Below are 57,671 nucleotides of genomic sequence, written 5' to 3' on the forward strand. Positions count from 1 at the left end.
TTCACAATAATTCATCAATCTTAATTAGATCACATTTTTACTTTAATTGGTATTACTTGAAGTTGGTGAGATAGAACATTGAGTGTCCGACTACCATTTCAAGGATTCGAACTGAGTCGTTGCCTAAACTGTCCAACATTCGCCGTTCGAGCTGAGGTTAAATTGCTCAGGGTTCTTTATTTGCGAAGCATGGAAAAACATCAATTTAATCACGTATCGAAACTGCTCATTATCTAGAGCGGCTTGCCAAGATTGGATAAAAAGCGCTTCCGATGAAAAGTCTAGACCGTCTATAACGATCGATAGCATGTGTTCGTGAAGTACTGAACGAATAGCGCGGGTCGACGGATAATAGCCCTGAAGCGTCGTTAAACTAATGCCAATCTCTTGAGCAATCCTTGCATAAGTTAGTGCTTCATGTCCTTCAGCCAGAAAAAGGTTTAGTACGATCTCATCGTAGTTTTTTTGATTTTCTAGTTTTTGTACTTGAGTAATTCGAGCCATTACAAATCTCTACTGATTGTAACATTCTGTAAACGAGTATATTAAGAGCTTATGAATTAAATCTCAAACTCCAAGGGTAAATAACTGGTCAATTTATCGTTAAATATAGTCAGTATTGTGTCATTGGTTCAATTATCAATCAGATTTTGGCATAAACAAAAACACCGCCCTATTGAGCGGTGTGTTATTTAAAGTCTTTGTTTATCTATGCTAATTCAGATGACTAGAACGGATACCAAAATAACTGCGGCTCTAGAATGCGTTTCGCAATGGCTAACACCACGATAAAAGCGATGACACCTAAACAAACAAAGTCGATACGTTTCAAAGGTGCATAGCTATACCAAGTGCGAGCTTTGTGTCGGCCAAAACCTCGTAACGTCATTGCGTTAGAGATCTCGTCTGCTCGGTCCAAGCTAGAGAAAATGAGCGGGCCTAGAACCTTAGCCACATTTTTGATTCGAGTAATTAGAGGCGCTTTCTTTGAGAGCTCTACACCACGAGCCTGTTGAGCATGCATGATATTGATGAAGTCTTTCTTAACTTCTGGCAAGTAACGCAGTGTTAAGCTGACCGCATAGGCGATCTTGTAAGGAACACCGATACGGTTGAGGCTAGCTGCAAACTCAGTCGGATGCGTTGTGAAGACAAAAATCAACGCTATCGGGAACATGCTCATGTATTTGAGCGTCACAGTAACCAAGTAAAACAGAGTCTCTTGGCTCAACGAGTAGTTACCCGGCAATGTCAGCAATAAAGTTTTGCTGCCGATGAGCTCAGTACCTTGCTGTGGAGCCAGCAGATACATGAACAAAGCATTTAGGCTCAATACACTCGCCGTACCCAATAACAGAGGCTTATATACGCGTACAGGCACATTGGTCAGCTTTAGCAGGTATAAACCAGTCACAATAAGCAGTGCAATCAATCTTAGGTCGAACGTAGTTAAGACCACGGTTACCCAAGCTAAGAAGAGCGCAAATTTGGTGATGCCGTTAAGTGCATGAAGCGGTGATTTTGTATCAATGTAATTGATGCCGAATTTTACTTTTGATACGTTCATTGAGCGCTTCTCTCGTAGTCGATGAAGTACTGCATGAATGCGTTGGTGTCGTCGATTTTCATCATAGTCGCGAGTTCATAAATGCTGGTGGTACAAAGATTTGCGCGTTCTAACAGCGATGGCTGACTGAATACTTCCGTCATCGCGGCATTGGCAATCAGCTTGCTGTCAGCAATGACAATTGAGCGTGTGGTGTACTCTAGAACAAGGTGCATGTCGTGTGAAATGATCACGACGGTGATACCTAACTCGCGGTTAAGCTTTTGGATAAACGCCAGCATTGAGGTGTAGTTGCGGTAATCTTGACCCGCTGTTGGTTCATCCAAGATCAGAAGCTCTGGCTCCAATACTAAGATCGAAGCGATCGTTACGCGTTTTTTCTGACCGTAGCTTAGCGCTTCGATTGGCCAGTGGCGGAACTTGCTCAAGCCACACAGCTCAAGAACGTTTTCCACCTTCTCTTTGATTTCCTGCTCTGCAACTCCACGATTACGCAGACCGAATGCAACTTCATCAAAAATCATATGATGAGAGATCATATGATTTGGGTTCTGCATCACGACACCGACTTTCTGGCTTCTTTCAAAGATAGAAAGCTCAGATAGGTCTTCACCATTTAGATAGGAAGAGCCTGAATCGGCATCGATCACACCCATGATGAGTTTAGTGATGGTAGATTTGCCTGAACCGTTTTTGCCTAAGATTGAAACGAACTCACCCTTATCAATCTTAAAGCTGACATCTTCGAGAGCGTTCTTTTCACCATCGTAAGAGTAAGTCAGGCCGTGGACCTCAAGCAAAGGTTGGTACTGCTTCTCGGCAACTGGAGTCGGGCGCTCTGCAAACCAAGCCTGAACCGCAGGGCGGAATCTTTTGTAATCGAGAGCTTTGAGGTTTGATAGCTTATCTTCACTGGTCAAAGGTGCTTTCGCTGCCTTCAGAGCAGATAAATAAAGTGGTTCACGAATACCGTGTGTTTCAAGCAGTTCAGAAGCTAAGATTTCATCGGGTGTCATGTCCGCGACAATTTCACCGCGCTCCATCAAGATCACTCGATCGATATCGCGATGTAGTACATCTTCAAAGCGATGCTCGATGATGACTATAGTCTTGTTGGTTTCTTTATGAAGTTGGTCGATGATTTCGATAGTCGCTTTACCCGTTTTCGGGTCAAGGCTAGCCAAAGGTTCATCAAACAACAGGATGTCAACGTCATCAACTAAGATGCCCGCTAATGACACGCGTTGTTTCTGGCCGCCGGATAAATCATGTGGCGAGCGATCAAGCATATCTGCTAAGTCGACCATTTTTGCTGTCGACTTAACCAGAGGGTACATATCAATGTTCGACACTAACTGATTTTCCAGTGCGAATGCGATGTCTTCGCCAATACTCAAACCGACAAATTGGCTATCAGTATCTTGTAATACTGTGCCAACCTGCTCGGTATAGTCGTGCATAGAAAAATCAGAAATGTTCTTACCGTTGATCTCTAGAGAGCCAGTCACCTCACCTTTGATAGCATGAGGAATCAGACCGTTAAGGCATTGACCTAGGGTAGATTTACCACTACCGCTTGGTCCAATAATGACGATTTTCTCTCCTTTCTCTATCCTTAGATTGATATTTTTTAGCGTCGGTTTATCCAGCGACTCATATCTAAAAGAGAAGTTCGAAAATGCTATAGTCATTATCGCTTATGCCTCAGTCAGGTTACGGCTTTGTTTGTTGCGTTTAGCGACTGATTTTAGGAACAGTAAGCCAACAACAGCGATCAGAACGGTGTTACCCGCAGCAATGATAGAGAGTTGAGTGAAGACTTTAGTAAACGGTTCTGCATAAAGGATGGTATCTAGGAATGCAGAGCAGCCGTAACCAACCACATTACCGGCAAGGGCAAGTACCACAAACAGCGCGAAGTCCTTCATAGGCAACTCACCTTGCTGAAGGCGGTTCTTGGTCAACATCGGGAATAAGCCGATAACCATGCCTACGATACCTGAGCCTAAAACCCAAGTTAACCACACACCCCAGCCTGCGAACAGATCCGTTACCCAGTGACCGATAAAGCCAACTAAGAAGCCAACAATAGGGCCGAACAAAACAGAAAACAGTGCTAGAACTGCCATTGCTGGTTTCAATGTCGTGTTAGCAAACACTGGGACACCAAACATAGGTAAACCACCAATGCCGTACAGTGCCGCGCCAATGGCGATAACGACCACTGTTTTAGCTGAAAAGTTCATAGATAACCTCGAATACTGAAAGATAAAGCATGATAAAGAACGAATATTCGCCATTAGTAATATGCGTCTCAATGAGAACATTTTTTGGGCAAATATAAAAAATAAGGCGCGCATTATACAGTAGAACCCTTCCATAAGGGAAGATAAGTGTCTAGATGTCTAAAATTCCACCTTAGTAGGCTAATGTGGCGTAAAAAGCACAACTTTATGGTTAATCAAGCAACAAAAAAGCCAGAACAGATCTGGCTTTTTCATTAATATTAACAATGTGTTAAGTGGTTTTCTCTTTGTTCCACTACAGTTTAGTGGTCAAGGTATAGATAATTTTGCCAACTCTTCATACGAATAAGCACTTTACGCATAATAGATACATGAGTGAAACTGTCAGAATAAACGGCAACTTCAACCGCGGTACCCATAGGTAAATGGTATTCCGATAGATCATCGGTGATGCTTAATTTAACAAACACACGACCACTGGTACGCAATGCATCAGTACCTAGAAGCGCGCCTCTAGCTTGGAATTGGCTCTCACCAATAGCTGGAATCACTTCATCAATACGTCCTCTGAATATCTTCCCTGGCAATGCTCTAAACAAGAACTCAGCTTCGTAACCCGGTTGCAGGCGTTGTAAGGAGTTTTGTCTGAACGCAGCGGTATAGAATTGTTCTTCTGTGTGAACAAACGTCATTACCGGAGCTAAAGGAAGTGGAACTGCCATTACACCCGGGCGTAATGCTAGTTGCGTAACGTATCCGTCAGTGGGAGCTCGAACCACGGTTTGTTCTAAATCAAACTGAGCTTTACGTAATTCAGCCAATAAGCTTAAAACCGCTGTATTCTCGCCACCTATTTCAGAGTCCAAGGCGATCTTTGTTTGTTCTAGGTTTGCATCTGCAACTTTCACGGCCGCTTCCGATGCTTTGTAAGCTTGTCTGCGAGTATCCAATTGTTGCTCGGTAAAAGCGCCACTGTCGTAACCGCGCTTGTAACGAGAAAACTCACGTTGGGCTTTATCTCTTTCCGCGATGGCTTTGATTTTTGCAGCCTCTGCTTCAACCACTTCAGATTCCATTCCAAGAGCACCTTGGCTTGCTTCTTTTACCTTGGCTTCTAACCTTGCGACTTCAGCTTCGAATGGAACTGGGTCTATTTTGAAAAGAATATCCCCTTGCTTCAGAGGTTTGTTTGCTTCTACTGGCACTTCGATAACTTTACCCCTAACGCCTGAAACGACTGGCGTTGTTGAGTAAACTTGGTTACCGATTTGTGTAAATGGATGGTTGTAGTTCATTAGTAGAATTAGGGTACCTACTATGATCACACCTCCAAGTACGGCAGTAGGTACTGTCCATTTATTTAGCGGTATATTGAACACCTTGAAAATAGTGATACAAAGCGCCGCATAGGTCATTATCAGCAGTAAATCCATTACTTAGCCTCCTGATCTTGAACGTTGTTTGTCTCTTCCTCTGGACTGCTTTGCTCAGCACCTGCTTGCTTGAGCTGTGCGATTTCTTCCTGAAGAGTACTCACTTGATCGATGAGAATATCGACGCGATGATGAATATCGTGCTGCTCTTCTTCGAGTTTTTCGAAGCCCCAGCCTCGGTCTTTCCGCCATAATGTTGCCCAAATCCATAGAAAGGGCCAAATTGTGTGCAAAGTGAATAGGCTAACCCAGCCTGAGACGTGAATTGCGTCTTGGTGAGGATGATTACGTTCTTTGGCTATTTCATAAGGGATATCGTGAATAACGATGATGCCGTAAAAGATGACTAGAGCAACGAAAATGAGTAAGCCGAGTGCAAAGTAGTCTAAAAACATAACAGATCCTTGTAATGTTAGATGTTAGTTATAAATATAGTACGTTATCATCCAAGTAATTGTTATAAAAATGATTTGCTGAGTTATAAATAATGAGTGTTCGCTTCTAATGTGAGCAAAACTATTGACGAATCTTATAAAATCTCATCGCGTTTGAAGAGGCTATTTCGGCTTTCTGGTTGGTATTTCAGCTGAAATGATGACAGCTACGATTCTAAATGACGTGCATAACCACAAGGGATAAATACGGATGTATATAGGTGAATTGGCGGCCATTGGCGCTGCAATTGTGTGGGCATGTGCGACATGGATCTATGGGCAATTTGGACATCGCTTCTCTGCGATGCAATTGAACATTGTTAAGGGTGTAGTAGCCTCTGGCATGATGCTGTTGGTCATGCCGTTAATACCGATGCCTGAATTTGAATTGAGTACCAACCATTTTCTGATATTGGCCATTTCAGGTGTGATCGGTATTGCGATTGGAGACAGCGCCTATTTTGCGGCGTTGAAAAGAATCGGTGCCAATAAGACGCTGTTACTGGAATCTTTAGCACCACCTCTTTCTGGTGTGCTGGCATTAATGTTCCTTGGCGCTGTATTGACAGTACAAAGTTGGCTCGGTGTCGTGATTACAACACTAGCGGTGACTTTTGTCGTCTTCCAGCCATCACAATCGACGTGCGGTGATTCTAAAGACAAAGCGCAGTGGGGTGGCATTGGTTATGGGCTTGTGGCGAGTGTTTGTCAGGCATCCGGTGTGGTGATTTCTCATTACGCGTTAGTGGCGGGTGATATCCCACCATTATTAGGTGCACTGATTCGTCTCACGATAGGTGTGTTTGCAGTAATGCTGATTATCCCTTTTGTTGAAAAGAAGCCGTATTCATCGATAAAAAGAGATTTATGGGAAATGACCAAGCTCGATAAACTTTGGTTATTAGGGGCAATCTTTGTCGGAACCTTTTTGGCATTGTGGCTTCAGCAAGTGGCATTGAAGAATGCGAACCCTGCGATTGCACAAACATTGATAGCGACCAGTCCGGTCTTTATTTTGGTGATTTATGCGATTAACGGGGAGAAGGTGTCAAAGCAAAGCGTCATAGGGACGCTTGCTGCCCTTGCTGGAATATCTCTGTTCTTTTATCAATAAAGTTCAGGCTTTAGCTACAGAGCTACAGAGCTACAGAGCTACAGAGTTACAGAGTTACATGCCACTACTCTGTACACACTTGATTACGGCCGTTGGCTTTAGCTCGGTATAGCGCTTTATCGGCACGGTAGAAGGTACGCTGAGTATTTTCTCCATCGCGATGTAAAGTGATACCGATACTCACGGTTAAACCGCGTTCTCCGAGTATTTCATGCCATCCGAATTGGAAGATGCGCTCTCGATAATTTTCAGAGTGCATTTCTGCTTTCGCAAGATCAGTGTTCTCTAGAATGACGAGGAACTCTTCTCCACCAAATCTGACACATGACGCGCCTCTAAACTTAAAGTATGAGCGCAGCTCTTGAGAAACGCTGACAATCGCTTTATCACCCACTAAGTGGCTTAATTCATCATTGATAGACTTAAAGTGGTCGATATCAACAACCATCAATGCGAAAGGTGCTTCATGAAGCAACAGGTCTTTTAGTTTTACATCTAACCATCGACGGTTATGTAACCCGGTCAATGGGTCGGTGAAAACATCTTGTTGTAGTTGAGCAACTGTATTCTTGTGTTGTTCAGTCGTCTCTTTGAGTTCTCTATTTTCTTGTTCAGAGAGAATGAGTTTGAGTTGTAACTCAAAACGCGATAGGCGGCGTAGTTGGCTTGCACCGAGTTCGCTGATCGGGATCTGCTTCATCAGATCTGTTTCAATTCGGTAACCTTTTTTCTCATAGCTTAGAGCTTCTTGAAAACGGCCCTGATTCATACATACATCACTCAAAGAGTCATAGAAACGCTTTGCAAGCACTGGCGATGAGTAGGCTTTTACACGTTTGTCTGTGCTCGACAAAATCATGCTCGCATAGTCTTGCTTTCCAGTTGCACTTAGGCAATGTGCTAACTCGAGGCGAGTCATGGTCGCAAGCCAGCTTGCTTGAGTGCTGTTGGCTGGGTATTGAACCTTAGACAGACAGCGTAGCGCTTCATGGTGTTTTTTCTTAGCGCGCAGCACCTTTGCTTGGTAAAGCAGTATTTGAGCTGTGAGCAACTTGTCACTGACCAAAATACTCAGTTCTTCGCACTCATTCAGTAAATCGCTGGCTGCTGTAATGCGATTGAGTAGAAGTAGGCTTGCTACCATATGCAGCTTGAATTTGAGGCGAAGTGAGCGACTGCTTATCGCATGGTCTATGCTGCTGATTTTTTGGTAGTAACGAAGTGCTCTGTTGTGATCGCCATAGGAATCACACAGGTTGCCCATGCCTAAAATAGCTAATACATACTCATCGATATGACCGTGTTCAACCGCGATAGTCGATGAACTGACGAATTCATTGAGTGCTGAGGTGTAATCACCAGTTTCAACTAAGCGGTCACTTAAACTGGTTTTGACTGTCAGAATATCTTCGATATCGGCAGGAAGGTGGAGCAGATCGAGTGCTCGTCTCAACTCTTCGATACTGGTTTGATTTTGTTGTAACTCGGCACGGTATTCAGAGCTAATGATATAGCAGTGCGCTTGCTCTGTTTGCGTTGTCGAAACGTGCTGACGAATGTGGTTCCAGAAGATGATCGCTTCTTCACCTGATACTGATGAAGGGTCTAAACCGGCGTCTGTGATCTTGCTTAATAGAGTTTCCATTATTCTATTACCTCAGCATCGTCTTCTTCTAATTGTTCAAGCGTGAACGGGAACGTCAAAATATCATTGAGGCTGACGGTCGGTTTCGAACCCTTTAGTCCTTTTCTATGCCATGGATAGATATCAAGCATGGTGCTGAGAGTTTGGAAGGTTTGCTCTGCGGCTTCGCCTTTTTCGGAAAGCATAAGGGCCACACGTTCAGAACTTAGCCTTGCGATGAAGTCATTCTGGTTACATAAAGCATGAGCAATCTCGGTACAGACATCTAAGTAATCAGTATCGACATGATGGAACATAATGATGCTGTGGTTTGAACGTTTAAGCTCTGTCTTGAACAGCACCAACTTTTCCCACCAAAAGGTTTCAGAGACAACGTAAGAGAGGTGCTTTTCAGGATCGTACTCGTGCTGACCGCGAATACGATTAATCAGTTTTCGTGCTCTCTGTTCAAGTTGGCGTTTTGAACTGCGTGCTTTGTCCAAACCGACACGTGTCGTTTGCTCTTTGAGCATGCCGATAGAATATTGACGGTACTTTTTAAAGGCGACGAGTGCGGCTTGGAAGTCTTGGTTTTCTTCCGCCACCAAGGATTGTTGGTAACAGATTTGGCTCAGCAACTCGCCATTATCGAACTCGTTTGCGGATTGTTCTGCGAGCCTCAGTAATTCCGCCGCTTGTTCTGGTCTTTTTCTCAGGAGCTCCAATCTAGCTCGGCTGATGTATGAGTGCGCCTTCATCCAAACTAGGTTGTGTTCAACTGCCAGATTGTGCGCTTTGGCCGTGGCGCGCTCCGCGTCATCTAAGCGTTCAAGACCAAGTAGGGCAAGGCCTCGAAAGTCCCATACCTCTGCATGCCAAGTGTTATCTTTATGGTCTTTTAATGCTTCTTCTGCACCGTCCAATACCGACAGCATTTCAACATAGTTGTTGAGCAGGTAGTAATCCCACGCAAGCAGTATTCTGGCTTTACCCTCTAACCAACCAATGCGGCTGTTGTTAGCAACTTTAACGGCAAGCTGGTGGGTAGAACGTGCAAGTTTATATTCGTGGGTCATCCGCCAAATATTGCCAAGGCCAATGAGGCATTCAATTTGAATTTCGACTTCATCAACCAACGCGGACTGCTCTAAAGCATTGATCCAGAACTGTTGGGCGGAATAGTACTTGGCTTGTCCCCAGAACTGGAGCGCGTGTAAATGGAGGATTTCAGGGAGAAAAAGGTCGGTATCTAATCGGCTTTGGCGCTTGTAGGCTTCCTTGATGTATTTTAAACCTTTTTGGTAATCCATCAGGTTCCAGCTACATCTTGCCATTAACATTAATGACTGGATGGCACCCTCTTCAAACAGAACTTGCTCTGATCGGACTAGGCACTGTTGGGCAATCTCTAGGATCACCGATGGCTCAGAGTCGACACGAGTTTTGAGTTTTTCTAATTCTGTTTCAAGAAGGTACTGATTTTTGTCCAAGACTTACATCCATGATTATCGAACATATTGATAACACAATCATTATAAGAGTGTAATTTGAGATAAGCACCAATTATCTTTCGTAGAGCGTCAAAGGAACATCGATCTTTTCTAATTATGGGTGTTACCTCATGTTGTCGCTTTAAAATCAATGAGTTCCCGAATAATTACCTAGAGGCTTTGTTGCTATGAAAGTAGTTGCTTTAGAGTTAATGGCAGCTCCGCTACGCCTAAGCGTTGTGCTGCCGTGAGCCCTTGCTTATCTTGGTAGCACAGATTGTGCCAAGCTCTAAATATGTCGAGCAATGGAAGAATGCCCCCAGGACGAAGCTTACGTCTGGGCTCATTAATAAAGCTATCAAATAACAACTGAAAGCGCTGTTGATAGAACTTAGTTTGTTGAATTGAGGCTGTGTTAAACCACTGTTTTGGTTCTGGATTGTTACCGGTTAGGTAGCAGATACCTTTCTGGTTATCACCCTGATTGGCAATAGCCCAGCGATCTCGCCACCAACTCATGTGAACGATGTCGATCTTTTCAAAACTTTGGTCGTCTTGCCAGCCTGAATCTTCTTCGACATACATGAGGTCAATATTTTGACTCTGAATGCGCGGCAAACATACACTTAAAGCGGCAGATCTTAGTAATGGATCTTGTGGCATATAGATGGCGACATGCTTGTCTTCGTTACACATATCCAACACATGTAAGAAGTGAGCATAAGAGGTATAAGGCGGTCGAATGAGAGCGCCTTTTGAAGGGTAACTAAATGTGGTGAGGTTACCCATAGGGTCCTCAACGTTACCTCTCGCAAGAATCACTTGGTACTGCTGTTCAATGCGCTCTTTTAGTTTGTCAGAGGGCTGAGGCAGTTCGAGATTTGCTTCTGAAGAGTGCTCTTTGGATACAAATCGTGCCACATCATCATAAGGGTTATGGTCGACGTTTCCTGATGGTTCTTCATTTTGAGAGTAGTTAACGTGTTGGCAAAGTATATAGCCAGAATGCGCCTCGCCCGTCGCTATCCACACCACACCGTTGTTACTTTGTGGTTGCAGACGCTGGTAGTGAGATGCGAACTCGTAATCTTTCGCATGGTTAACCCATCGTGCATCGATCATCGCTAATTTACGACGACAACGGCTCGCGATATGGTCAACATGATCATAGAAAGTCTTTGGGTTGATCTCTAATTTTCGGCAGATTTCACGTACGGAATAGCCCATGAACAGTAAGCCCATGAGGTTCTCTTGAAATTGGAGTTTTTTATTGGATCCAGACCATTTATCAACGAAGGTTGTTTGGCAGTCTTTGCATCGATAACGCTGCCTGTCGCCACTGTAGCCGAAGGCATGATAAAGATGTTTATGGGTATGAACCGATAAGCCGAAGTTATCGCAATCATCATTACGACAAGCAGGGAGCCCGTCGCTGTGAAGTTGTCTTAGGCGATGAAGTTCGCTTAACACTTCACGATTGTTAAGTAAGGGGGGGAAAGCTCCACATTCACGACAAACCATCGCTGGACGCTTAGGGTTCGCGTGTTGCAAAACATACCGTTTTGCATCGCTCAAGCCAAAGTTGTCACACGCCAATGTTTTACAAAAGTTGAGTTGCAAACCATCCGCATCTTTTGGCAGCTTGTCGTTAGACACGATCTCCCCCTCGGGATTATTTGAGCAGCCAAGCGAGCCTGGCTGCGGGGTAACGCTTTTCAATGTATCTTTTATCAAATCGTTAGATGTTGATTGCTGTCTCTAGAGCAACTTTCATCATGTCGTTGAAAGACTTTTGACGCTCTTCAGAACTTAGTTTTTCACCACGGATGATGTGGTCAGATACTGTTAGGATAGTTAGTGCTTTAGCACCAAGGTCTGCAGCAACGCCGTAGATACCAGCCGCTTCCATATCAACACCTAGGATGCCTAGCTTTTCCATTTTTTCGAAAAGGTCAGCTTCTGGAGTGTAGAAAAGGTCTGCAGAGAATACGTTACCAACTTTCACTGGAACTTCTTGTGCACGAGCTTGGTTTACTGCTTCTTCTAGAAGACCGAAATCAGCGATAGCAGCGAAGTCGTGGTTGTTGAAACGAATGCGGTTTACTTTTGAGTCAGTAGATGCACCCATGCCGATAACAACGTCCATTAGTTTAACGTCGTCACGTACTGCGCCACAGCTACCAACGCGAATTACGTTTTTCACGCCGAACTCAGCGATTAGCTCGTGTACGTAGATGCAGCATGATGGGATACCCATACCGTGGCCCATTACAGAAACTTTCTTACCCTTGTAAGTGCCTGTGTAGCCAAACATGTTGCGAACGTCACAAACTTGCTTCACGTCATCAAGGAATGTTTCTGCAATGTATTTTGCGCGAAGCGGGTCGCCCGGCATAAGTACTGTTTCTGCGAAATCACCAGCTTGAGCATTAATATGAGGTGTAGCCATGGTCGTTCTCCAAAGTTTAAACGGTAATTATAGGAACAGGATTTAATCAATTACCGATTCTGTTGAATTGAATTCGTTTTGTTGAGGCAATATTAGCGAGTTAGAACGTGGCTCCATGAGACTTTAGTCACAAAACAGGTCTGCCATTATAGTTTTATTAATATTGATAACTAAATCTGTTGAAAGCGTAAAGGCAATCGATTTTGTATGGGTTAATTGCAAGCGAATGAGAGGAAAAGGCCCACACATAAACTTGTTGTCTATCAGTTTCGAGACAACAATACGTTGTAGAGACGTTTGATCAGAGATAATCTAAACTTTGATAAAAGACAAACCAAGGATTTGTATGTCGTATTGCGTTAACTCGACGCCTTTGCAGTCAATGAAAACACGACTCCACAGGGCGGCGTCGCTTGTTGTAAGAACTACTTTGCTTGCCAGCGGGATAGCTTCATCGTGGGTGTCTGCTGCAACCTTTGAATTGCCACCAACGGAAAGCCGCATTGTGGGCAGAATCCAGCAGCATGAAGTGGCGGCGGGCGAAACCTTGGCCATCATTGCCAAGCAATACGATATTGGTTTTCTCTCTTTAATGGCAGCCAACAAAGGGGTGGATCCTTTTCTTCCCGCGGAAGGCTATGTGTTAAGCATTCCAAGCCGCTTGATTTTGCCTGACACCCCAAGAAAGGGGATTGTCATCAATCTTGCTGAGTTAAGGTTGTATTACTTTGAGCCTGAGAAAAATCAGGTGCATGTTTTCCCTGTCGGCATCGGTCGAGTGGGGCGTGATACTCCCGAGATGATCACCAAGATAAGCCAAAAAAGACCGAATCCAACATGGACGCCACCAAATTCAATCCGCAACGAGTATCTTGAAAAGGGCATTGAATTACCGAGAGTGGTTCCTGCCGGGCCGGAAAATCCATTGGGAGAGTACGCTTTGAGGCTTGCTTATGGCGCTGGCGACTATTTGATCCATGGTACAAACAAAGATTTCGGGATAGGTTTACGAGTTAGCTCTGGTTGTATCCGAATGGAACCTAAAGACATTGAGTGGCTGTTTGAGCAAGTGAACCGTGGTGAACAGGTCACCATTATCAATGAGCCGATTAAGGTGTCATTAGAGCCTGATAGAAGTGTGTTTGTAGAAGCGCACGAGCCATTAACTCGAAGTGATGGTTCAAAGAAATCATTACAGATCCCTGTGGAACTAAAATGGTGGCTTGAAGACGCAGAACTGCCAAATTCAAAGGCGAAAGCGGTTATCTTTGCTCAAAACGGCGTACCTGTAGAGATAGCACCACCTGTGATTGAGTTTTAATTCGATTGCCTCTTCTGCAACAAGGGGCGGTTTTATCTTGTTTACTCGCATTAGTGTCACCCAAAAAAAGCACCACATCCGATAAGAAGTGGTGCTGTCTATATACTGCTTTTTGCGACTTATTTAATCTACAGCTTAATCGCGATTAGATCTCAAACTACTTAGTGTAAGACTCAGCGATGTTGTCGATACGGTCGTTAGCACGGTCCGCTTCTTCTTTCGCTGCCATTGCGGCTGCTTCTGCTTCTTGAGCCTTCATTTCAGCGGCTGCTTTGTCACTCTTAAGTGCTTCAACTTCGCTTGTTAGTTGAGCGACTTGGTTAGTTAGTTGATCCATTTCTGACACTGCAGCTTCTTCTGGCTCTGAAGAACAACCGGCTAAAATGAAAACTGAGGCTGCAGCTGCGATTAACGTCTTATTCATAAGAACTCCTTGCTTATTTATCATCAAAAGATGCGCTATACATTCTTTATCATATAGTCGCTTCATTAATGAGTGTAGCGACTAATTTTTTAACTGCAAAAACAATAACTAAAGAAATTGCTAAATTTTTGAGGTAATTAGCTAAGTATCACGTTGTGTCTCATTTATGAGATGAAGGATTTAGAGACGACTTGAAGGTGTTTTTGGAGAGCTATCCCTTTGCTAGCAATGCATACGTTGTTCTAGCTAAAGATAGATAAAGGGATAAATTTACTGTGATCTCTATCCTTATAAAGTACTTTCGCGGTATCATGTCACGTTAAATTAATTTTATTCAATACCATCATGACTGGAGAGTCCTTTGCACTTTAAAGATTTAGGCTTAGATAACCGCTTACTGAAGAACTTAAAACATTACGACTTCAAGAAGGCGACAGAGATCCAATCAAAAGCGATCCCTGTTGCTATTGCTGGTAAGGATCTATTGGCTTCATCAAAAACGGGATCAGGAAAAACATTGGCGTTTGTGTTGCCAATGATACATAAAGCATTAAAAACAAAAGCGTTTTCTGCTAAAGATCCTCGTGGTGTAATTTTGGCTCCTACTCGTGAGCTAGCGAAGCAAGTTTACGGCGAATTGCGTAGCATGCTTGGTGGTCTGTCTTATGAAGCGGCGCTTATCTTAGGTGGTGAGAACTTTAACGACCAAGTTAAAGCACTGCGTAAGTACCCTCGTTTTATCGTTGCGACTCCAGGCCGTCTTGCTGACCACCTAGAACATCGTTCATTGTTCCTAGATGGTGTTGAAACGCTAATCCTTGATGAAGCGGACCGTATGCTCGATCTGGGTTTCGCTCCAGAACTTCGTCGCATTGCCAATGCAGCTAAACACCGTCGTCGTCAAACGTTGATGTTCTCTGCAACGTTAGATCACGCTGAAGTAAATGGCATTGCAAATGAAATGCTAGACGCACCTAAGCGTATCTCTGTTGGTGTTTCTAACGAGCAACACTTAGATATCACACAGAAATTCTACTTATGTGATCACCTAGATCACAAAGAAGCGATTTTAGACCGTGTACTGGAAGAAGCTGAATACCGTCAGGTAATGATCTTCACAGCAACACGCGCTGATACTGACCGTTTAACAGATAAGTTGAACGAGAAGAAGCTTAAAGCGGTAGCACTGAGTGGTAACCTAAACCAAACGCAACGTAATGCTATTATGAGCCAGTTCGAGCGTGCGGTTTACAAGATCTTGGTAACTACCGATGTTGCTTCACGTGGTATTGATATTCCAAACGTGAGCCACGTTATCAACTTTGATATGCCTAAGCACACCGAAGAGTACGTGCACCGTGTAGGTCGTACTGGCCGTGCGGGTAACAAAGGCGATGCGATTTCTTTGGTTGGTCCAAAAGACTGGGACAGCTTCAAGCGTGTTGAACTTTACCTTCAACAAGATTTGACCTTCTCTGTACTTGAAGGCCTAAAAGGTAAATTCAAAGGCATTAAGCCACGTAAACCTGCGTTTGCTAAAGGCGGTCCTGCTAAGAAGAAGACCAACACTCAAGCGAAGAAAACGCCGAAGAAACCAGTTAAGCGCGATAAGAGCTTCCACCAAAATGTGGCCGTGGGTGATACCGTGTTTATCCCTAAGAAGAAAGTCGCACCAAAAGTGGACGACGAGTAATCACCAGCCAGTTTTAAAGCGTTTGCTAGTAAAATTGACATAAATAAAAACCGCCAATATTAGGCGGTTTTTTTGTATCTCGACCTTGGCTCAGCCATTACTTTTCGATATTTAGTTAGAAATTGAACGTCGAGAACGAATACGCCAAGATGTGGTCGGCAATGTATTTATGAGTAGCTGTAGTTGGGTGTGTCACGCCCCAAAATACATAACTGTTTGAACCATAGGTCGCACAATCATTAGTTAAGCTGTGGCTTCTTAAATAGTCCGCGGCTGAGCTTCGATTGATATTAAGACAAGCATCACTCGCGTTTCGAAAGCCATGTTGTTCTGGGTTATCGGTAATGCTGGCGAACAACGCACTTGCATCGAACAACACCACGTTTTTCCCTATACCTTGGTAATACTCGGCTTGAGCTTTGATGAACTGGTTGAATTCTAAGATCTTGCCACGAACTTTTATTATCTCTTGTTCGGTAGAGTATTTGAATTGAGGGGCTTTGGTTGCATCGGGTAAGGTGAACAGCAGGATATTGTTCGCACCAGATTCTGTTAAGCGGATCAGCGCGCTGCTAAAGTCAGCCTTTACATCGGCGACTTCTCGGTTGTAATTCATGAAGTCATTGAGGCCAAACTCTAAAGTAAACAGTGAGTTTTCCGGACGATAGTTTTTGGCGACTTTCATGTAGGTCAGATAAGAGGTGACTTGATCATATACACCAGTCAATGCCACGTATTGGTTGGTACCTGCGGCGCCACCCACAGCCCAGTTATACAGAGGGACATCTTTCGCTTTTGCTAAATACTCCGTCCAGACTAAACCATTCGAAAAGTGCCCTAAAAACCACGAATCTGCGTTCGGAAAAAACCATTGTGAGCCATTAAATAGATTACCAGTGTCGGACAGGCTATCACCAAAGGTGACAATACGATTGATGCTATTGGCCTGGAACGCGTTATCGTTGGTCCAGATGGAGTGGTTGTAAGAGAAGCGATTATCTGCGGCAAAGTAGGTGATGTCAGCGGCGTCATGTTGGATGTCGAGCGTCTGTTCGCAACGCTGTTTGATTTCAGATTGAGGCGCATCACTGTAGAACATGTTTTTGAAAGAAACAGAAGACCACCAATATCCGTTGATCGTGTAGTAATCACCACTCTCTTTCTTTGCCCACTTCCAGTCGGTGGCTGGGGAATCATGAGAGGCATCGGTTCGATACCAACATCTAACATATGAATAGGTCTCTGAGCCTTGTGCACTGAGTACTTGTGCAGATGTAATCGATTCAGGTGTTGGTATTGAGTCTTCAGCGGCATAAGCGCCAAAAGGCAGGGCTAACGTGAGTATTAAAGCCGTATTTTTCATCACTGTATTCTCTTTTATATTTAGATGAGCCAAACAGAAACGCTGTTTCTTGTTTCTTGTTTCTTGTTTCTTGATAAGTGGATAACTGGTACGACCTATATCTAAAATCAATAATTAGCGTCAATATATTCAGGGTTGTGGTGTGTCGTTAATGGAATAAGCCTCAAGTTATCAACGAGTTTTTGGTTGAAAAATACCTGTTTCCAAACGGTTATTTGTCGAATAATTTTGGTTTATTGAGAATGTTGAATTGATATTTGAGTCGGGATATTGAAAGAACAATCTCATCAACCTTAGTTAAATGTTAATTTAATCAATTGCTTATGTTTTGTTCTCCTGATTCTGTTTGCCTGATGTTCATCGCACCTGTTTAATTCAAGTTCGCCATCACAAATATGAAGTCGTTACTTTCTGTTTTATAAAATCATCATCTACGGTTCTTTTACTCATCAGAGGTCTAATCTGTTTAAGGAAAGAGCATTGAAAAAGATATTAATTTGGACGATAGCCTGCCTATCCAGTTTTGGCGTATATGCCGGAACGAGCGCATCAGCATTAGAAGCCAGGGGATACACTGAAACGAAATACCCCATTATGTTGGTACATGGTCTGTTTGGTTTCGATACATTAGCGGGCGTTGACTATTTCTATGGCGTACCTGAATCCCTAACCAAAGATGGCGCGAACGTATATGTCGCTCAGGTCTCTGCAACCAACAGTTCAGAGGTCCGTGGTGAACAGTTACTCAGCCAAGTTGAAACGCTGTTAGCTGCAACAGGAGCAAGTAAGGTGAATCTGGTTGGTCATAGCCACGGTGGGCCTACGGCTCGTTATGTTGCGTCAGTTCGACCTGATCTTGTTGCTTCAGTGACCAGTATTGGCGGTGTACATAAAGGTTCTAAGGTCGCTGATCTCGTTCGAGGGAACGTATCTGAAGGCTCTGTCACAGAAGGTATCGCGGTTAAATTAGCAGGTGGATTAACGACACTGATTAACCTTTTATCTGGTGGAACGGATCTCGACCAAGACGGCCTCGCTTCTCTTGAAGCATTGACCACAGAAGGCTCGCTAGCCTTCAACCAGTTTTACCCTGAGGGCGTTCCGACGTCTGAGTGTGGCGATGGTGAGTGGCAAGCAAGTAACGGCGTTTATTACTATTCATGGACAGGGTCTTCCACTTTTACCAACCTTCTTGATCCTACCGACGGAGCGATGACAATCCTAGGCTTAGCCTTCAACGAACCTAATGATGGCTTAGTAGGAGCATGCAGCGCGCATTTGGGCAAAGTGATTGGTGATGATTACAAAATGAACCACCTAGATGAGATTAATGGGTTATTGGGAATTCACCACTTGTTTGAGACAGATCCTGTAACTCTATATCGTCAGCATGCCAATCGATTGAAGTTGGCTGGCTTGTAGTCTGCAAAGCCGTTTAACAAGAAAACAAGGGAAGTATGATGAAAAAGACCGCCATTTTGTCGATAACCACGATAGCCCTGATGAGCACAGCGGCGGTCTTTTTATATCTAAATAATCAAGATACACATACTGACGACGAACAACGCGTCTCCTCATTGAAAGTCACCTCTCAGCAAGATACCGACATCGATAACGCATCAGCAAAAGACATGATGGAATATTTCGTGTCAGGTAATGCAGAATTAACCCTTGAAGATATTCGAGACAACGTGGCGAAACACCACGAACAAGCATCAACAACCGTGGTTGATGAAGCACTGTTTGCCAAATATCTTGAGTATAAGTCGGCACTGACATCGTTGGACGTGCAGTTCGGTACCACATCCATTTCCGCTGATGATCTACGTGCACTCAATCAAGCGCTCCTTGACCTCCAAGCTCAGTTTTTCAGTGAGAGCGAGATAAGTATTCTGTTTACGCACGACAACAGAATGAGAGAAATCGCCTTAGAAAAGTTACTTCTGAAACAGGAGGGATTAGAGGATGAAGAATACCAACAAAGACTCGAATCCTATCTATCTGAGCAACCTGATTATGTTCAGTCGAGTCACCAGAATCAGGTGTTACTCCAACAGCTCTCTAGCTCTGAAGGTCTCGATGAACAGGGTAAATACTTAAAGAGAAGCGAACTTGTCGGTGAAGAAGCAACCCAGAGACTTGAAGCACTTGATAAACAAAGAGCGGCCTTTGAAGACTCGTTAGAGGTCTACTTCGCAGAACGAAATGATGTCTTGAAAGATTCATTCCTATCAAAAACCGAACAACAAGAGAAGATTGCGCAACTTAGGACTGAACATTTCCTACCAGAACAGCTTAGAAGGGTAGAAGCGATTGAAAGAATTCGAGCGGCTGAATCTCGCCAGTAGTGTCTAAAAGCGAAAAACCAGCCATGATGGCTGGCTTTTTGTTTATCGGCGAGTTCTAAAGAGCATACAGCCTGAATCTGTTTGCCTTGAACTTCGTACCTTAAAGTAATCCAACTGCTGCTTCTGTTGTTCTGCTAGGTTAGAAAGCTCGTGGCTTGCTGCAGCGGCTTGAGTAATGCCGGTTACGTTTTGGCTTACTAGGCTGTAGATGTTTGAGATATTACGGTTGATGTCTGCAGTCACTTGGCTTTGTTCTTCTGCGGCAGAGGCAACCTGAGTGTTAATCTCAGTCATGTCCGTTACCGAGTTAGCAATGCCTGAAAGCGCCGCGCTTACTTCACCTGCAAGAGTTTGGTTGTGTTCCAGCATAGCCAGTGAGCTGCTCATGCTTTCATTCGCGTTACCGGATTGAACCTGCAAACCTTCAATGATGCTTTGGATCTCTTTGGTTGAATCTTGTGTACGTGCCGCTAGCATTCGAACTTCATCAGCAACCACTGCGAAACCACGACCGCTTTCACCTGCACGAGCGGCTTCGATTGCTGCGTTAAGCGCAAGCAGGTTAGTTTGTTCAGAGATACTTTGAATCACCTCAATCACTTTACCAATCTGTTCAGAGTGCTCTTTTAGCGTGCCCACAACATTTGCAGCTTCGCTTAGCTGAATCGCCATCTGTTCGTTAGCTTTGTTGCTTTCATTAAACAAGCTCATGCTGTGTGTCGCCATTTCGTCAGCTTGCTTAGACGCTGAGTCGGCTTGTACTGCGTTCTCATTAACGTGTGCTGCTGTGCTTTCTAATTGGTTTACAGCAGAAGCAACTTGTTCTACTTCTTGCTTTTCTTGGTCTGAATTAACGCTCGATTGTGTCATTACTGCTGCTAGCTCTGTCGACGCAGAAGCCACTTCGATACTGATTCGAGACATCGAGCTTACCGTGTCACGCAGCTGTTCAACAGACTGGTTTACGTCTTGCGCTAGGCGTGAGATTTCGTTGTCGCCATACTCTTCTGCTTTAACTAACAAGTTACCTTTTGCCACTTCGCGCATGGTTGCTTGAATATTGCTGATCGGCTTAACAATGATGCCAGCCAGCGTCCAACTGATAATTAGAGCTACAGATAGGATCACTAGAAGCGCAATGGTTGCGGTATCGAGTGTGCTGGTGTGTTGCTGACCATTGATGTCGACTTCTTGAGTCGCAAGCAGATTCAACTTTTTAGAAAGCGTGTTGATCGCTTGCACCATGTCATTACCCGCGTGTCGGTATTGGTCGATTGCGATCTGGTAGCGGTTTTCAAAATCTGAAGAGAGTGATGTATCGCCGTGTTTCGCTCTTAATAGAGGAAGCATGGTGGTGCGAGAAAAGTCGACATAGTGATTCATCGCTTTGTTCATCGCGGCCACTTCATCTTGCATGCCTGGCACTGTGTCTAATGAATTCAGTAGGCGAGTATTTTGGTCGCGTTTTTGGTTTAGTGTTTCAACCAGTGTTTTTACGTCATCAGCATTGAATAGACTGTAAATCGCTTTGATGCGCATGCCATAGCTGTTGTCGACGATCTCGCTAAGTTCTTCTTTATGTAGAATCAGCTGATCTGTTGCTGTTGATACATCTTTAAAAGCATTTTCCAGTTTGTCACCACCGATAATGACACCCGTCAAAAGTAGTACGACGGAAAAGAGTACTGGAATCAGAATTTGTATTTTGATTGATAAGCCACTGAGAAGTTGGCGCATGTATTGTCCTTCTTTGAATAAGTAAATGAGCAGAAGCAATTGTTATTATTGTTATTAATCAGTGATTCTAACTATTGAGAATGACAATTCAATCAGTAATAGATGCTATTTTTATATATGCGATAGATATTTCATAAATTCTAATTATTTATCGTACAAACAAGGCTTTAGCCATTTTTAAGATAGGGTTATTTGACGAGGAACCTTGTGCGGTATTAGGTAATGACAGTGGGCGAGATATTGAACGGTTTGGCTTAAATAGGTTGGAATGAATATTCAGCGCCTATGAATGAGACCAATTTATTACTTCAAGGCTATTTGGTAGGGGGAAAACAAGAAAATAAATTGTAGTTGTCATATAGGCTTCAATTAAGTGAAACACAACTGTCACATTCGGATTCTAAAGTAGGCCTCGTTCAAGCAAAACATTACGGCAATAACGCCACTAAAGGAAATTTGTGATGAAAAAGACAGTTATCGGTGCAATCGCACTACTAGGCGCTCTAACAGTGAATACAGCTTCAGCTAAAGAAACTATCTCTGTAGTTGGCTCTAACAGTGCTTCTCCACTGGTTGAAGTTTTTGCAGAAACCTACATGAATAAAGGCGAACCAGTGTTCATCGAAATTCAAGCACCAGGTTCTTCTGCAGGCATCAAAGCAGCAAAAAATGGAAGTGCTGACCTTGGTATCTCTTCTCGTGACCTAAAAGAAGAAGAGAAAACAGCTGACCTGAAAGAGCTCGTTATCGCTCGTGACGGTATCGCAGTTGTTGTTAACCCGAACAACGAAGTATCTGCTCTTACAGCGGAGCAAATCACTTCAATCTATAAAGGCGACATCACTAACTGGAAAGATGTTGGTGGTGCTGACAAGCCAATCGTAGCAATCACTCGTGATACTGCATCTGGTACACGTGGTGCATTCGAAGACATCATGAAGCTTAAGAAGAAGATTGGCGATAAGAAAGTATCGGCTATCTCTCAACGTGCACAAGTTGCAAACGGTAACGGCGCACTTAAAGTTTCTGTAGCAAGCAACCCATACGCTATCGGCTTTATCTCTCTAGGTACAGTTGACGAATCTGTTCAAGCTCTAACTATCGACGGCGCTGCTGCGACTGTAGACAACGTTAAGAACGGTTCTTACAAAGTTGCTCGTCCATTCCTAGTTCTTTACAAAGCAGGCGCTCCAACAGCTGAAACTCAACAATTCCTAGATTGGATGGTTGCAGATGAAGCTCAAGCTATCGCTGGTAAGAAAGGCTACATCACAGTTAACTAATCTTAACTGACTCAATCTTAATTATTGCTCAGCCTGCTTTAGGCTGAGCCTTTTCTTTCAACTTTGTTTATTTCGAGCTCTTATTGAGCCACAAAGTTTGAGATTTTATATATGACCATCGCAAATAGTGAAAAGCTTATGAATACTGAAGCGACTCAAATCAACAAGCCAAGTCTACGTGCTAAGAAGCGCATCGACTGGAGAGAAAGAATCTTCCACGGCTTGTTCTTATCGAGTGCTGTAATCGGCATCGTATCACTAGCCGTTATCGCTTACTTTATCGTTGCAGAGAGTATCCCTGCATTCCAAGAGGCCGGTGTTTCTGGCATCGTTCTGGGTGTTGACTGGTTACCTCCAGCTCTATTCGGTGTTGCAACTATGATTGTTGCATCGATTGTTTCGACACTTGGAGCTGTAGTTGTTGGTGTACCAGTTGGTGTATTAACCGCTATTTTTATTGCTGAGATTGCTCCAAAGCGTCTTGCAGATATTATTCGACCAGCAGTTGAGCTTCTAGCGGGTATCCCGTCGGTAGTTTACGGCTTCTTCGGTCTAGTAATTATCGTTCCAATGATTCAGAACGTTTTCCAAGTACCAGCGGGTAACACTATCCTGGCGGGTATCATTGTTCTGGGTATCATGATTCTTCCTACTGTTATCACGGTTTCTGAAACTTCGATTCGTGCTGTACCTCGCACATACAAAGAAGGTTCACTTGCACTGGGTGCTTCGAAAATCTACACGATTTTTAAGCTACTCGTTCCTGCTGCACGTTCAGGCATTATGACTGGTGTGATTTTGGGTATCGGCCGCGCACTTGGCGAAACGATGGCAATCATCATGGTTATGGGTAACGCGCCAGCAATGCCAGAAGGCATTTTGGACTCTGCTCGTACGCTAACAGCAAACATTGCAATTGAAATGTCTTACGCAAGTGGCGTTCACGCTAACGCACTGTACGCAACAGGTGTTGTACTTCTAGTGTTCATCATGATGTTAAATGGTGCTCTACTTTATCTTAACCGTGAAAAAGCGAAGTAGGCGAGGATAAGTAATATGGATCGCGTAAAACTAAAACAAGCACGTCAAACCAAAGATAACATCCTAAAAGGTTTTATCTGGGCAGCTGCAGCTGTAACCGTTGGTTTCTTATTCTGGATTATTTGGTACATCCTATCGAACGGTCTGCAATACGTAGATTGGAACTTCATCACTGACGATTACACTCGTACTGGTGAAGAACGTGGTATTTTCCCAATGATCATTGCCACGATCTACATGGTAATCGCATCGATTGCGGTAGCCGCGCCACTGGGCATCATGACGGCGATATACTTAACTGAATATGCGAAAGTAGGTAGCCGATTGGTGAAAGTGATTCGATTCTGTACTGAGTCGTTAGCTGGTATCCCATCGATCATCTTTGGTCTGTTCGGTATGACCTTCTTTGTTTCGATTCTTGGTCTTGGCTTCTCGATTCTGTCGGGTGCACTAACGCTAAGTATCCTGATTCTTCCTGTAATCATTCGTACTACAGAAGAAGCATTGATGGCAGTGCCACAAACTTACCGCGAAGGCTCATACGGCCTTGGCGCTTCAAAAATCTACACTATCTGGCGTTTGATCTTACCAAGCGCAATGCCAGGTATCTTAACTTCGGTCATTCTTAGTATTGGTCGTGTAATTGGCGAATCAGCACCTGTATTTTTAACAGCAGGTATGGTGGCACGTGTTCCTGAGTCGGTATTCGATTCTGGCCGTACACTAACGGTTCACCTATATAAGCTGACAACAGAGCTATTTACTATCGATGAGTGGAACCAAGCCTACGGCACGGCGACAGTCCTAATCGTACTGGTTCTCTTGATCAACATGGTTACAAAACTGATTGCGAGACGCTTCAACACGGCAACTTACTAAGCTCATTAGCTGGCTCATAAATAAAGCGAGCCCCCGTGATAAAGAAAGCATCAAGTTAGACACGAATTTAAGAATTTAGAGATTACGAACATGAATAAATTTGATATTGAGAACCTAGATCTGTTTTACGGCGACAACCAAGCGCTTAAATCTATCAACCTGCCAATTCCAACTCGCCAGGTTACTGCTCTGATTGGCCCGTCTGGCTGTGGTAAATCAACACTATTGCGTTGTTTGAACCGCATGAATGACCTAATTGAAGGCGTTACGATTAAGGGTAAGCTGGATATGGATGGCACTGACATCTACGGTAATATCGATGTCGCTGACCTACGTATCCGCGTAGGCATGGTATTCCAAAAGCCAAACCCGTTCCCAATGAGCATCTACGAGAACGTGGCATACGGCCTACGTGCTCAAGGTATCAAAGACAAAAAACACATCGATGAAGTGGTTGAGCGCTCGCTACGCAGTGCTGCACTGTGGGATGAAGTAAAAGACCGTCTTAAAGCGCATGCATTTGGTCTGTCTGGTGGTCAACAACAGCGTCTATGTATCGCACGTACCATTGCAATGGAACCAGATGTAATCCTGATGGATGAACCAACATCGGCTCTAGACCCAATCGCGACACACAAGATTGAAGAATTGATGGAAGATCTGAAGAAAGACTTCACTATCGTTATCGTAACGCACTCAATGCAGCAAGCGCGTCGTATCTCAGACCGCACGGCTTTCTTCCTAATGGGAGAGCTTGTAGAGCATAACGAAACCAGCGTTATCTTCAGTGAACCAAAAGATGATCGTACTAAAGGTTACGTAAACGGTGACTTCGGTTAATCGACGATTTACGTGTGGTATTTAAGCGATTAGATACCTTTACACACTAACTGAAACGCAGGTTAGATAATCGAATAGAACAACAGAATTATCACTATAACTATAAGCGATGGAAGTTTTGCCCCACTATAGGTGGGGCTTTTTATGTGTCTAAAAAATCCCCAATGTCGATATGATTTTGGGCAGAGAATCCCATTTTTGTCGTCCTTCTCATGCTTGTGATAATGTTAAAGGTGAAACTGCGACCCGCTTAACATCTCATTTTTACTTACATTGATTGCATATCAAGCCTTCTGTATTTTTGCTTTATTCTTAATCGCCAATGGAAGGAAGCTGTGCCTGTTAAAGCCTTTGCAAAACAAATATCTGCGACACGCGACCATCGTCTGTTGGCTGAGTCTCTTTTTGACTATCTGGTTAAGGTACTTACTCCAAAAGGGATAGGAATATTTGCTGAACCGACGCCGGAGAGCGACGCATTACCGCTTTTTTCTTATGGCGACCTAACCTCATTGGCGAGCTACCCCTCTACATTTTGGCCGTGGGTCTCACAGTTTGATACCGCAGACGGGGTTTTGCCAATGGCTATCAACACCTGCAAGTGGGAACACATGAAAGTGCTTGGTGGGGAGTCGTTTATCATGATGCTCGACAACGCACCTGCCTCCAGAACTTATTTAATTGTTCAAAATTGCAATGCTGAGAAGGTTAATCAAACCTTTGACCAAGATCTTGATGTGTTACAGCTCGCGGCTGCCCGTTGGCAATGTATTCGTGCCGAAAAGAACGCGGCGCTAGAAATCAAACACAGAGACACACGTGAAGCTCAATACTTAGATGAGATAAAGTTACGTGAGCTGTTTGTAGAGAACATGAAGCTGGTTCATCAGGTCGCGCTTGAGCTTTCTAACCCTGAGTCACTCGATGCTTTGTATAAAGCATCGGTTGAGGCTGTGCGAGACAGGTTAGGGTTTGATCGTGCGATCTTCATGTTGCTTGATATGAAAAAGCGTTGTTTCAGCGGCACTTATGGCACTGACGAAGCGGGTAAAACCAACAGTGAACACCACACTCAATACGATTTGCACCAACTTGAAGCGGAATACATTGAAGCGCTGTCTGATAACCATACTAATCTAGTCATCATCGATAATGCGCCCCTGTATACAGAAGGTAAGGTGGTCGGGCAGGGGTGGAATGGCATGCTTATCTTGCGTGAAGGCGACAAACCTGTCGGCTGGATCGCCATGGATAACTACATTCATCGCTCACCGATTACTAACTATCAAAAGCAGATGCTTGAGTCTTTTGGCTCTTTGCTTTCTCAAATCTATATTCGCAAGCGCCAAGAGCAGAACATACGTATGTTGCACTCGAGTATGGTTGAGCTGTCTCGATGCGATAGCGTCAGTGAAGTCTGTAAGTCCGCGGTTAGTTTTGCGATTCAACATCTAGGTATCGATCGACTGGCTGTTTTCCTAACAGACAAAAAGTGCAGTTACATGCAAGGTACTTGGGGCACTGACATCAAAGGCGATATTGTCGATGAGTCCTATTATCGCTCTGAGCTGGTGGAACGTGACATTGTAGCCGCAGCTCGTGCTTGCCCTAATCAAGTTGCCTTTGAAGAATCAGTTCCTATCTATCACGATTTCAATATTGTGGGAGTCGGTTGGACGGCAATGACCATGCTCACCACCAATACGGGTGAGCCGATTGCGTTTATCGCTGCTGATAACCTATTAACTCGCAGTCCTTTAACCTCACAGCTTCGTGAGGTAATACGTATCTTTGCTTCGAGCCTTGCTGAGGTGCTGCAAAGAACCATGGCTCAAGAAGAACTGAAAAAGCTCAATGAAACATTGGAGCAAGAAGTCAGTAAGCGTACCCAAGAGCTAGAGTTGGCGAATGAGCAATTGGATATCATTTCTAAGCTAGATCCTCTTACGCGCCTTGGAAACCGCCGTATGTTGTCGCAGGTTCTAGAAGACTTGAACGGTGACGATCAAGGTGCCTTTGCCTTACAGAACGAAATTACATTTGGCTTGATTCTTGTCGACCTCGACCACTTTGGTTTGTACAACAGTGTCTATGGTCATACTGAAGGGGATGCGGCTCTGAGGACGGTAGGTGAGATACTGAATGCCCATGTTCACAATGATAAAGAAACCTTCTGCCGGATTGGCGGAGAGGAGTTTATGTTGTTGATGATTGGCACGAATCACTCAGAGACAAAGCAACGTGCAGAGTCGATTAGAAAATGCATTGAAGAGGCAAAAATCCTCCATTGTGAAAGTAGTACCAGCCCATATTTAACGGCATCCGTTGGCTATGCCTCGATAACGTCTGACCAGCATCAGTTCGATTTTGATTTGTTGTATGGCAAGGCAGATAAAGCCTTGTATCAAGCCAAAGACTCGGGGCGAAATCGAATTGTTTCTGCCTTAAAACGTAAAAAAGTCACAGCCTCTCTTTCTTAAAATAAAGGCCGTTGATCTCAAGATGATCAACGGCCTTTGTGCTTTACTGTTCTTGATGAACAGCGTCGACTAAAGATTTTCTAGCGAACTATTATGCTTTTTACTCGCAACTCTCTTGGGCTTCTTCACCGTTTTGATTGCCAGCTCAGGGCTCCATGTTTGGGCTGGTGAACCGGCTTCACCATAAAGGCTTTGGTTTAGCTTGGTGAGTTCGGCTTCAACGGTTTGTAACGTTTCATCACTTAGATCTGTATTTTCAGATTTCCATTGCTCAAATAAGGTTCTGGTCATCACGCCATCTTTCGTTCTTAGAGCTTCAATAAGCGCTTCTGCGGTATCTGATTGACGTTCAACAGTGTGTGTTGGTTTTGTCGTTACGCCGCGGCGTGACCAGAAGTAGAATGCCAATGCTGAGCTGATTAGCCACAAAGCTGCAAATAGGGCGGTGAGATAAGGCCAGATCCCAGGGCTATCCACAGTAACAACCGTCGGGCTTACTTGTTGGGCGGGCGTAGCAGTTACTGGTGGAGTGCTTGACGTTGCGCGATCACTTGCTTTTACCGCTAACTCTAGCCCCTGCGCTTTGCTTGTTTGTTCTGATTGCAAATCGGTGTTAAACCAAGCTTGAGACACATCAGGAAGCGAGATGTTTCCTGCCTCTTTCGGAATCAAGACTTGCTTGTAAACAACGACAGAATCACCTGACTGAGTTGTGCCAAATTGCGGCTTCTCTTCATAAACACGTACCGAATTAGGGTAGGTGATATTCAGTTTTGGCAGCTGGTGTTGCGTTAAGTTGCTAGCCGTCATCGTGATGGTACGAGTTAACGAATCACCCGCTTCCATTTCAATGGTTTGGTTGTCGCCTTCTAAACCATTACTATTTCCCAGTTGATTGCCTTGGCTATCTGACCATTGTTGAATCAGTTTGAAGTTTGATGTTGGTAACCACTCACCTTGGTAGCCTTTTGGTACGTCCTTCACAGTTACATCTAAGATTTCAACGGGCGTGTCGAGCTGGAACAGACGCGTTGTACTGGAGTTGTTGGTTGAGTAAACAACGGCTCCATTCAGCTTCGGTCCATTCAGCTTAAACTGTCCGGCCTTTTGTGAAGAGATACGGAAAGACTGTTGAACTACCGTCACCTCTTGTCCATTGAGAACATCTTGAAATTGCTTCGATTCACCAATAGGTTCCACATCTAAGCCCGGCGAGCTCGGTGGCGCTATTTTAGGATCTTGCAGCCTTCTTGGGTCAGCTTTGATGATGAGTTTTACATCAAGCTCAGCCACTTCTTCTGGGTACAGCGAGTTCTTGCTGAGATTAAGCTGGAACTCTGCCATATCATGTTGAGTTGGAGCGGCTTTGTTAATTGCAACATTGATGGTGATAGGCTTGGTTTTTGCCCCTTCAATATCAAAACTCGGGATTTGCAACTTACCCAAACGCAGTGGAGCAAGGCTAATGTTCCATTCACTTGATACCGAACGGCTGCCATTGACGATTCGCATCGACGACCCAAAGTTTGGTGTGCCAACATAGAAATCCTGCTGGAGCGCTGTTAGATCTAGAGCATCAGAGGAGACCTTTTCATCGGTTGCAACTCTAAGAAGGAACACTTCATCTTTGGTGACACTGTTATGTGAAACGCTCGCCACGGCGTTTGCAGCCAATACTGAGAAGGACGAGAAAGCTCCCAACAACAATGTTAGGAGTACGGATAAAAATGGCTTGTTTAAAAATCGCATGGTTACCACTTTTTGTTCTGGTTGTTAGGAGCACTTTTTTGTCGTGCTTGTAAAATCATTTGCGCTTTAAGCAGTTGGCTCGGGTCACGGGCGCTTTCTACTTGCTCAAGTTTTCGCATGTCAGGGTCGCTCGACAGAGGTTGATCTGAGGTTTGTGCTACAGCTTGCTGACTACTTTGCTCACCATCTTCTTTTGAAGCTTGTTGTGCGCTAGCACTTTGAGGTGTAGCGCCTTCTTGGTCACTCTGTTTCGGCTGATCACTGTTACTTTGTTGCGTGGCTTGCTTGTCGTCTTGTTTAGACTTTTCAGAGTCAGAGTGATTTTCAGGTTGGCCTTGAGATGAGTTTTGGTCTTGGCTACCGCGTTGATCTTGGTTACTGCTTTGATCTTGCGACTTGCCACTGGAGCTTTGTTGTTGATCCTGAGAGCTTTGCGAAGAATCATTTTGCTGACCTTGCTGACCTTGCTGATTTTGGTCATTCTGGTCTTTGGAGTCAGAATCGCCTTGCTGTTGCTGTTGCTGTTGCTGTTGCTGTTGCTGTTGCTTCTGAGCCTGTTCGACAATCTCTAGGTTCTTATTCGCATAAGCATGTTCAGGGTTGCTTTCAAGAATACGTTGATACTCTTGGATCGCTTGGTCGTACTTACCTTGTTGGGCTTGAGCGTTAGCAAGGTTGTAGCGAGCATCTTCACTAGAAAGCTCTTGCAGCGTCTGCTCTGCGGCTTCGAAATCACCGGCTTTGTATTGAGCAATGCCTTTCCACTCTTGTTGGGTGAACTGTTCAGCAGCTTGTTGGAAGTCCTCGTCCTGATACAGCTGATAGCCTACTTGATCATTGGTTTTCCACGGGTTCGCAAACGCAGTATTTGGTTGGCTAAAAGAGATAACTCCAGCTAAGGCACACCAAATAACCCCTTTCCTGAATAATCCAAGTGCCGGAAGTAATAGCAAAGGCAGTAACCAGAAACCGTTGTTTACTCTGGTGTTGAGTGAGTTCTTGGTCTTGGTTACTTCCGATGTTGTTGCAACGCGGTCGAGGTAGCTCGCGATGTGTTCAACATCTGAGTTATCAAATTGAACTTCAGTGAACGTGCCACCATAGCTGCGTGTAAGCTCGCGCATGTTCTTCAAGTTGGTTCTTGCCACCACGGTTTGTCCTGAGTCGCTTTGCAGCATCGACCCCGTAGGTAACGAGATTGGCGCACCGTTTTCACTCCCTACAGCTAGAATCGACAATGTCCAATCGTTGCCAGAGAGTAGGGAGTCGATCTGCTTCTTCTCTTGGTCATCGATGTCATCAGCAATCAATACCAAATCACCTTGGTAGATCTTCGCGCGAGTCATCATATCAATCGCAAGCTTAACGGCTGATGCGGCATCACCACCTTGATAAGGCATGATATCTGGCGATAGGTTAGGCACTAGGTTTTTGATGGTGTTGATGTCTGACGTTAGCGGGCTAATGGTGTAAGCATCCCCAGCATACGCCACCATGCCTGTTAGCCCTTCCTTCCATAATGAAAGCAGATCAAGAGCCTTGTATCGCGCTTGAGTTAAGCGATTCGGCTTAATATCGGTGGCATACATTGACATCGACATGTCCATGATCACAACTCGTGCCTGCGTTTTTTCAAAGCTTGGTTGTTCGTTTTTCTCGAAGCTTGGCCCAGCTAACGCAATAACGCCGACCAGCCACCAAATACCGAAGTAAGTACTGCGATTTTTCGATGGCTTGCTTGATTCTGGCGCCAAGTAACGGGCGATGTGTGACGCGAGTAATCCTTGTTTGGACTGTGTCTTGCTCAGCCACCAAATAGCGGGCAGCACGGCAAGCGCCAAGAACCAATATGGGTAGATAAAAGTAAAGTTAGACATTGTTTCTCCTAATGGCTAACAGCATAAATGCGAAGAACATTGCCGCCGACAGTGGCCATACAAACCACTCTTGTTGCGGTCGCCAGATCTTAGTGGCGTTCGTCACGGGCTCTAACTGGTTAATGGTGTCGTAAATCGTCGCTAACTCTTTGCTGTCACGCGCTCGGAAGTACTGACCGCCGGTGCGTTTGGCAATTTCTATTAGTGTACGTTCATCCAAGTCTTGAGCAGTATTGACTTTGCGCGTCATGAAGAACTCTTTGACCATCATCTCGCCTGCACCGACACCCACGGTGTAAATCGTTGCGTCGTATTTCTTTGCAATATCCGCCGCTTCTAATGGGTCTAATACCCCGGCGGTATTACTGCCGTCGCTGAGTAGAATCATTACACGTTGGGGCGCATCGCTATCGACAAAGGTTTTGGTGGCAAGACCAATACCATCACCAATCGCTGTTTGAGTACCAATCAGCTTTAACACCGCTTGATTGAGCTGTTGTGAAAGCGTATCTCTATCTAGCGTAAGCGGGGTCTGCAAGTAGGCGTGATCAGCAAATAACACCAGTCCAACTCGGTCGCCTTTTCGTCGCTCAATAAAGTCACTCAATACGCGTTTCACCGCCGACAAGCGGTCGATGTATTCGCCATTGAACTGCATGTCTTCTTGGCTCATCGAGTAGGAGAGGTCGACAACCAACATCAAATCACGATGTTTCGGTTGAAACTCTACCGGTTCGCCATACCATACAGGGCGCGCGCTCGCCGTAACCAGCAGAAGCCAGATAATCACGGACAACGCCTTTGGTAAGCGACTGCTCGGTGTTTTGGTATTACTGTCTTCTGGCAGAAATGGAAGCCTTAGGGCATGGCTTGATTCTGACTTTGGTGAGAACAAGTAAACGAGCAACGGCAGTGGCGCGATGAAGAACATCCACCACCAAACGAACTCGATGTTTAGCAAGTCCCCGCTTAGAAACATAGGGCTTAGAAAATCACTCATAAAGACCTCGCTTAGGAGGAAGGGCTTTACGAAGCCAAGTTTCGCAATCATTAACTAATTGTTGTTGAGCCTTTTTCTGTTCGTCGTTCATAAGGGCTACATCTTGATAGAGCGCTTGTTGCCACTGGGATTGTTTTGCTACAAATAACGGCTTCGCCAATTGCGCATCTAAGAACTTCAACCAATCATCACCAGACAAACCTGCAATTTTTTCACGAGGGAAATAGCTCAGTGCTGCTTGACGAACGATGTCTTGAGCTTTGCTCGGAGACAAGCCATCTTGGGACTGACTATTACTAAAGTAAGACAGCGCTTCTTGTTTCGCCTGTTGATTGTTTTTTCTACGTTTTAGAATGAAAAACACCAAGGCAATCAGGATAATGGCTGTGATAATGACTGCCCACCAACCCCACGCCAAAGGCCACCAAGTCGGGGCGTCTGGCGCAATCACCGGACTTAAATCTAAGGGCTGTTTCATGACTGAGCTCCTGATATCTGGCTCATGAGTGACTGCGCACTCGACAGCGAGCTATAAGGTATCGCGAGAGATAACCCCATCTGTTGCAGCTGCTGTTTCTTAAGCGAAAAAGCATGGTTAAGCTTTTGCTTTTCTTTATTAGAAGAGAAATTAAACCATTGAGTTTTGCTGCCATCGGTGACCTGTTTAGAGCCTTTATAGGTGGTTTCACCTTGCTCTAGCGGATCGTAGAAATGCACCAGACGTACTCTGTTGTGCCTCCGAATTTGACTGATAAGTGAGTAGTCACTTTCTTGGTAGCGCACAAAATCACTGAGCATAATAATATCGCTTCCTTTAGGGCAAAGCTGGTGAAGAGATTTCAGTCCATGCTCTAAGGTTGTGTCATTATGATTGTCGTGATGAGTCAGCGCTGCATTATTGATTTCTATGACTTTTTGCAAAATACGCAGTGGAGCATGGTTGCTTGCACTTGGCTTAATCTCAATGACCTCTTTGCCAGTATCGATCACCGCGCCAATTCGATCTTTTTGAGCCACAGTAAGCCAGCACAGTTGGCTAGCAAAGTGTGCAAGTTGAACCGATTTCAGCAACAAGGTTGAGCCGAAAATCATACTGCTTGATAGATCCAAGAATAAAATGACAGGCTGTTCTCGTTCTTCAGAGAAAAGTTTGGTATGCGCTTTGCCCGTTCTGGCTGTTACACGCCAATCAATGCTGCGAATGTCATCTCCCGCTTGATATTGACGAACTTCAGAGAAATTCATCCCGCGACCTTTACGGTTGCTCTCGTGTTGGCCGTTAAGCTGTGACCAAAGGCTCTTGGCGGGAGGCAACCAGCGAAAAGACTGCGCTTTGTATTGCAGCAGCTCATCCAGATTTAACGTGACGCCGTCACTATGGTTGGGTAGTTGATTATTCATGCGCGTATCCCTATGCGCTGCCAACCAATGAAATAAGGTGTGCGATCACTTGGTTTGCGGTGACACCTTCAGCTTGTGCGTGGTAGCTGCGCAGTAGACGGTGGCGTAACACAGGGAATGCCATCGCTTGAACGTCTTGTGGCGTGACGTAATCTCGTCCTGCAAGCCAAGCGTGAGCGCGGGCACAACGGTCTAACGCAATGGTTGCACGCGGGCTGACACCCATGTCTAACCATTGATCAAGTTGGTCACTGTATTGCTTAGGTTGGCGAGTCGCCATAACCAGTCTGATGATGTACTGCTCAATGGTGTCTGCCATGTGAATGTTGAGCACTTCTTGGCGCGCTTCAAAGATCGTTTGCTGAGATATCTGTTGTGGCTGAGCTGATTCGTTACCTTGAGCCTCACCACGGTTGAGTCGTAAGATCTCAAGCTCGCTTTCCATATCTGGGTATTCAACCTCTAGGTGAAGCAAGAATCGGTCTAACTGAGCTTCCGGTAGCGGGTAAGTCCCTTCTTGTTCAATTGGGTTCTGTGTTGCCATTACCAAGAACAACTCAGGCAGCGCATAGGTTTTTCGACCGGCAGTTACTTGTTTCTCTGCCATTGCTTCCAGCATTGCCGCTTGAACTTTCGCCGGAGCTCGGTTGATCTCATCCGCTAGAATCAGCGAGTTGAAAATCGGGCCTGATTGGAAAGTGAACTCCCCAGTCTCAGGACGGAAGATGTCGGTACCCGTCAAATCAGCAGGTAACAGATCGGGAGTGAATTGAATGCGGTGGAAGTGACCCTCAACACAATCAGCCAATGATTTTACTGCGCGAGTTTTTGCTAAGCCGGGAGGTCCTTCAACGAGGATATGACCATCCGCTAAAAGGGCGATCATCAGTTGCTTAACGAGCTCTTTTTGACCAATGATTTGAGACTCTAGATAGTTTTGAAGGACTTCGAAATTTGTTTTGTGCATTTTGGACTCTCTGGGTATCCATTTGATTTTTATTTTGAGTATTGGTCACTGATTTCGAGGAAAAAGTTCCAGTACATTTGCGTAATTTATTTTTTCAAAATTGGAAATATTTACAAGTGGTTAGCTAAAAAAATCGTTAGGTTGTGATTATTACTATATCAATTGGTTTTTATATACAAAAGCTCGGCGGTGGGGAGGGGTTTGAGTTCGGTTGGGTCTCAGGGGGTGAGAACTAAAATTGACTCTCGACAATGCGGTATTTGCTTAGTTAATTCATGCTCAAGGTGAATATTTCTAATTGTTACATCATATTTGCAGTTTTTTGAGAAGAAAGTCTCTAGTTTTATTGGTTGTGGCCGATACATCACTCAGATTGTGCATTGCTTGTTGGAGTGCACTAAAAAAGTCCTGTTCAGGGTATACCAATAACGAGCGATTCTTTTTAAAGGTCCAAATATGTTTAAAACTAACTCTCTGAGTATCAAGCAAAAAGTTGTACTTGGAATTACCTTTGCGGTTCTTGCATCGACAGTGATTGTTGGCGCAATGGCACAACAACAAGCAAGAGATGTATTAAGTCATCGATTGATCGATATTGAACTTCCAGGAATGCTAGAGCGAATCAATGGTGAAATTGACCGAGAAGTCTCTCAGCTATTACTAGCGGCGGAGCAAATTGCTTCAAATGAATTTATTTCTGATGCTATCGAATCGACCGATCGCGATCCGGCACTAGAAAATAAACTGGTTAAACAGCTGAACAATGTTCGTAACCAGTATCAGTTGAACGATGCCTCAGTGGCGAACCGTCAAACGGCTTACTACTGGAACCAAAATGGTTTCCTGCGTCAGTTAAACCAACAGCAAGATGGTTGGTTCTTTGGCTTTACGCAATCTGGACAGCCGACCATGGTGAGCATGTTCCAAGAAGCCAATGGCGAAGTGAAGATGTTTGCTAACTATCAACAACCTTCTGGTTTGGCGATGTCTGGTCTATCAAAGTCGATGGATGACATGGTTAACCTGCTGAACGGCTTTAAGATTGAAAATACCGGCTTCGTATTCTTAACCGATAGCCAAGGTGATGTTCAAATTCACCGTGAGCGTTCTCGCAGTGACTCTTCACTTCAACAACTTTACGGTCCTCAAGCAAGCCAACTACTGAACAAGTCGGGTTTTAACCTGATTACCACTGAAAGCCAAGGCCAAGAGCTGTTCGTGGCGAGCTTGTATGTGTCTTCAATGGACTGGTTTGTTATTGGTGTCGTTCCGACTGGTGAAGTGTTTGCAGAGTTAGATGCGACAGCGCAGAAGATGCTGATCATGACTGCGGTTGTGGCATTAGTGTTTATCCTAATGGGCGTAGTTCTGGCGAACAGCATTACTCAACCGATCAAGCTTTTGGCTAAGCGTTTCGGCGACTTAGGTGAAGGCGACGGTGACCTTGCACAGCGTATCGAAGTGAAAGGCAACGATGAAATTGCACAGCTTTCAAAAGGCTTCAACGGATTCATTGAAAAGATTCACGAGTCGATGAAAGAGGTGTGTTCGACAAGCCAAGCGCTTCAAGTGGCTGCAGAGAGTGTTTCGAATAAAGCTCACATCACCCACGACAACAGCCAAGAACAGCGCGACCAAACCCTTCAAGTCGTAGCTGCCATTAACCAAATGGGTATGACCATCAGCGAGATTGCATCGAACGCGGCAACCGCAGCAGAAACGGCAACTCAAGCTTCAGGCAATACGGAAGTAGGTCGCTCTGTGGTGAACAAAGCAAAAGACGCGATCAGCCGTTTGGCGCAAGATATTGAAAGCACAGGTCAGGTAGTAGAGCAACTGGCTTCTACAACTCAAGACATCGGTTCTATTCTGGGTGTTATTCGTGATATTTCAGAGCAAACTAACTTACTCGCATTGAACGCTGCAATTGAAGCCGCCCGTGCTGGTGAGCAAGGTCGTGGTTTTGCGGTTGTAGCGGATGAAGTACGTAACCTAGCAAGCCGTACCGCAGATTCAACGGAAGAGATTCAAAAGATGATCAACCAACTGCAAAGCGATGCTAAAGATGCGGTAACGGCAATGAGTGCGGGTAAGGTGATTACCCTTGAAGGTGTATCGGCTTCGGATGAAGCGGTAGACGTGCTGAGTGGCATTTCAGACCGTATCGTTGATATCACAGACCGTAACACTCAAGTGGCAACGGCAACGGAAGAGCAATCAACCGTAGTTCACACCATCAACCAGAACATTGAAGAGATTAACGCAATCAACGAAGTGACAACGAGCACGGCTGAGCAACTTGCTGAAGCGAGCCAAGAGCTTCGCGACCTTTCTTCTCGCCTAGATAAGATGGTTGGCTCGTTTAAGCTGTAATCTCTTTAAGCTTTAATTCCTTTAAGCTGTAGCATGGCTTAGAAAGAGACATAGACGAAGAGCTGGATTCATTTAATCGTGAATCCAGCTCTTTTTATTTACGGGGTTGTTTTCTTCTAACTGGCCTTAGCTTGATCTGGTTTCGGGCTTTGCACTTAATCGCTCTAGCATCACAGAGCGTAAATGAGTAAAATCTGATTAGGTTTAATATTTAGGTAAGTATCATGAGCGATTTTGAAAAAGAACTAGAGCAGATGACTCAAGAGATGGGCGATGAGCCAGAAGTAAAACTGCCATCAATTGAAGAGCAAAAAGCGATCGTTGCTGAATTTAAGCGACTAGAAGCGGAAGGCAAACTAACACCAGAAGTGTTAGAAAAACATTTTGGCCAGTTCAACAAAACAAGTGATACGCCAATCCACTAAGTTGATTTAGACAGGTTTCATGTCTGAAAGAAGTGATATTAGCGGTTGGGTTCATAGCCTAACTAACAGATAAAGGTCTAGCGCTTGCTAGACCTTTTTTATTGCCGCTAGCGAAAGACCGAGTGGCTGACTCATGAACTATTCAATGTAAGTGAAACTCGTATCCAACACATAAAAATATCCAGCACATAAAAAAATCCCCCTTACTGAGTAAGAGGGATTCGATATGGGCAAGTTATATCCTAAAAGGCTAAGCGATTAGTCTGTGCCGTATTCTTTGTACAAACGACGACATGCGCGGCCATCGCTGTGGAACAGGTGACAACGGTGCGCTGGAATACCAATCGCCAACTTGTCACCTGATTCGATTTTCAACGTGTCTGGCTGACGATAGATAACATCAGCATCGGCACTTTCAAGGTTTAGGTAAACCTGAGTTTCGTTACCTAGTTTCTCTACCATCATCACGTCAGCTTCAATCGTCGCGTCACCTGATTCAGCAGACATCAAGTGTTCAGGGCGAATACCCAGAGACATACGATCACCAGCATTAACCGTCGTCCCGTCAACAGGAATCCAGAAAGTCATGCCATTAGAAAGTTGTACCAATACGCGTTCTGCTTCAGCTTGTTCAATGTGTACCGACATGAAGTTCATCTTCGGTGAGCCAATAAAGCCAGCAACGAAACGGTTTTGAGGGTAGTGGTAAAGGTCAAGCGGCTTACCGACTTGAGATACATAACCACCATCCAGAACAACGATCTTATCCGCCATTGTCATCGCTTCCACTTGGTCGTGGGTAACGTAGATCATGGTACAACCCAGTTGACGCTGTAGCTTGGTGATTTGCGAACGCATTTGAACACGTAGCGCGGCATCTAGGTTTGATAAAGGCTCATCAAGTAGGAATACGTTTGGTTGAGAAACCAGAGTACGACCAATCGCAACACGTTGACGTTGACCACCAGAAAGCGCTTTAGGTTGGCGCTCAAGAAGGTGACCAAGCTGAAGGATTTCTGCAGCATGTTCAACGCGTTTGTCGATCTCAGCTTTATTTGCGTTTGCTAGCTTAAGACCGAAAGACATGTTGTCGTATAGGTTAAGGTGAGGGTAAAGCGCATAAGACTGGAATACCATACCTACGCCACGCTTTGACGGTTCAACGTCATTCATGCGTTGGTCGCCAATGTACAAATCACCAGACGTAATGTCTTCTAGACCTGCGATACAACGTAATAGCGTCGATTTACCACAACCTGATGGTCCAACGAATACTACGAATTCACCTTCGTTGATGTCTAAGGTTACGTCCTTAGAAATCTGTACATCACCATATGATTTATAAACGTTTTTTAACGTGACACTCGCCATCTAGCTTGTCCTCGATCGATCAAATTTTAAGTTTTACTGCTTATCATTATAAGAAATTTTTGGGTCAGCAGTAACTGTAGGAATTGGTAAGTATTGAGTGAGTAAGAAAAAAGTGGGTGAGACTTGGCTTCTTTAACCAAGCCCACCCGTCATAGCCAAACTGATGCCCATTTCCCCCACATCCAGCTAAACCTCCCCCGTGATTCAATCACAGATTTAGCTCGATGCTAATATAAGACACCAGCGGGCAGTGAAGCCAACTAAATGAATAATGCGTCAACGCATAACACTTGCCGGTAAAGGGTTCTTACTATCCACTCTTGGATGAATGCAGTTTCGGTGAATTGGCGTAAGGGTACATCCTCCTAATGGAAAATTAACTAGGGGGAGTAGGAGGGGAGGAGTAGATAAATGGGGTTATTAATAATTGGCGATCCAGTTCAAATAAATCCACCACGTAACGGTGATGTTGATCACGATGAGTATACGTTTTGTGATTGCAGTCTCTAATCTGACCGGATGGCGATCACGAATTTAAGCCATAATAGCTAGGGCGTAGTGGCTAGGATGATGAGCTAGGGTCTGTTTTCTCAGATCATAACCTCCGAAAACTGGCTCGTCTTGGTAGATGTGCCCTACGTATAAATATAAAAAGGATATTCACATGAAAAACGCTCTAAGCGCTGTAGCTCTAGGTACAATAGTTGCTCTGGGTTCTTTTGGTGCAAATGCTGCTATCGAAGAAGGACAACTAACAATCTGGGTAGGTGGTGACAAAGCTTATGAAGGCATGGCTGAAGTAGGTAAACGCTTCGAAGAAGATACTGGTGTTAAAGTAACCGTCGCTTTCCCTGACAAGCTAGAAGAGAAATTCCCTCAAGTAGCAGCAGCTGGCGATGGCCCAGACATGATCTTCTACGCACATGACCGTTTTGGCGGCTATGCAGAAGCGGGACTTCTTGTTGATATCAAACCTTCTAAAGAAACTAAAGAAGGTATCGTAGACTTCGCATGGGACGCTGTTTCATACGAAGGTAAAACAATCGCATACCCTGTTGCTGTTGAGTCAGTTTCGCTAATTTACAACAAAGCGCTTGTTCCTAACCCACCTAAGTCTTGGGAAGAAATCCCAGCACTTGATGCTGAACTTAAAAAAGACGGCAAGAAAGCAATCATGTGGCCTCTACGTGGCGGCGCTTACTTCACATGGCCTTTACTTGCAGCTGACGGCGGTTACGCATTCAAACAGACTGCAGAAGGTTACGACATTAAAGATGCGGGCGTAGCGACTGACGGTGTTCAGAAGTCTCTAGGTTTCATCGAGAAGATGGTACAAGACAAAGTTATCTCTGCAGACATGGATTACTCAGTAGCTGAGTCTGAATTCGTTGCAGGTAACGTTGCAATGACAATCAACGGCCCTTGGGGTTGGGAAAACATCAAGAAAGCTGGCGTAGATTACGGCGTAACAACACTACCTAAGTTCAACGGTAAAGCGTCTAAACCTTTCGTTGGTGTATGGGCAGGTGGTATCAGCACTGCGTCTCCAAACCGCGACCTAGCTGTTGAGTTCATGGAAAACTACCTACTAACAGATGAAGGTATGAAGAGCCTGAACGACGACAAGCCACTAGGCGCTGTTGCTCTTAACTCTTTCCAACGTCAACTAGACAGCGATACTCGTATTGCAGCAACAATGGACAACGCGATGAACGGTGAAATCATGCCTAACATCCCTCAGTTCACAACATTCTGGTACAGCATGGAAGAAGCGATCGGCAACGTAGTTGACGGCCGTCAATCAGTAGACCAAGCACTAAAAGCTGCTGAAGGTCGTATGGTTAAGTAACACCCAGGCACTACCTTTTAAGGAGAGGGTAACCTCTCCTTACTTTTCTATTTTTTTATCTATATCGCTAGCAGGTTCCTCTATGCAGTCAGTTCAAGGTACAGATGCTATCCCAGCACCATCAAGCCTTCCAGGCAGTAAAAGCGTCTTCATTAAATGGGGGTTGCTTGGTAGCGTTGGCTTAATAAACGGCTACGCTACAATTCTAATGTATTCTCGCGGTGAGCTCGCTTTTGCGCTGCTTACAGTGATCTTAACGGCTTTGGCACTTTACATTTTTGGTAGTAAAAAAACTTACGCCCACCGTTATATTTACCCAGGTATTGCCGGAATGATCTTGTTCATTCTTTTCCCATTGGCATACACCGTAGGGCTTGCGTTTACTAACTACAGCGCGAAAAACCAACTTTCTCTAGAGCGTACTCAAACCGTTCTTTTAGACCGTTCTTTCCAAAGCGGTGAGAGCTACCCATTTACTTTGTACAAGACAGATGACGGTCACCAGATCGTTGTAAAAGATGGCGATCAACTGTTAGCGACTGACGTATTTTCTCTAGACAATATGACAGAAACAGAGATGGACCTATCTGTTATTGAGTCTGCGCAAGGTGAAAAAGAGAAGATCAAAGCGATCATTCAAAACCGAGCAGCAATCAGTGGTGTTGATTTCAATCTACCTGACGGTGGTGACATCCGCATGAGTGGCTTACGTAAGTTTGCTTCTGTTGCTCCGCTTTACACGCTACAAGACGATGAAGAAACGTTAATCAACAATGAAACGGGTGAAGTTCTCAAGCCAAATATGGATGTGGGTTTCTACCAGCCTGTTGATGCAAATGGTGAGTTTACGGGTAATACCATCTCTCCAGGTTTCGTGGTTAGCATTGGTACGCATAACTTTGAGCGTGTATGGAAAGATGACGGCATTAAAGAACCGTTTATCAGCATCTTTATTTGGACGGTTATCTTCTCGGTATGTACCGTAGCGTTCACGCTAGTTATCGGCCTTGTATTGGCTAACATCGTGCAATGGGAAGAGTTGAAAGGTCGTTCTATTTATCGTGTTCTACTGATTCTGCCTTACGCCGTACCCGCGTTTATCTCGATTCTTATCTTTAAGGGTCTATTCAACCAAAGCTTTGGTGAGATCAACATGGTGCTCGAGAATATCTTCGGCTTAAGCCCGAACTGGTTCTCAGACCCTATCTTAGCGAAAACCATGGTGTTGATGGTTAACACATGGCTAGGTTTCCCTTACATGATGATTCTATGTATGGGTCTGCTTAAAGCGATTCCTGATGATTTATACGAAGCGTCAGCAATCGATGGTGCGAACTTCCTTGATAACTTCAAGCGCATTACGTTCCCATTGATGATTAAACCGCTTACACCGCTATTGATTGCAGCGTTTGCCTTTAACTTCAACAACTTCGTAATGATTCAACTATTGACGAACGGTGGCCCGAACATGATTGGTACTTCTGAGCCAGCGGGTTACACAGACTTGCTTGTAAGCTACACGTACCGAATTGCATTCGAAGGCGGCGGCGGTCAAGACTTCGGTCTAGCAAGTGCTATCGCAACGCTTATCTTCCTATTGGTTGGTGCACTAGCGTTACTAAACCTTCGTTTCACTAAACTGTCTCAAGATTAAGGAGCACGACAATGGCTATGGTACAAGGTAAAGGCCTTAAATACCGAGTGTGGGCAACGCATGCAGTGTTGTGGTGCTTCTTGGCAATGATTATCTTCCCACTACTGATGATCATCGCGATCTCGTTCCGTGAAGGTAACTTCGCAACCGGTAGTTTGATTCCAGATAACCCATCATTGGAACACTGGAAGTTAGCATTGGGTATGTCAGTAACGAACGCAGATGGCTCGGTAACGTCACCTCCGTTCCCTGTGCTAACTTGGTTATGGAACTCAGTGAAGGTTGCAGGTATCACATCGATTCTGATTGTGACACTGTCTACGACATCGGCTTACGCGTTCGCTCGTATGCGCTTTAAAGGTAAGAACACAATCCTGAAAGCGATGATGATTTTCCAAATGTTCCCAGCAGTATTGGCTCTAGTAGCAATCTACGCGCTGTTTGACAAACTTGGTCAATACATTCCGTTCTTAGGCTTGAACACACACGGTGGTCTAATCTTCTCTTACCTAGGTGGTATTGCACTGCACGTATGGACGATTAAGGGTTACTTTGAGACGATTGATAACTCTCTGGAAGAGGCAGCAGCCCTTGATGGTGCAACGCCTTGGCAAGCATTCAGACTGGTTCTACTACCGCTGTCTGTGCCAATCCTAGCGGTTGTGTTTATCTTATCTTTCATCGCGACAGTGGGTGAGGTGCCAGTAGCGTCTATCCTACTTACAGATGTGAACTCTTACACGCTAGCAGTAGGTATGCAGCAGTACCTATACCCTCAGAACTACCTATGGGGTGACTTTGCGGCAGCGGCTGTACTATCAGCACTTCCGATTACTATCGTGTTCTTACTTGCTCAACGTTGGTTAGTTGGTGGTTTGACGGCAGGTGGTGTAAAAGGATAAGCTGTACTCTATAAGAAAGAAAAAGAGCGACCGTTAGGTCGCTCTATATTGGCATTTTTATTACATCATTTGGTTTGGCCGCCGATCAGTAATAAAAATAACCCTCAGGTTACGCATAGCTGGCTACTAATCAGGTTCCTTACGCTATTAATGATTAGTGGTTTTTGTAACTCTAACCCAGGTATTTACTTGGGTTTTTTTATGCCTGCTACTTTTTGTTTTTTGTGTCAGCGTTACTCGTTAACTATCGCGCTCATATCTACTTTAAAACCCAAAGTTTCGAGTTACTTCTCTCCTAAATACCGACCACTTCATTTTGGTTACTTGTAGAAATGAACTAGTCTCACAAATCAGACACTCAGTATAAGTGGCTGTTGTACTATTGATATGTTGTGAATATTCCAATGCGTGATACTTCAATGATTTGTATGCAACAAAACCTGAAATTGCACTGAAAATGTATGGGTAAGCGAGAGGTAGTTACAGAATATCCAAGTGACATTCATGAGGGTTATGGAGGTAGGTTTATTTATGCTTCTGGTTTTTGGTGGGACTTAGAAGTTAGAACTCTTTACTAGAAGGAGCACAACCTAAGTGTTGCAACAACACATAGATACTTTCTTGATCGAGTGCCACGCGACGAAATAGATCGGCAAATGTCGGATCTCCACCGAAACACGTTTGGATATAGTGGTTGATTTCATTGCTGTCGTAGCCTTCGACGTACAAAGTTCTAACCCATTGGTACTCAACAGCCTTTAAATTGTTCAGTGTAGACTCGCTAAGAGTGGGGCGTATGACGCTCAAGAGTGGCTCCAAGAAATTCAAATGCATCTATTATGATTGGCGGTATTTAATCAGAGCAAAATGACGACTTTATTACAGTCAAAATAAATCAGTGAACAAGTGCCGATTCATTTCAACCTTTGGCTGGGTATCACGCTCTTATCGTCTGTATTGGGTGTGCAGCGGATTTGGCTGTGTAGAGCACGAAGGTATCAAATAGATCAATGCCAAGCAGGCGCTTGGCATTGTAATAAGGTTTTGTAGGGGGAGGGCAGCTGGTGGACCTTACTTAAGGTACTTCACGTGAGCTTCCATCTCTTCACCAATCTGTTTTCGCATGTTCATTAGGCGAATAGCCGAATCTCGTAATTCGATGTCTTCTGGCGTCTCTGGTATCCACTCTGGCACTTTAGTCGGATTACCATTCTCATCGACAGCGACCATAATAACGATACAGTGAGTTGTTAGGCGGTTATTGAGCTCTTTAGGGTCGCTTGCTTGCACGTCGATAGCGATATGCATTGAAGATGAACCTGTGTAAATGACCTTTGCACTTACTTCCACAAGGTTGCCTACATGAATTGGGGCAACGAATCGAATTCCGCCTGCATAGGCTGTTATACAGTATTTACCGCTCCAACCTGCGGAACAAGCGTAGGCTGCTAAATCGATCCACTTCATTGCTGCACCACCATGAACTTTACCACCAAAGTTCACATCCCCGGGTTCAGCTAAAAAACGCAGAGTAACGTCTCGTTTACCATCTTGTCGGCTATTGCTACTGCTCATCTATCTTCCTTCATTATTATTTTGCTGCGTAACATGCTTGTTACTTGCTAGTAACAATATACTTAAGATGACATAAGTTAAAGCGGATAATCTCATGGTTAAGACTATTTTTTTCAAACGGATGACGAACCGATGAATATTGATGGTTATTGAGTTTCAAGGTGAGAGATAAACACGGAAAGACAATCGAGAGTAAGCTAAAAGAAAGGGTAGATTGCAAAAAAAACACCTAGCGTAATGCTAGGTGTTTCTAAGCCTTTAGGTACTCATGTCGGTACCTTTTATTGTTTGCCAACTAACCGTTGCTTGTTTGGTTTAGTTAAGGTGACTTTATCGCAATTACCACTAAAGTGGTAGTTAAAACTATTTATTCTTCAGCTCACTTTTACTCTTTTATGAAGTATAGATCCTTCGCGTAGATATTTCCTTTCGGATTGTTGTTAGGGAAGCCTTTGAGTATATTTCGCACTAATCGTGTGTGATTTTAATGATATAAAGGTATAACTGCTGAAGAATAGCTGAGTAACGACTCATCGTGCTGATATAAAGTAAAGCGTTTAGACTAATCTTCCGTTTTACTCGCTTGCTGTAAGGGCTCATCATAGTATGGATTACAGTAGCCACTCTCATTTGCTGTGTGAAACGTGAGTTTGAATTTTTACCCTAATGTGAGCGTTGGGTAATGCGTTTAGCTTTGTTGAGGGAGAGGAGCCTCAAGCCTTGGTTTTCTTCTGATTTGAGCAAGAATGACACCTGAAATCACCATCACACCGCCAATGATGTGGAACTGGTTAATTTCTTCGCCAAGCCATGTCGCAGCTAATACGATCGCAACAACCGGAAGCAAGTTCATGAACATCGCGCTTGAGTCAGCACCAATGGTGTCAATCGCTTTCACCCACATCCAAGGTGCTAAAATCGAAGCGGCAACTGCGGCGTAAGCAATCAATGGGATCGCTTGTTGCGGTGGTAAAAGTTGTTCGCTGGTAAGCCAAAGTGGCGTAAGCATCGCGACAGCAAACAGACCCTGAATGTAAATCACCACCCAGCTACTGATTGGCATTTTCCAGCGTTTCAAGAGCACACAGTAAGAAGCATAAACAAAGGCCGCAATCAGCATATAGCCATCGCCTTGGGTCAATTCTTGATGGATGAAGAACAAAGGATCGCCTTTACCTAACATCAGAGCTAAGCCTGACAGTGACAACACACCACCCACAATACTCAAACTAGAAATGGACTTATGCAACAAAGGAACGCTCAGAAATACACTGATCAATGGGACTAAAGACGTGATCAAGGCCATGTTGGAAGCGGTTGTGGTTAAGCCTGCGTAGTAACCTAGAGATTGGTTCAACACCATGCCTAAAAATCCGAGGAACGCTAATTTCGATAGGTTTGGCTTAATGACAGCCCACTGCTTCATCAACGGGCGAATACAGAAAGGCGTGAGAATTAACATCGCAAAAAACCAGCGGTAAAAACTCATCGCGCTAGGTTCTATGGTGCTTGCAGCAAGCTTGTTGACGATTGCATTGGCGCCCCAGATACAGACTGTAAAAAATGGTAAGAGATAATGCATGTGAATTCCGTCGCAAATGAGTTGATGCGGCTAGTTTGACAGGTCGTTATACTTACAAGTATCTTTAGAAAGACATCAGGCGCGATAGGAAGACAAGTTTGAAAAAACACTCCAGAAACCTTCACCCATCCTTATCAATTGATAAGGCACCATCCAACGTATTTATGAATTTTGAAGCGTTTCTTTCGAACACTGAAACCCGAGTTCATAGCCACTCATGGGGACAGGTTCAATTGATCAGTGGCGGTATATTAGAGATGGAAGCGGAAAGCACCCGATTTCTAGCACCACCACATTTGGCGATTTGGGTACCGGCCGGGGTGATGCATTGCAGTTATAACCGTAAGCCTTTGGACTACTGTTCGCTAAATATCGCCCCAGAACTCACGCAACACCTGCCAGATAAAACCAGCCTTATAAAGATCACGCCGATTGTGTCTTCTATTATCGATGATTTTCGCGATCGTGGGATCAATGTTGCGGAAACCGAGCAAGACCAAAGGCTCGTTCAGGTACTGCTTGACCAACTTGCGCAGCGTGAGGTTGAACACCACTTCTTGCCTTCAACCGATAATAAGTATCTAGCGCCTATATTGGCTTCTGTTGAAGAGAACCCAACCGATGAAGTGACGCTGAAAGATTGGGCTGAACGTGTCCACACCACGGAAAGAACCCTTTCTCGCCACTGCCAGACCGAGCTTGGAATGAGCTTTACCGAGTGGCGACTACGAGTGCGCTACCTGTACTCAATGGACTTGTTAAGAAACGGCCAATCGGTCAAAGAGGTCGCTCTTACATTGGGCTATAACCAAGCAAGCCCATTTATCACCATGTTCAAACGTTACGCGAACCAAACGCCAGAGCAGTATAAGAACCGTTTGTTGTAGTTCGTTGTTGTTCCTAACAGAACGGATGTATTTGTTGTCAGATTTCACCTTTATTAATACAGGACTTAATACCCAGTCAACTCCATATAGCCAGACCCAGAATGAGAACCTTTGATTTCAATTGGCCCTTCCCAATAAGGAACCGACAGCGGCATTTTGGCATTTGGATTGAGTGCCGAGACGGTCAGTTCGATCTGTTGAGTTGGAATCGAAACTTGCCACTTTGTTGGGTAGTCACTCACGTCGATTTTAGTTTGCTTGATGGCGGTTAAGCTGATGTCTTGCTGCTTAATCGTGATGCCGGAGCCATCTTGATTCATCAACTTCGCATGGGAATAACTGGCTTTGCCTGTTGTTGAGTTTCGAAGCTGAAATACCACCAAACTGGTTTCATCACTCAGCCTTAGCGCAAACCAATCCCAACCTTGTTGCGAGTCGAGTAAAAACTGAGAGCTCCATTCTCGGTCTATCCAACCTGTACCGGAAACCTGATGAGTGACTCCATCAATGGTTACCTCACCCGATACATCAATGAATGGTTGGCTGTAGTAATAGGAAGCCACTTTGCCATCGCTACTTTTAGTGCTGTACCCTTGTTCGCCTTGCTTTTGATATGGCGCGTTGTTGGTTAACTTAAGCGAATATCCAAATTGATCCGAGTTGGCGACCAATGTAGCTGGGAACAGGTCATCGGTCGTCGACGTCCATTGCCAATCATCAAGATAGACCCGAAATGGCGAAGTGCTGACACCCGCCAGTTCAGCTTGGTCACGTGACCACTTTTCATCGGCGTAGTGCTTATCTTTAGTGGTGACTGCGCTGTGTGCCATGTAGATTTGCTGACTTTGCCACGTAGTTTCCTTGGTGCTATTGCCACTTTCATGTGGTGCAGCCGCAAAGCGGAACTGTGTCCATTGCACACCTAACACATTGTCTTCTTCATCAATTAAGTTTGCGGTTAAATACCACCATTCATGACGAAAATCTGGATGTGCTTGATGGTCGGCAGGGAAGGCGATGTCGATACCTTTAACTACCGGTGTGAATTGATCAGTCTCTTTTTGTGTTTCATCGTCGGTTTGTTTTCCAGTGCCAAGTATTGAGCCCATATTTTGAGCTGATGGTTGAGTGGATTCATCGCACCCTAAAAGGAGCAAGATGCCAAGTGTGAGAACGAAAACTCTCATTGTTCGATTCATCACAACACCTCACTCTGTAAACTGGATACCACGGGTTTGCTGACCAAACGCCACAGTGGAATCAAGGTCGCAATCACTGCCACTAAAATGGTGATGGTTGCGATGCTGAGTGCATCACTCCAATTCCATACGTAATTTAAGCTCCAACCAAAGGCGCGTAGGGTAACGATGTCCGTCAACACATAACCGACCATAGCGCCGAGTGGTAAAGCGATAACCAGAGTGAAGGCGACCAGAACAACGATTTGCCCGACCACCATCGCCATCAATTTTTTCTGACTAACACCGAGCGCATACAGCCTTGCAATGGCGGCTTTGCGTGCATCGAGCAACATGAAACAGGCGCAGAACAACCCAATCACCGCCACCATTAAAGTGACGCCATTAAGCGCCCGAGTGATAGCAAAGGTTTGTGAGAAGATATCTAAAGCGATCGATTTGATCTGTGCTTGATCGTAAAGCTGACTTGGGTGCAGATTGAGTTGTTGGCGTAGCTGTTCGTACACCACTTGTGGGTCGCCAGAGACTTTGATTCCCAAGCTGGTGGGTAAGTCAGTAAATCCGTTTTCGAACCAAAAATTAGGTGCAAGTAACACTTCGCCATTCGGTGAGCCATAATCGTGGAAAATCGCCCCGACGATGAGTGTTTTGTCTTGGATCGCGTCGAGCTTGAGTTGGCTTCCAAGGGACAAGCCGAGCTTCACTGCCGTAGGTTCGCTGATCGCAACTAATTCACCTTGGTAAAAGCGCGTCCAGAAATCATCAAGGTGGGATTGAAATACCATGGTTTGCTCAAGTGTGTCTTTGTCTTTGGTGCCGAGCAAAGTAGGTAAGCCCTGCAAGTTATCGTCGACATAATATTGCTTATAAACGGTTTCAACATTTTCAAACTGCTCTAACGCACGTTCCACATTCGCGATTTCACCTTGGGCAGGGCTAACGTAAATATCGGCATGTAAGCGCTGTTCAAGCCATTGCTTTAACGTGGATTCAAAGCTGCCGACTAAGGTATTCATTCCCATGTTAGCGGTGACGGCGAGAAGCAACGCCATCATGGCAAGTGAGAGAGGGGAGATAAGTTCACGCAGCTCAGCGAACAGATATTGTATTAACCCCGATTGGGTACGTTTTTCGCTCCAGTTCGCTAGCACGCTGAGTGTTTTGGGCAAATACAAAGGAATCGACACCACTAACACACCGAGCCATGCCATGGTGAAGCGATGATGTTCGCTCAGCCATAACCCTGCTAACGCGACAATGGTTAATACTGACCCGATAACAAACAGCTGATTTTCGTTAGACGTTTCCGGCGCTTGATAGAAACCGCCATGGGAAGAGAGGGGTTGTCGCACTCGCTGTTTAAAGTGCTGCCAACACGCGACAAGCGTTGCGGCTAGCGTGAGTAGCAGTGCCTGCACTAACCATTGCCACTGCCATGTGCCGGGAAGCAGTGTTGCACCATAAAGTTGCTCAAGCGTTATTGCGACGGTGGGATGTAGCCAATGGCTGAGTTGAATGCCGAGAATGAAACCAAGCGACGCGCCCAGTGTGACTAAAACAGTCAGCTCGACTAACAGAGCTGAAAATACGATGCTTGGCGCAATCCCAGCTTGTTGAATTTGTACCAACAGCCGATTACGCTTCAGTAAACTGTACTTCACACCATTGTAAGCGATGAATAGGCCAACCAAAAACGCCAACAGACTCATGGCGGTGAGATTGAGGTGAAAGCTATCGGTAATTGAACCCAGATCCGTACTTTGGTTGTTGGAAATCCATCGTCCTTGCTCGCCAATAAGGCTTTGCCATTTATCCTGAGGATTGCTCTTAGTGTCAAAAATAGCGATGTAGCTCAGTTGCCCTTGTTTGTTAAGCAGTTGCTGAGCGAACCCAATATCCATCAACATTCGGCTACCTAGCTGCCATTCATCTGGTAGCACTACCACTTGAGTGAGCACTTCATCCAAAGTGAGTGCGTCTACTTCTCCCAAGTTCTGGTGTTGTGATTGGCTCATCATCACAATGGGTTCACCCGCTAAGACTTGCGGCAAAGGTAAGGAATTGTCGAACAGGGAAATGTTTGGCTCTTTGGCTTGAGTATTGCTTTTTTCGTCGATGCGAGCGTGGCGAGCTCTTGAAGTGAGGGCGGCGATTAGCTCACTGCCTTGAACTGACCAACGTCGACCTTGCTCGTCTCTTACTCGCCCTTCTATAACAGGTAGCGCAGCGCTTAATCCACTTTGTCTTAAGCTGAAGTAGAGCGATTCCGGCAAATAGTTTTGCCCTGCTGGTGGAATGATAAGGTTCTGCGCTTGAGCGCTAAGTTGCTCGGTCGATTCTGCATAACTGCGCTTGGCATTGAGGTTGATGGCTTGCACTGCGACAAACAAGGTGACCGCTAACACAATGCCGATCAGAATCGCTGCGGCTTGCAATGGTGATTGACGATAGTGCGCCGCGAATAGATTCAGAGTCAGTTTGGTATGTGTGAGCTGGTTCTGAGCGAAGCCAGTTTGCTTCATTGAATGACTCACAACGTTGCTGCTCTTGGGGTTAGATCTACGTTCCTTAAACAACCATCGTCTAACACCAATTTTGTCTGCATAAAGCTGGCGCATTCTGGGCTGTGCGTAACCAAAAGCACGGCAGTGTTGCCTTGTGTAGTGATTTCACTCAGCAGTTTCATAACCTCTAACCCTGCTTTGTGGTCGAGGTTGCCTGTGGGTTCGTCGGCAAGCAATAGTTTGGGTTTATGGGCTAGCGCACGCGCTATTGCGACTCGTTGTTGTTGACCGCCAGAGAGTGCAGATACATGCCTATCGAGCAATTCACTGATGCCTAACGCTTCCACTAAGTAATCGCACCAGTCGCCCCATTTTTGTTGATTTAAATGGAGAGGGAAGGCGATGTTCTGTTTTACGTTGAGTGGGGTTAACAAGTTGAACTGTTGAAAGACAACGCCCAAATTTTGATGGCGGAATCGGCTCCACTGTGGATCTTTCCAATCTAATGAGTTCTCGCCATCGAGCCACAACTCACCACCAGATAGAGGTTCAAACCCCGCAATGATGTTCAGCAGAGTACTTTTCCCGCTACCACTCGCCCCTGTCAAAGCCACGCTTGCCCCTGTTGCCAAAGCGAAGTCGACATTTTCCAACACGCTATGAGTGTCTTTACCATCAACAAAGCTTTTGCTGGCATGTGTGAGTGTGACAATTGGGCTTTCCATTTCCTTTCCTTATAAACAAAACCTACCATCAAAAGGTGTCGTTACTTGTGGCAATTACTGAAGCGACAAGCTCTATAAAACTGTAGACAACAATTTGAAAAAGAAAGCGATTTATATCGAATAATTAATAACTTGTACTGCGAAAAGAGAGAAATAGATCAGTGTGAGGAGGAATACAGGTGTTTGTGGGAGCTTAGAGTCACCTCAGAGGCTTTTGGATTTTTCGTCAGATGGTTGGTGACCATGTTTAAGTGCAATAAATCATGGTTTAACGTGTTAAAGGTTTTCTTTATGAAAGTGTGTTGGGGGAGGGGGATAGTGCTGTTTCTCTAACTTGTTAATGCCCCCAAGTTTCTTAGAGTATTAATTCTCTTGTTTTTACCCACTTTAGTTAGCCAAGTTCAACTAATCATTGTTTCATGTTTACTTGGTGGATTCTTATTACTGTCTCTGTGCAGACATTTCGTGTCCTCCCCTCTCCTGAGTTATACGCTTTGGTCTAAATAGGCAAGTATTCGCAATATCATTCAATCTATGTAAGTGGTGATTACAAGCTGTTCTAACAATTATAATTCCTTATTAATGAATGACTGTTTTTATAAGTTTCGGGCATTTGTGTTTAATAGTCCACAATATCAGTCACAAATCGGTCAATAACGGGCTTGATGGCGATTTCGTCACAGTTTTGCCATTTTTTCATTGGTAAATTAATAATCAAGCAAGCGGGAGACCATTATGAGAAGCCTACAAATTGTTGAACTAATAAATGATCAAAGAAGTGCAACCGTCGAAGAAATAGCAGAAGCCTTTAATGTTTCTGTGGAAACCATTCGTCGAGATTTAAAAAAGCTTGATGAATCGGGCGCACTTAAAAGAGTTCATGGTGGGGCTATTAGTGTTCAAGAAATTGATGAAGGTCTTTCTTTTCATGCGCGTTCTAAGGACTATATAGAAGAAAAGGAATTACTGGTAAGCAAAGCGTTAGATTATATTAAAGAAGAAATGGTAATAGGTTTAGACGCAAGTTCATCGAGTTGGTGTCTCGCTCGAGAGATTCCAAATATCAGTTGCACTATTATTACCAATTCTCTTCAGAATGTTATTGCCCTTGAAGGTAAAAGTAATATTAATGTAATTTGTACTGGTGGCAGTTATTCCGAGAAGTACAGTAGTTTCTATGGTCCACTAGCAGTGGAGACACTGTCTAATATGTCTTTGGACGTCTGCTTCTTTTCCTGCGTTGGGTTTGATTATGACTCAGGAGTTTGGGATTCAAATGAATATAACTATCAAATAAAAAGAAGTTTTATCGATATATCTGATCAAGTTATTCTAATTGCCGATAAATCTAAATACAAAAAAAGAAGTCTTCTTAAAATATGTGATAACGAATCGGTAGATGTAGTAATAACTGATTTGTAATAACGTGAAACAAAATAAACTTTAAAATAAAAATAAATAATTTAATTAATAAATAAGGATATCTTATGAATGATACTCTCAATATAAGTTCGTCTGAAACACAGAGGAATAATAAAGTAGAGGTAATACCAAAGGAAATTAAATTTGCTTTTTGGCTACTATGTTGTTGTTTTGCCATGTGGGGTTTGGCAAATAACATGACTGATGTACTTATTGCACAGTTTCGAAAAGTATTTACTTTAACCGATATGCAATCCGGTTTGGTACAAACGGCTTTCTATGGCGCTTATTTTTGTTTGGCTCTTCCCGCTGCGCTTTTCATACAGCGATACAGTTATAAAGCCGGAGTGCTTTTGGGCCTTGGATTGTTTGCAACCGGCGCACTGCTATTTTATCCCGCCGCGCAAGCAATGGAATATTTACCTTTCTTGCTGGCATTATTTGTTCTAGCTGGCGGTCTCTCCATTCTAGAAACAAGTGCCAACCCATACATATTAGCGATGGGTCCTGAAGAAACCGCAACTCGACGTCTAAATATTGCTCAAGCTTGTAACCCTATTGGTTCGATCACTGGGGTGTTAATTGGCAAATTTTACATCTTATCGCAACTAAACCCTGCAACGGATAGTGAACGTGCGGCCATGGCTGCTGACGAACTAGCGAAAATTCAATCTGACGAACTGTACGCAGTAATGATGCCCTATATGGGCGTAGCAGTTGTTATTGCTTTAATTTGGCTATTGATTCTTAAAACTAAGATGCCGGCCGCAAAGGACACAAGTACTACCGGTGAGTCTACATTTGGTCAGGCGTACCGCTGTATTGTCAAGCGAAGCCACTTCACCAAAGGCGTGTTAGCTCAGTTTTTCTATGTCGGTGCGCAAATTGGTTGTTGGTCATGGACTATTCGTTACGTGATGCAAGAAGTCGGCGGTACAGAAGCAGAAGCATCAACATACCTACTGACATCTATTGTGATTTTCTCTGTCATGCGCTGGGTTTGTGTCGCGCTGATGAAACACATTGAACCACAAAAACTACTTGCTGCTTTGGCTGCGATCGCTGCGATTTTAGTCGCTGTAATCATGGTAGTGGGTGGGTTAGCAGGAGCTTATGCACTAGTCGGTGTGTCTGCATGTATGTCTCTGATGTTCCCGACTATTTTTGGGCTATCACTGAGAGATTTAGGGTCTGATTCAAAGTTTGGTGGAAGCTTCTTAATCATGGCAATCCTGGGTGGTGCACTGCTAACCGCCATCATGGGGCAAATCTCAGATGCAGCAGGCATTGGTGCCGCATTTGTTATCCCATTCATTGGCTTCGTTTACCTAGTGTACTACGGCGCAAAAGGTTACCAAGTAAAGAATTATCCACAGGGGCAGCATTAACCTGCCCCCTGAATTAAAGAAATAATAAGGAACATCAATGATGTCACAGTTAGTTAAAATCGGTATTCGTCCTACCATCGACGGTCGTCAAATGGGTGTACGCGAATCTCTTGAAGATCAAACTATGGGAATGGCTCAGCGCGCAGCTCATTTTATTCAAGAGAATATTCGCCATGCTAGCGGAGAGAAAGTGGAGTGTGTCCTTGCCGACTCTTGTATTGGTGGTGTAGCAGAATCTGCTGCGACGGCTGACAAATTTAAACGTGAAAATGTGGGCCTTGTACTGACAGTAACACCGTGTTGGTGTTATGGCACAGAAACCATTGATATGGACCCGCATACACCAAAAGCCATCTGGGGTTTCAATGGTACTGAGCGTCCAGGTGCAGTATACCTAGCCGCCGCGATGGCAGGCCACTCACAAGTGGGTTTACCGGCATTCTCAATTTACGGCAAAGAAGTGCAAGACGCAGGAGACGAGTCAATCCCAAGTGACGTACAGGACAAGATTCTTCGCTTCTGCCGTGCAGGTTTAGCCGTCGCGTCAATGCGCGGTAAATCTTATCTCTCGATGGGCTCTGTATCTATGGGCATCGCGGGCTCTGTGGTTAACCCTGAGTTCTTCCAGAAGTATCTGGGCATGCGTAATGAATATGTCGATATGACAGAAATCAAACGCCGTTTGGATCGAGAAGTCTATGACAAGAAAGAGTTTGAACTGGCACGTGCTTGGGTACGAGACTGGTGTAAAGAAGGTAAAGATTATAACGGCACCCCTTTCACCGAAGAGCGTAAAGCAGAGGATTGGGATACCGTCATTAAGATGACCATGATCATGCGCGATTTGATGCAAGGCAACCCAAAACTTGCAGAGCTAGGCTTTGGTGAAGAATCGCTAGGACACAATGCTATTCTGGCTGGCTTCCAAGGTCAGCGTCATTGGACCGATCATTTGCCCAATGGCGATTTTTCAGAGGCCATCTTGAACTCCTCATTTGATTGGAACGGCATTCGTGAACCAATCTGTGTGGCAACAGAAAACGACGCGTTGAACGGCGTAAATATGATGTTTGGTAAGCTACTGACGGGTGAGGCTCAGGTTTTCCATGATGTTCGTACCTACTGGTCTGAAGATGCGGTAGAGCGTGTGACAGGGACCCGCCCAGATTCCGGTTTCTTGCACCTGGTTAACTCTGGCTCAGCAGCGCTCGATGGGGCAGGTAAAGCGAGAACAGCTGATGGTAAGCCGGCGATGAAACCGCACTGGGAACTGACACAAGCCGACGTTGAAGCGTCTCTAAATGCAACGAAATGGTGCCCAGCCATTGAAGAATACTTCCGTGGGGGCGGCTTCTCGTCTCAGTTCCTAACTGAAGGTGGCATGCCATTTACTATGCATCGAATCAACATTATCTCGGGTATTGGTCCAGTGCTGCAAATTGCTGAGGGGCACTCTATCGAACTGCCAGAAGATGTTCATAATACCCTAAATGAGCGCACTAACGCGACTTGGCCAACGACCTGGTTCGTCCCTCGCTTGACTGGCCAAGGCGCATTTAAATCGGTTTATGACGTTATGGCAAACTGGGGCGCTAACCACTGTGTTATCACTTCAGGCCACGTTGGCGGCGATTTAATCTCTCTCGCTGCAATGCTGCGTATTCCGGTATCGATGCATAACGTGGATAGCCAAGACATCTTTCGTCCGCATACTTGGTCTGCATTTGGTCAGGATGTTGAGGGACAGGACTATCGCGCTTGTCAGAACTTCGGCCCTATCTATAAGTAATTCAATAGGTAACTAATTTTGCCTGCCCCAACTTGGGGTAGGCCTTAAAGGGGTGAGTTATGTCGATTGCTATTATTCTTGATTGCGGAGCCACCAACGTCCGCTCTATTGCGATTAACCAGCAAGGTGAAATTGTTGCGTCGCACTATATTGCTAATGAAACGCTACAGAATGGCACTAAACATGTTTGGGATTTTCAACAGATTTGGAAAAAGCTTGTTGAGTGTTCAAAGCAGGTAACGGCTCAAATTAATTCGACGGATATTGTTGCCGTTTCTGTCACTACCTTTGGAGTGGACGGGGCGCCCTTCGATAAAGATGGAAAGCAGATCTATCCCATTATTTCTTGGAAATGTGCTCGTACCGCGCCTGTGATGAGCCAGATCTCGCAAGATATTGACCGCGATGAACTGTATTTGACCAACGGCATCGGGGATTATTCGTTCAATACCTTATTCAAGCTTAAGTGGTTGAAAGACAACGAACCAAAAGTCTATAGCAATATGGATAAGTGGGTGTTTATTTCGTCGATGTTGACACAAAAGCTGACGGGCGAATTAACAACCGATCGAACGATGGCTGGCACGTCGATGATGACGGACCTAGACAGCGGTGACTGGAATGAAGGGGTATTACAGTACCTAGAGCTGACGAAGGCGCACTTTCCTCCCATGGTTGAAGCGGGCGAAATAGTGAGTTGTTTAAAAGACGATGTCGCCTTCCTGCTTGGCATTCCAAACAGAGTTCCAGTGATTTCAGCAGGTCACGACACTCAGTTTGCTTTGTTCGGCTCTGGTGCCAAAGAGAATCAGTCTTTCTTAAGCTCAGGGACTTGGGAGATCTTGATGGCTCGTTCGCCACGTCCTCAGTTAAAACCTGACTATCTCAAAGAGGGCATGACAACAGAGCTTGATGCTAAAAATGATTTGTTTAACCCAGCAATCCAATGGCTCTCTAGTGCAGTAATGGAATGGGTCGCCAACACCTACTTTACGGATATTGCCGAGAGCAGCAGTAAATACGCGGTGATGGTTTCGGAAGGGGAAGCGGCCCCTATCGGTGCAAATGGCGTTAGGTTCGATCCATCCTTTTTACTTGGTGGTGACGGTAAAGGAAATGGTGCGATTACTGGCCTGTCCATTAATGCCACAAGGGGCGAGATATACCGCGCCGCTCTAGAAGGACTGGCCTTCAAACTCAAGAGCAGTCTGCACTATCTTTCCACGACTTGTCGCTTAAATACCGAGTGTTTAATAGTGGTGGGTG

General features: G+C 44.7%; 45 protein-coding genes and 2 pseudogenes (1 of these 47 running past the window's edge). 20 read left to right on the forward strand and 27 right to left on the reverse strand.

The annotated features are described in order from the left end of the window. Positions 1 to 52: 52 nt before the first annotated feature. The 6 genes and pseudogenes from ACED41_RS11935 to ACED41_RS11960 all read right to left on the reverse strand — a co-directional run bounded on the left by ACED41_RS11935 (position 53) and on the right by ACED41_RS11960 (position 5,641). Positions 53 to 504: pseudogene (locus ACED41_RS11935) on the reverse strand (TetR/AcrR family transcriptional regulator). A gap of 223 nt (positions 505 to 727) precedes the next feature. Next, on the reverse strand, positions 728 to 1,567 hold the full coding sequence (locus ACED41_RS11940) for an energy-coupling factor transporter transmembrane protein EcfT (protein ID WP_017064241.1): 840 nt from the start codon (positions 1,565 to 1,567) through the stop codon (positions 728 to 730). Continuing rightward, positions 1,564 to 3,258 carry an ABC transporter ATP-binding protein gene (locus ACED41_RS11945; RefSeq protein WP_371725017.1) on the reverse strand — a complete coding sequence of 565 codons (1,695 nt, stop codon included), beginning with the start codon at positions 3,256 to 3,258 and terminating at the stop codon, positions 1,564 to 1,566. The genes ACED41_RS11940 and ACED41_RS11945 overlap by 4 nt, the downstream gene beginning before the upstream one ends. Before the next feature lie 6 nt (positions 3,259 to 3,264). Further along, positions 3,265 to 3,813 (reverse strand): ECF-type riboflavin transporter substrate-binding protein, encoded by a 549-nt coding sequence (locus tag ACED41_RS11950; protein ID WP_371725018.1) that lies wholly within the window; start codon positions 3,811 to 3,813, stop codon positions 3,265 to 3,267. Positions 3,814 to 4,115: 302 nt separating this feature from the next. Then, on the reverse strand, positions 4,116 to 5,246 hold the full coding sequence (locus ACED41_RS11955; RefSeq protein ID WP_371725019.1) for an HlyD family secretion protein: 1,131 nt from the start codon (positions 5,244 to 5,246) through the stop codon (positions 4,116 to 4,118). After that, positions 5,246 to 5,641 carry a DUF3302 domain-containing protein gene (locus tag ACED41_RS11960; protein WP_371725020.1) on the reverse strand — a complete coding sequence of 132 codons (396 nt, stop codon included), beginning with the start codon at positions 5,639 to 5,641 and terminating at the stop codon, positions 5,246 to 5,248. The genes ACED41_RS11955 and ACED41_RS11960 overlap by 1 nt, the downstream gene beginning before the upstream one ends. A 250-nt stretch (positions 5,642 to 5,891) precedes the next feature. On the opposite strand from ACED41_RS11960, the gene ACED41_RS11965 reads away from it, so the two are divergent. After that, positions 5,892 to 6,794, forward strand: coding sequence for a DMT family transporter (locus ACED41_RS11965; RefSeq protein ID WP_371725021.1), 903 nt, complete (start codon positions 5,892 to 5,894; stop codon positions 6,792 to 6,794). 64 nt (positions 6,795 to 6,858) lie between these two features. Here ACED41_RS11965 and ACED41_RS11970 read toward each other — a convergent pair whose 3' ends face one another. From ACED41_RS11970 to deoD, 4 genes are all read right to left on the reverse strand, one after another. After that, complete coding sequence (locus ACED41_RS11970; protein ID WP_371725022.1) at positions 6,859 to 8,439, reverse strand: diguanylate cyclase domain-containing protein; 1,581 nt, start codon at positions 8,437 to 8,439, stop codon at positions 6,859 to 6,861. Beyond that, complete coding sequence (locus ACED41_RS11975; protein ID WP_017061878.1) at positions 8,439 to 9,908, reverse strand: hypothetical protein; 1,470 nt, start codon at positions 9,906 to 9,908, stop codon at positions 8,439 to 8,441. The genes ACED41_RS11970 and ACED41_RS11975 overlap by 1 nt, the downstream gene beginning before the upstream one ends. A gap of 186 nt (positions 9,909 to 10,094) precedes the next feature. Further along, positions 10,095 to 11,564: a lactate dehydrogenase gene (locus ACED41_RS11980; RefSeq protein ID WP_017064249.1), complete on the reverse strand. Its 1,470-nt coding sequence runs from the start codon at positions 11,562 to 11,564 to the stop codon at positions 10,095 to 10,097. 82 nt (positions 11,565 to 11,646) lie between these two features. Beyond that, positions 11,647 to 12,357 carry a purine-nucleoside phosphorylase gene (gene deoD / locus ACED41_RS11985; protein WP_017061880.1) on the reverse strand — a complete coding sequence of 237 codons (711 nt, stop codon included), beginning with the start codon at positions 12,355 to 12,357 and terminating at the stop codon, positions 11,647 to 11,649. A gap of 346 nt (positions 12,358 to 12,703) precedes the next feature. On the opposite strand from deoD, the gene ACED41_RS11990 reads away from it, so the two are divergent. Further along, positions 12,704 to 13,678 (forward strand): L,D-transpeptidase family protein, encoded by a 975-nt coding sequence (locus ACED41_RS11990; protein ID WP_029235199.1) that lies wholly within the window; start codon positions 12,704 to 12,706, stop codon positions 13,676 to 13,678. A 157-nt stretch (positions 13,679 to 13,835) separates the two neighbouring features. Here the strand turns inward: ACED41_RS11990 and ACED41_RS11995 are convergent, their stop codons facing one another. Further along, positions 13,836 to 14,102, reverse strand: a complete 267-nt coding sequence (locus ACED41_RS11995) for an Lpp/OprI family alanine-zipper lipoprotein (protein ID WP_017064250.1) — start codon at positions 14,100 to 14,102, stop codon at positions 13,836 to 13,838. A 361-nt stretch (positions 14,103 to 14,463) separates the two neighbouring features. Between ACED41_RS11995 and ACED41_RS12000 the strand changes: the two genes are divergently transcribed. Then, complete coding sequence (locus ACED41_RS12000; protein WP_017061883.1) at positions 14,464 to 15,795, forward strand: DEAD/DEAH box helicase; 1,332 nt, start codon at positions 14,464 to 14,466, stop codon at positions 15,793 to 15,795. Positions 15,796 to 15,910: 115 nt separating this feature from the next. Here ACED41_RS12000 and ACED41_RS12005 read toward each other — a convergent pair whose 3' ends face one another. Then, positions 15,911 to 17,158, reverse strand: coding sequence for an SGNH/GDSL hydrolase family protein (locus ACED41_RS12005; protein WP_371725048.1), 1,248 nt, complete (start codon positions 17,156 to 17,158; stop codon positions 15,911 to 15,913). A 480-nt stretch (positions 17,159 to 17,638) separates the two neighbouring features. On the opposite strand from ACED41_RS12005, the gene ACED41_RS12010 reads away from it, so the two are divergent. Together ACED41_RS12010 and ACED41_RS12015 are read left to right on the forward strand one after the other, a co-directional pair. After that, positions 17,639 to 18,580 carry a triacylglycerol lipase gene (locus ACED41_RS12010; protein ID WP_050546492.1) on the forward strand — a complete coding sequence of 314 codons (942 nt, stop codon included), beginning with the start codon at positions 17,639 to 17,641 and terminating at the stop codon, positions 18,578 to 18,580. 38 nt (positions 18,581 to 18,618) lie between these two features. Beyond that, on the forward strand, positions 18,619 to 19,506 hold the full coding sequence (locus ACED41_RS12015) for a lipase secretion chaperone (RefSeq protein ID WP_017060037.1): 888 nt from the start codon (positions 18,619 to 18,621) through the stop codon (positions 19,504 to 19,506). A gap of 42 nt (positions 19,507 to 19,548) precedes the next feature. Here ACED41_RS12015 and ACED41_RS12020 read toward each other — a convergent pair whose 3' ends face one another. Next, positions 19,549 to 21,243 (reverse strand): methyl-accepting chemotaxis protein, encoded by a 1,695-nt coding sequence (locus ACED41_RS12020; RefSeq protein WP_371725023.1) that lies wholly within the window; start codon positions 21,241 to 21,243, stop codon positions 19,549 to 19,551. A gap of 461 nt (positions 21,244 to 21,704) precedes the next feature. Between ACED41_RS12020 and ACED41_RS12025 the strand changes: the two genes are divergently transcribed. The 5 genes from ACED41_RS12025 (at position 21,705) to ACED41_RS12045 (ending at position 27,766) form a co-directional block, all read left to right on the forward strand. Further along, entirely contained in the window at positions 21,705 to 22,526 is an 822-nt protein-coding gene (locus ACED41_RS12025) for a phosphate ABC transporter substrate-binding protein (RefSeq protein WP_017064254.1), read from the forward strand. A gap of 111 nt (positions 22,527 to 22,637) precedes the next feature. Continuing rightward, the gene (gene pstC / locus ACED41_RS12030) at positions 22,638 to 23,567 is read left to right on the forward strand and encodes a phosphate ABC transporter permease subunit PstC (protein WP_017064255.1); all 930 of its coding nucleotides are present in this window, start codon (positions 22,638 to 22,640) and stop codon (positions 23,565 to 23,567) included. Positions 23,568 to 23,582: 15 nt separating this feature from the next. Then, positions 23,583 to 24,446 (forward strand): phosphate ABC transporter permease PstA, encoded by an 864-nt coding sequence (gene pstA, locus ACED41_RS12035; RefSeq protein ID WP_017064256.1) that lies wholly within the window; start codon positions 23,583 to 23,585, stop codon positions 24,444 to 24,446. Positions 24,447 to 24,536: 90 nt separating this feature from the next. Then, positions 24,537 to 25,286 carry a phosphate ABC transporter ATP-binding protein PstB gene (pstB, locus tag ACED41_RS12040; RefSeq protein ID WP_004737715.1) on the forward strand — a complete coding sequence of 250 codons (750 nt, stop codon included), beginning with the start codon at positions 24,537 to 24,539 and terminating at the stop codon, positions 25,284 to 25,286. 335 nt (positions 25,287 to 25,621) lie between these two features. Further along, positions 25,622 to 27,766, forward strand: a complete 2,145-nt coding sequence (locus ACED41_RS12045) for a GGDEF domain-containing protein (RefSeq protein WP_017064257.1) — start codon at positions 25,622 to 25,624, stop codon at positions 27,764 to 27,766. 69 nt (positions 27,767 to 27,835) lie between these two features. Here the strand turns inward: ACED41_RS12045 and ACED41_RS12050 are convergent, their stop codons facing one another. The 6 genes from ACED41_RS12050 to ACED41_RS12075 are packed head-to-tail and all read right to left on the reverse strand — an operon-like array spanning position 27,836 to position 34,760. Further along, positions 27,836 to 29,515: a BatD family protein gene (locus ACED41_RS12050; RefSeq protein ID WP_371721023.1), complete on the reverse strand. Its 1,680-nt coding sequence runs from the start codon at positions 29,513 to 29,515 to the stop codon at positions 27,836 to 27,838. Positions 29,516 to 29,517: 2 nt separating this feature from the next. Further along, positions 29,518 to 31,392, reverse strand: a complete 1,875-nt coding sequence (locus tag ACED41_RS12055; RefSeq protein ID WP_371725024.1) for a VWA domain-containing protein — start codon at positions 31,390 to 31,392, stop codon at positions 29,518 to 29,520. Next, positions 31,385 to 32,392 carry a VWA domain-containing protein gene (locus ACED41_RS12060; RefSeq protein ID WP_371725025.1) on the reverse strand — a complete coding sequence of 336 codons (1,008 nt, stop codon included), beginning with the start codon at positions 32,390 to 32,392 and terminating at the stop codon, positions 31,385 to 31,387. The genes ACED41_RS12055 and ACED41_RS12060 overlap by 8 nt, the downstream gene beginning before the upstream one ends. After that, positions 32,385 to 32,870, reverse strand: coding sequence for a DUF4381 domain-containing protein (locus ACED41_RS12065; RefSeq protein ID WP_371725026.1), 486 nt, complete (start codon positions 32,868 to 32,870; stop codon positions 32,385 to 32,387). The genes ACED41_RS12060 and ACED41_RS12065 overlap by 8 nt, the downstream gene beginning before the upstream one ends. Next, positions 32,867 to 33,793: a DUF58 domain-containing protein gene (locus tag ACED41_RS12070; protein ID WP_371725027.1), complete on the reverse strand. Its 927-nt coding sequence runs from the start codon at positions 33,791 to 33,793 to the stop codon at positions 32,867 to 32,869. Before ACED41_RS12070 ends, ACED41_RS12065 begins: the two co-directional genes overlap by 4 nt. A gap of 10 nt (positions 33,794 to 33,803) precedes the next feature. After that, positions 33,804 to 34,760, reverse strand: coding sequence for a MoxR family ATPase (locus ACED41_RS12075; protein ID WP_017064262.1), 957 nt, complete (start codon positions 34,758 to 34,760; stop codon positions 33,804 to 33,806). Positions 34,761 to 35,216: 456 nt separating this feature from the next. Here ACED41_RS12075 and ACED41_RS12080 point away from each other — a divergent pair, with 456 nt between their 5' ends. Continuing rightward, positions 35,217 to 37,133, forward strand: a complete 1,917-nt coding sequence (locus tag ACED41_RS12080) for a methyl-accepting chemotaxis protein (protein ID WP_371725028.1) — start codon at positions 35,217 to 35,219, stop codon at positions 37,131 to 37,133. A 224-nt stretch (positions 37,134 to 37,357) separates the two neighbouring features. Continuing rightward, positions 37,358 to 37,558: a hypothetical protein gene (locus tag ACED41_RS12085; RefSeq protein ID WP_004732016.1), complete on the forward strand. Its 201-nt coding sequence runs from the start codon at positions 37,358 to 37,360 to the stop codon at positions 37,556 to 37,558. A gap of 258 nt (positions 37,559 to 37,816) precedes the next feature. On the opposite strand, the gene malK is transcribed toward ACED41_RS12085, so the two are convergent. Beyond that, positions 37,817 to 38,929 (reverse strand): maltose/maltodextrin ABC transporter ATP-binding protein MalK, encoded by a 1,113-nt coding sequence (gene malK / locus ACED41_RS12090; protein WP_017060047.1) that lies wholly within the window; start codon positions 38,927 to 38,929, stop codon positions 37,817 to 37,819. Between the two features lie 664 nt (positions 38,930 to 39,593). On the opposite strand from malK, the gene malE reads away from it, so the two are divergent. The 3 genes from malE (at position 39,594) to malG (ending at position 43,334) form a co-directional block, all read left to right on the forward strand. Next, positions 39,594 to 40,778 carry a maltose/maltodextrin ABC transporter substrate-binding protein MalE gene (gene malE / locus ACED41_RS12095; protein WP_017060048.1) on the forward strand — a complete coding sequence of 395 codons (1,185 nt, stop codon included), beginning with the start codon at positions 39,594 to 39,596 and terminating at the stop codon, positions 40,776 to 40,778. An 82-nt stretch (positions 40,779 to 40,860) separates the two neighbouring features. Beyond that, on the forward strand, positions 40,861 to 42,432 hold the full coding sequence (gene malF / locus ACED41_RS12100; RefSeq protein ID WP_017060049.1) for a maltose ABC transporter permease MalF: 1,572 nt from the start codon (positions 40,861 to 40,863) through the stop codon (positions 42,430 to 42,432). Between the two features lie 11 nt (positions 42,433 to 42,443). Next, positions 42,444 to 43,334 (forward strand): maltose ABC transporter permease MalG, encoded by an 891-nt coding sequence (gene malG, locus ACED41_RS12105; RefSeq protein WP_017060050.1) that lies wholly within the window; start codon positions 42,444 to 42,446, stop codon positions 43,332 to 43,334. Positions 43,335 to 43,895: 561 nt separating this feature from the next. On the opposite strand, the gene ACED41_RS12110 is transcribed toward malG, so the two are convergent. The 4 genes and pseudogenes from ACED41_RS12110 to ACED41_RS12125 form a co-directional block, all read right to left on the reverse strand. Continuing rightward, the gene (locus ACED41_RS12110; RefSeq protein ID WP_019822928.1) at positions 43,896 to 44,168 is read right to left on the reverse strand and encodes a hypothetical protein; all 273 of its coding nucleotides are present in this window, start codon (positions 44,166 to 44,168) and stop codon (positions 43,896 to 43,898) included. A 237-nt stretch (positions 44,169 to 44,405) separates the two neighbouring features. Beyond that, a complete protein-coding gene (locus tag ACED41_RS12115; RefSeq protein WP_019822926.1) occupies positions 44,406 to 44,909 on the reverse strand; it encodes an acyl-CoA thioesterase in 504 nt (167 codons plus the stop codon). A gap of 385 nt (positions 44,910 to 45,294) precedes the next feature. Next, a pseudogene (locus ACED41_RS12120) lies at positions 45,295 to 45,549 on the reverse strand (peptide ABC transporter substrate-binding protein); the annotation flags it as partial. 48 nt (positions 45,550 to 45,597) lie between these two features. Further along, complete coding sequence (locus ACED41_RS12125; RefSeq protein WP_371725029.1) at positions 45,598 to 46,491, reverse strand: DMT family transporter; 894 nt, start codon at positions 46,489 to 46,491, stop codon at positions 45,598 to 45,600. Between the two features lie 98 nt (positions 46,492 to 46,589). Between ACED41_RS12125 and ACED41_RS12130 the strand changes: the two genes are divergently transcribed. Beyond that, positions 46,590 to 47,378 (forward strand): helix-turn-helix domain-containing protein, encoded by a 789-nt coding sequence (locus ACED41_RS12130; RefSeq protein WP_012600208.1) that lies wholly within the window; start codon positions 46,590 to 46,592, stop codon positions 47,376 to 47,378. 65 nt (positions 47,379 to 47,443) lie between these two features. Here ACED41_RS12130 and ACED41_RS12135 read toward each other — a convergent pair whose 3' ends face one another. From ACED41_RS12135 to ACED41_RS12145, 3 genes are read right to left on the reverse strand one after another with little or no spacing between them, the layout of a single operon-like run. Next, the gene (locus ACED41_RS12135) at positions 47,444 to 48,565 is read right to left on the reverse strand and encodes a lipocalin-like domain-containing protein (RefSeq protein WP_371725049.1); all 1,122 of its coding nucleotides are present in this window, start codon (positions 48,563 to 48,565) and stop codon (positions 47,444 to 47,446) included. Between the two features lie 11 nt (positions 48,566 to 48,576). Then, entirely contained in the window at positions 48,577 to 51,099 is a 2,523-nt protein-coding gene (locus ACED41_RS12140; RefSeq protein WP_371725030.1) for an FtsX-like permease family protein, read from the reverse strand. 8 nt (positions 51,100 to 51,107) lie between these two features. Then, positions 51,108 to 51,806, reverse strand: coding sequence for an ABC transporter ATP-binding protein (locus tag ACED41_RS12145; protein WP_371725031.1), 699 nt, complete (start codon positions 51,804 to 51,806; stop codon positions 51,108 to 51,110). Between the two features lie 735 nt (positions 51,807 to 52,541). Here ACED41_RS12145 and ACED41_RS12150 point away from each other — a divergent pair. The 4 genes from ACED41_RS12150 to fucK all read left to right on the forward strand — a co-directional run. Next, positions 52,542 to 53,228, forward strand: a complete 687-nt coding sequence (locus tag ACED41_RS12150; RefSeq protein ID WP_371725032.1) for a DeoR/GlpR family DNA-binding transcription regulator — start codon at positions 52,542 to 52,544, stop codon at positions 53,226 to 53,228. 65 nt (positions 53,229 to 53,293) lie between these two features. Next, positions 53,294 to 54,616, forward strand: coding sequence for an L-fucose:H+ symporter permease (gene fucP / locus ACED41_RS12155; protein WP_371725033.1), 1,323 nt, complete (start codon positions 53,294 to 53,296; stop codon positions 54,614 to 54,616). Between the two features lie 40 nt (positions 54,617 to 54,656). Continuing rightward, on the forward strand, positions 54,657 to 56,405 hold the full coding sequence (locus ACED41_RS12160) for an L-fucose isomerase (RefSeq protein WP_029236428.1): 1,749 nt from the start codon (positions 54,657 to 54,659) through the stop codon (positions 56,403 to 56,405). 59 nt (positions 56,406 to 56,464) lie between these two features. Then, positions 56,465 to 57,671: the 5' portion of an L-fuculokinase gene (gene fucK / locus ACED41_RS12165; protein WP_371725034.1), read on the forward strand. 242 nt of this gene lie beyond the right edge of the window; the window shows 1,207 of its 1,449 coding nt (coding positions 1–1,207); the start codon lies at positions 56,465 to 56,467; its stop codon lies beyond the right edge, outside the window.

The sequence above is a fragment of the Vibrio sp. 1F255 genome (assembly GCF_041439145.1).
In the GTDB taxonomy this organism is placed as follows: domain Bacteria; phylum Pseudomonadota; class Gammaproteobacteria; order Enterobacterales; family Vibrionaceae; genus Vibrio; species Vibrio crassostreae_C.

What these genes read in the sequence shown, in the direction of transcription:
- ACED41_RS11940 (WP_017064241.1), bottom strand. Translation starts at nt 1,567, where the DNA reads ATGAACGTATCAAAAGTAAAATTCGGCATCAATTACATTGATACAAAA.
- ACED41_RS11945 (WP_371725017.1), bottom strand. Translation starts at nt 3,258, where the DNA reads ATGACTATAGCATTTTCGAACTTCTCTTTTAGATATGAGTCGCTGGAT.
- ACED41_RS11950 (WP_371725018.1), bottom strand. Translation starts at nt 3,813, where the DNA reads ATGAACTTTTCAGCTAAAACAGTGGTCGTTATCGCCATTGGCGCGGCA.
- ACED41_RS11955 (WP_371725019.1), bottom strand. Translation starts at nt 5,246, where the DNA reads ATGGATTTACTGCTGATAATGACCTATGCGGCGCTTTGTATCACTATT.
- ACED41_RS11960 (WP_371725020.1), bottom strand. Translation starts at nt 5,641, where the DNA reads ATGTTTTTAGACTACTTTGCACTCGGCTTACTCATTTTCGTTGCTCTA.
- ACED41_RS11965 (WP_371725021.1), top strand. Translation starts at nt 5,892, where the DNA reads ATGTATATAGGTGAATTGGCGGCCATTGGCGCTGCAATTGTGTGGGCA.
- ACED41_RS11970 (WP_371725022.1), bottom strand. Translation starts at nt 8,439, where the DNA reads ATGGAAACTCTATTAAGCAAGATCACAGACGCCGGTTTAGACCCTTCA.
- deoD (WP_017061880.1), bottom strand. Translation starts at nt 12,357, where the DNA reads ATGGCTACACCTCATATTAATGCTCAAGCTGGTGATTTCGCAGAAACA.
- ACED41_RS11990 (WP_029235199.1), top strand. Translation starts at nt 12,704, where the DNA reads ATGTCGTATTGCGTTAACTCGACGCCTTTGCAGTCAATGAAAACACGA.
- ACED41_RS11995 (WP_017064250.1), bottom strand. Translation starts at nt 14,102, where the DNA reads ATGAATAAGACGTTAATCGCAGCTGCAGCCTCAGTTTTCATTTTAGCC.
- ACED41_RS12005 (WP_371725048.1), bottom strand. Translation starts at nt 17,158, where the DNA reads ATGAAAAATACGGCTTTAATACTCACGTTAGCCCTGCCTTTTGGCGCT.
- ACED41_RS12015 (WP_017060037.1), top strand. Translation starts at nt 18,619, where the DNA reads ATGAAAAAGACCGCCATTTTGTCGATAACCACGATAGCCCTGATGAGC.
- ACED41_RS12020 (WP_371725023.1), bottom strand. Translation starts at nt 21,243, where the DNA reads ATGCGCCAACTTCTCAGTGGCTTATCAATCAAAATACAAATTCTGATT.
- ACED41_RS12025 (WP_017064254.1), top strand. Translation starts at nt 21,705, where the DNA reads ATGAAAAAGACAGTTATCGGTGCAATCGCACTACTAGGCGCTCTAACA.
- pstC (WP_017064255.1), top strand. Translation starts at nt 22,638, where the DNA reads ATGACCATCGCAAATAGTGAAAAGCTTATGAATACTGAAGCGACTCAA.
- pstA (WP_017064256.1), top strand. Translation starts at nt 23,583, where the DNA reads ATGGATCGCGTAAAACTAAAACAAGCACGTCAAACCAAAGATAACATC.
- pstB (WP_004737715.1), top strand. Translation starts at nt 24,537, where the DNA reads ATGAATAAATTTGATATTGAGAACCTAGATCTGTTTTACGGCGACAAC.
- ACED41_RS12050 (WP_371721023.1), bottom strand. Translation starts at nt 29,515, where the DNA reads ATGCGATTTTTAAACAAGCCATTTTTATCCGTACTCCTAACATTGTTG.
- ACED41_RS12055 (WP_371725024.1), bottom strand. Translation starts at nt 31,392, where the DNA reads ATGTCTAACTTTACTTTTATCTACCCATATTGGTTCTTGGCGCTTGCC.
- ACED41_RS12060 (WP_371725025.1), bottom strand. Translation starts at nt 32,392, where the DNA reads ATGAGTGATTTTCTAAGCCCTATGTTTCTAAGCGGGGACTTGCTAAAC.
- ACED41_RS12065 (WP_371725026.1), bottom strand. Translation starts at nt 32,870, where the DNA reads ATGAAACAGCCCTTAGATTTAAGTCCGGTGATTGCGCCAGACGCCCCG.
- ACED41_RS12070 (WP_371725027.1), bottom strand. Translation starts at nt 33,793, where the DNA reads ATGAATAATCAACTACCCAACCATAGTGACGGCGTCACGTTAAATCTG.
- ACED41_RS12075 (WP_017064262.1), bottom strand. Translation starts at nt 34,760, where the DNA reads ATGCACAAAACAAATTTCGAAGTCCTTCAAAACTATCTAGAGTCTCAA.
- ACED41_RS12080 (WP_371725028.1), top strand. Translation starts at nt 35,217, where the DNA reads ATGTTTAAAACTAACTCTCTGAGTATCAAGCAAAAAGTTGTACTTGGA.
- ACED41_RS12085 (WP_004732016.1), top strand. Translation starts at nt 37,358, where the DNA reads ATGAGCGATTTTGAAAAAGAACTAGAGCAGATGACTCAAGAGATGGGC.
- malK (WP_017060047.1), bottom strand. Translation starts at nt 38,929, where the DNA reads ATGGCGAGTGTCACGTTAAAAAACGTTTATAAATCATATGGTGATGTA.
- malE (WP_017060048.1), top strand. Translation starts at nt 39,594, where the DNA reads ATGAAAAACGCTCTAAGCGCTGTAGCTCTAGGTACAATAGTTGCTCTG.
- malF (WP_017060049.1), top strand. Translation starts at nt 40,861, where the DNA reads ATGCAGTCAGTTCAAGGTACAGATGCTATCCCAGCACCATCAAGCCTT.
- malG (WP_017060050.1), top strand. Translation starts at nt 42,444, where the DNA reads ATGGCTATGGTACAAGGTAAAGGCCTTAAATACCGAGTGTGGGCAACG.
- ACED41_RS12110 (WP_019822928.1), bottom strand. Translation starts at nt 44,168, where the DNA reads ATGCATTTGAATTTCTTGGAGCCACTCTTGAGCGTCATACGCCCCACT.
- ACED41_RS12115 (WP_019822926.1), bottom strand. Translation starts at nt 44,909, where the DNA reads ATGAGCAGTAGCAATAGCCGACAAGATGGTAAACGAGACGTTACTCTG.
- ACED41_RS12125 (WP_371725029.1), bottom strand. Translation starts at nt 46,491, where the DNA reads ATGCATTATCTCTTACCATTTTTTACAGTCTGTATCTGGGGCGCCAAT.
- ACED41_RS12135 (WP_371725049.1), bottom strand. Translation starts at nt 48,565, where the DNA reads ATGAGAGTTTTCGTTCTCACACTTGGCATCTTGCTCCTTTTAGGGTGC.
- ACED41_RS12140 (WP_371725030.1), bottom strand. Translation starts at nt 51,099, where the DNA reads ATGAAGCAAACTGGCTTCGCTCAGAACCAGCTCACACATACCAAACTG.
- ACED41_RS12145 (WP_371725031.1), bottom strand. Translation starts at nt 51,806, where the DNA reads ATGGAAAGCCCAATTGTCACACTCACACATGCCAGCAAAAGCTTTGTT.
- ACED41_RS12150 (WP_371725032.1), top strand. Translation starts at nt 52,542, where the DNA reads ATGAGAAGCCTACAAATTGTTGAACTAATAAATGATCAAAGAAGTGCA.
- fucP (WP_371725033.1), top strand. Translation starts at nt 53,294, where the DNA reads ATGAATGATACTCTCAATATAAGTTCGTCTGAAACACAGAGGAATAAT.
- ACED41_RS12160 (WP_029236428.1), top strand. Translation starts at nt 54,657, where the DNA reads ATGTCACAGTTAGTTAAAATCGGTATTCGTCCTACCATCGACGGTCGT.